51 protein-coding genes and 1 rRNA gene (1 of these 52 running past the window's edge) are annotated in these 57434 nt (G+C 73.2%); 14 read left to right on the top strand and 38 right to left on the bottom strand.

What is annotated here, in order from left to right; all coding sequences use genetic code 11:
* Both IE177_RS13435 and IE177_RS13430 read right to left on the bottom strand, forming a co-directional pair.
* Nucleotides 1-99 carry the 5' end (the start) of an esterase/lipase family protein gene (locus IE177_RS13435; protein ID WP_190015540.1) on the bottom strand. Its footprint begins 762 nt before the window's first position, so 99 of the gene's 861 nt are visible here — the first part of the coding sequence; the start codon lies at nucleotides 97-99; its stop codon lies beyond the left edge, outside the window.
* Nucleotides 100-269: 170 nt separating this feature from the next.
* Nucleotides 270-716 carry a MarR family winged helix-turn-helix transcriptional regulator gene (locus IE177_RS13430; RefSeq protein WP_190015539.1) on the bottom strand — a complete coding sequence of 149 codons (447 nt, stop codon included), beginning with the start codon at nucleotides 714-716 and terminating at the stop codon, nucleotides 270-272.
* Nucleotides 717-803: 87 nt separating this feature from the next.
* Between IE177_RS13430 and IE177_RS13425 the strand changes: the two genes are divergently transcribed.
* Nucleotides 804-1178: a cupin domain-containing protein gene (locus tag IE177_RS13425; protein WP_190015538.1), complete on the top strand. Its 375-nt coding sequence runs from the start codon at nucleotides 804-806 to the stop codon at nucleotides 1176-1178.
* Here IE177_RS13425 and IE177_RS13420 read toward each other — a convergent pair.
* The 4 genes from IE177_RS13420 to IE177_RS13405 form a co-directional block, all read right to left on the bottom strand.
* The gene (locus IE177_RS13420) at nucleotides 1156-2160 is read right to left on the bottom strand and encodes a DNA polymerase Y family protein (protein ID WP_190015537.1); all 1005 of its coding nucleotides are present in this window, start codon (nucleotides 2158-2160) and stop codon (nucleotides 1156-1158) included. The genes IE177_RS13425 and IE177_RS13420 overlap by 23 nt on opposite strands.
* Nucleotides 2157-5759, bottom strand: a complete 3603-nt coding sequence (locus IE177_RS13415) for a DNA polymerase III subunit alpha (protein ID WP_190015536.1) — start codon at nucleotides 5757-5759, stop codon at nucleotides 2157-2159. The genes IE177_RS13420 and IE177_RS13415 overlap by 4 nt, the downstream gene beginning before the upstream one ends.
* 232 nt (nucleotides 5760-5991) lie before the next feature.
* Nucleotides 5992-6894 carry a S1 family peptidase gene (locus tag IE177_RS13410; RefSeq protein ID WP_190015535.1) on the bottom strand — a complete coding sequence of 301 codons (903 nt, stop codon included), beginning with the start codon at nucleotides 6892-6894 and terminating at the stop codon, nucleotides 5992-5994.
* A 586-nt stretch (nucleotides 6895-7480) separates the two neighbouring features.
* Complete coding sequence (locus IE177_RS13405; protein WP_190015534.1) at nucleotides 7481-8761, bottom strand: DUF5685 family protein; 1281 nt, start codon at nucleotides 8759-8761, stop codon at nucleotides 7481-7483.
* 315 nt (nucleotides 8762-9076) lie between these two features.
* Here IE177_RS13405 and IE177_RS13400 point away from each other — a divergent pair, with 315 nt between their 5' ends.
* On the top strand, nucleotides 9077-9514 hold the full coding sequence (locus IE177_RS13400) for a cell division protein SepF (RefSeq protein WP_190015533.1): 438 nt from the start codon (nucleotides 9077-9079) through the stop codon (nucleotides 9512-9514).
* 35 nt (nucleotides 9515-9549) lie between these two features.
* Here the strand turns inward: IE177_RS13400 and IE177_RS13395 are convergent, their stop codons facing one another.
* Both IE177_RS13395 and IE177_RS13390 read right to left on the bottom strand, forming a co-directional pair.
* Complete coding sequence (locus tag IE177_RS13395) at nucleotides 9550-10740, bottom strand: acyl-CoA dehydrogenase family protein (protein ID WP_190015532.1); 1191 nt, start codon at nucleotides 10738-10740, stop codon at nucleotides 9550-9552.
* Nucleotides 10741-10832: 92 nt separating this feature from the next.
* Complete coding sequence (locus IE177_RS13390) at nucleotides 10833-12464, bottom strand: MFS transporter (protein ID WP_190015531.1); 1632 nt, start codon at nucleotides 12462-12464, stop codon at nucleotides 10833-10835.
* A gap of 260 nt (nucleotides 12465-12724) precedes the next feature.
* Between IE177_RS13390 and IE177_RS13385 the strand changes: the two genes are divergently transcribed.
* Nucleotides 12725-14083: a putative hexosyltransferase gene (locus IE177_RS13385; RefSeq protein ID WP_190015530.1), complete on the top strand. Its 1359-nt coding sequence runs from the start codon at nucleotides 12725-12727 to the stop codon at nucleotides 14081-14083.
* A gap of 237 nt (nucleotides 14084-14320) precedes the next feature.
* On the top strand, nucleotides 14321-15349 hold the full coding sequence (locus IE177_RS13380; protein ID WP_190015529.1) for a phosphatase PAP2 family protein: 1029 nt from the start codon (nucleotides 14321-14323) through the stop codon (nucleotides 15347-15349).
* Between the two features lie 122 nt (nucleotides 15350-15471).
* On the opposite strand, the gene IE177_RS13375 is transcribed toward IE177_RS13380, so the two are convergent.
* From IE177_RS13375 to IE177_RS13365, 3 genes are all read right to left on the bottom strand, one after another.
* Complete coding sequence (locus IE177_RS13375; RefSeq protein WP_190015528.1) at nucleotides 15472-15687, bottom strand: I78 family peptidase inhibitor; 216 nt, start codon at nucleotides 15685-15687, stop codon at nucleotides 15472-15474.
* 343 nt (nucleotides 15688-16030) lie between these two features.
* A complete protein-coding gene (locus tag IE177_RS13370) occupies nucleotides 16031-17008 on the bottom strand; it encodes a helix-turn-helix transcriptional regulator (protein ID WP_190015527.1) in 978 nt (325 codons plus the stop codon).
* 73 nt (nucleotides 17009-17081) lie between these two features.
* A complete protein-coding gene (locus tag IE177_RS13365) occupies nucleotides 17082-17732 on the bottom strand; it encodes a LysM peptidoglycan-binding domain-containing protein (protein ID WP_190015526.1) in 651 nt (216 codons plus the stop codon).
* Between the two features lie 537 nt (nucleotides 17733-18269).
* Between IE177_RS13365 and IE177_RS13360 the strand changes: the two genes are divergently transcribed.
* Both IE177_RS13360 and IE177_RS13355 read left to right on the top strand, forming a co-directional pair.
* The gene (locus IE177_RS13360; RefSeq protein WP_190015525.1) at nucleotides 18270-19061 is read left to right on the top strand and encodes a DUF8842 C-terminal domain-containing protein; all 792 of its coding nucleotides are present in this window, start codon (nucleotides 18270-18272) and stop codon (nucleotides 19059-19061) included.
* A gap of 89 nt (nucleotides 19062-19150) precedes the next feature.
* Nucleotides 19151-19570, top strand: a complete 420-nt coding sequence (locus IE177_RS13355) for a hypothetical protein (RefSeq protein ID WP_190015524.1) — start codon at nucleotides 19151-19153, stop codon at nucleotides 19568-19570.
* A gap of 73 nt (nucleotides 19571-19643) precedes the next feature.
* Here IE177_RS13355 and der read toward each other — a convergent pair whose 3' ends face one another.
* The 5 genes from der to aroH form a co-directional block, all read right to left on the bottom strand.
* Nucleotides 19644-21128: a ribosome biogenesis GTPase Der gene (der, locus tag IE177_RS13350; protein ID WP_190015523.1), complete on the bottom strand. Its 1485-nt coding sequence runs from the start codon at nucleotides 21126-21128 to the stop codon at nucleotides 19644-19646.
* A gap of 83 nt (nucleotides 21129-21211) precedes the next feature.
* Nucleotides 21212-21799, bottom strand: coding sequence for a lysophospholipid acyltransferase family protein (locus tag IE177_RS13345; protein WP_229816042.1), 588 nt, complete (start codon nucleotides 21797-21799; stop codon nucleotides 21212-21214).
* Between the two features lie 53 nt (nucleotides 21800-21852).
* Complete coding sequence (gene cmk, locus IE177_RS13340) at nucleotides 21853-22548, bottom strand: (d)CMP kinase (RefSeq protein ID WP_190015521.1); 696 nt, start codon at nucleotides 22546-22548, stop codon at nucleotides 21853-21855.
* Between the two features lie 99 nt (nucleotides 22549-22647).
* Nucleotides 22648-23733, bottom strand: a complete 1086-nt coding sequence (locus IE177_RS13335; protein WP_190015520.1) for a prephenate dehydrogenase — start codon at nucleotides 23731-23733, stop codon at nucleotides 22648-22650.
* Complete coding sequence (gene aroH / locus IE177_RS13330) at nucleotides 23730-24092, bottom strand: chorismate mutase (protein WP_190015519.1); 363 nt, start codon at nucleotides 24090-24092, stop codon at nucleotides 23730-23732. Before aroH ends, IE177_RS13335 begins: the two co-directional genes overlap by 4 nt.
* 202 nt (nucleotides 24093-24294) lie before the next feature.
* Here aroH and IE177_RS13325 point away from each other — a divergent pair, with 202 nt between their 5' ends.
* Nucleotides 24295-24687 carry a Rieske (2Fe-2S) protein gene (locus tag IE177_RS13325; protein WP_190015518.1) on the top strand — a complete coding sequence of 131 codons (393 nt, stop codon included), beginning with the start codon at nucleotides 24295-24297 and terminating at the stop codon, nucleotides 24685-24687.
* Between the two features lie 22 nt (nucleotides 24688-24709).
* Nucleotides 24710-25444 (top strand): nucleotidyltransferase domain-containing protein, encoded by a 735-nt coding sequence (locus IE177_RS13320; protein WP_190015517.1) that lies wholly within the window; start codon nucleotides 24710-24712, stop codon nucleotides 25442-25444.
* Nucleotides 25445-25459: 15 nt separating this feature from the next.
* On the opposite strand, the gene IE177_RS13315 is transcribed toward IE177_RS13320, so the two are convergent.
* The 10 genes from IE177_RS13315 to pyrG form a co-directional block, all read right to left on the bottom strand.
* The gene (locus tag IE177_RS13315; RefSeq protein WP_229816036.1) at nucleotides 25460-26473 is read right to left on the bottom strand and encodes an ADP-ribosylglycohydrolase family protein; all 1014 of its coding nucleotides are present in this window, start codon (nucleotides 26471-26473) and stop codon (nucleotides 25460-25462) included.
* 67 nt (nucleotides 26474-26540) lie between these two features.
* The gene (locus tag IE177_RS13310; RefSeq protein ID WP_190015515.1) at nucleotides 26541-27602 is read right to left on the bottom strand and encodes a pseudouridine synthase; all 1062 of its coding nucleotides are present in this window, start codon (nucleotides 27600-27602) and stop codon (nucleotides 26541-26543) included.
* Between the two features lie 13 nt (nucleotides 27603-27615).
* Nucleotides 27616-28263 carry an SMC-Scp complex subunit ScpB gene (scpB, locus tag IE177_RS13305; protein ID WP_190015514.1) on the bottom strand — a complete coding sequence of 216 codons (648 nt, stop codon included), beginning with the start codon at nucleotides 28261-28263 and terminating at the stop codon, nucleotides 27616-27618.
* Entirely contained in the window at nucleotides 28260-29465 is a 1206-nt protein-coding gene (locus IE177_RS13300) for a segregation and condensation protein A (protein ID WP_190015513.1), read from the bottom strand. Before IE177_RS13300 ends, scpB begins: the two co-directional genes overlap by 4 nt.
* A gap of 18 nt (nucleotides 29466-29483) precedes the next feature.
* Nucleotides 29484-30029 (bottom strand): hypothetical protein, encoded by a 546-nt coding sequence (locus IE177_RS13295; protein ID WP_190015512.1) that lies wholly within the window; start codon nucleotides 30027-30029, stop codon nucleotides 29484-29486.
* Entirely contained in the window at nucleotides 30014-31006 is a 993-nt protein-coding gene (locus IE177_RS13290) for a ParA family protein (protein ID WP_444545619.1), read from the bottom strand. The genes IE177_RS13295 and IE177_RS13290 overlap by 16 nt, the downstream gene beginning before the upstream one ends.
* 558 nt (nucleotides 31007-31564) lie before the next feature.
* Entirely contained in the window at nucleotides 31565-32689 is a 1125-nt protein-coding gene (gene ald, locus IE177_RS13285; RefSeq protein ID WP_190015510.1) for an alanine dehydrogenase, read from the bottom strand.
* Nucleotides 32690-32825: 136 nt separating this feature from the next.
* On the bottom strand, nucleotides 32826-34892 hold the full coding sequence (locus IE177_RS13280; protein ID WP_190015509.1) for a tetratricopeptide repeat protein: 2067 nt from the start codon (nucleotides 34890-34892) through the stop codon (nucleotides 32826-32828).
* Between the two features lie 186 nt (nucleotides 34893-35078).
* Nucleotides 35079-35705: an NUDIX domain-containing protein gene (locus tag IE177_RS13275; protein WP_190015508.1), complete on the bottom strand. Its 627-nt coding sequence runs from the start codon at nucleotides 35703-35705 to the stop codon at nucleotides 35079-35081.
* Nucleotides 35706-35806: 101 nt separating this feature from the next.
* Nucleotides 35807-37456: a CTP synthase gene (pyrG, locus tag IE177_RS13270; protein ID WP_190015507.1), complete on the bottom strand. Its 1650-nt coding sequence runs from the start codon at nucleotides 37454-37456 to the stop codon at nucleotides 35807-35809.
* A gap of 518 nt (nucleotides 37457-37974) precedes the next feature.
* Here pyrG and IE177_RS13265 point away from each other — a divergent pair.
* From IE177_RS13265 to IE177_RS13255, 3 genes are all read left to right on the top strand, one after another.
* Nucleotides 37975-39777, top strand: coding sequence for a glycoside hydrolase family 15 protein (locus tag IE177_RS13265; RefSeq protein ID WP_190015849.1), 1803 nt, complete (start codon nucleotides 37975-37977; stop codon nucleotides 39775-39777).
* Nucleotides 39778-40077: 300 nt separating this feature from the next.
* Nucleotides 40078-41460: an FAD-binding oxidoreductase gene (locus IE177_RS13260; protein ID WP_190015506.1), complete on the top strand. Its 1383-nt coding sequence runs from the start codon at nucleotides 40078-40080 to the stop codon at nucleotides 41458-41460.
* Nucleotides 41461-41510: 50 nt separating this feature from the next.
* Entirely contained in the window at nucleotides 41511-43157 is a 1647-nt protein-coding gene (locus tag IE177_RS13255; protein WP_190015505.1) for a PucR family transcriptional regulator, read from the top strand.
* A gap of 31 nt (nucleotides 43158-43188) precedes the next feature.
* Here the strand turns inward: IE177_RS13255 and IE177_RS13250 are convergent, their stop codons facing one another.
* The 6 genes from IE177_RS13250 to IE177_RS13225 form a co-directional block, all read right to left on the bottom strand.
* Nucleotides 43189-44337, bottom strand: a complete 1149-nt coding sequence (locus IE177_RS13250; RefSeq protein WP_190015504.1) for a glycosyltransferase family 4 protein — start codon at nucleotides 44335-44337, stop codon at nucleotides 43189-43191.
* Nucleotides 44338-44693: 356 nt separating this feature from the next.
* Nucleotides 44694-45380, bottom strand: a complete 687-nt coding sequence (locus IE177_RS13245) for a hypothetical protein (RefSeq protein ID WP_229816035.1) — start codon at nucleotides 45378-45380, stop codon at nucleotides 44694-44696.
* A 50-nt stretch (nucleotides 45381-45430) separates the two neighbouring features.
* The gene (gene recN, locus IE177_RS13240) at nucleotides 45431-47182 is read right to left on the bottom strand and encodes a DNA repair protein RecN (RefSeq protein WP_190015502.1); all 1752 of its coding nucleotides are present in this window, start codon (nucleotides 47180-47182) and stop codon (nucleotides 45431-45433) included.
* A gap of 76 nt (nucleotides 47183-47258) precedes the next feature.
* Complete coding sequence (locus tag IE177_RS13235; protein WP_190015501.1) at nucleotides 47259-48164, bottom strand: NAD kinase; 906 nt, start codon at nucleotides 48162-48164, stop codon at nucleotides 47259-47261.
* Nucleotides 48161-48976 carry a TlyA family RNA methyltransferase gene (locus IE177_RS13230; RefSeq protein WP_190015500.1) on the bottom strand — a complete coding sequence of 272 codons (816 nt, stop codon included), beginning with the start codon at nucleotides 48974-48976 and terminating at the stop codon, nucleotides 48161-48163. Before IE177_RS13230 ends, IE177_RS13235 begins: the two co-directional genes overlap by 4 nt.
* 7 nt (nucleotides 48977-48983) lie before the next feature.
* Nucleotides 48984-49274, bottom strand: coding sequence for a hypothetical protein (locus tag IE177_RS13225; RefSeq protein ID WP_190015499.1), 291 nt, complete (start codon nucleotides 49272-49274; stop codon nucleotides 48984-48986).
* Between the two features lie 42 nt (nucleotides 49275-49316).
* Between IE177_RS13225 and IE177_RS13220 the strand changes: the two genes are divergently transcribed.
* Complete coding sequence (locus tag IE177_RS13220) at nucleotides 49317-49664, top strand: sterol-binding protein (protein ID WP_190015498.1); 348 nt, start codon at nucleotides 49317-49319, stop codon at nucleotides 49662-49664.
* On the opposite strand, the gene IE177_RS13215 is transcribed toward IE177_RS13220, so the two are convergent.
* The 4 genes from IE177_RS13215 to IE177_RS13200 all read right to left on the bottom strand — a co-directional run bounded on the left by IE177_RS13215 (nucleotide 49648) and on the right by IE177_RS13200 (nucleotide 53689).
* Nucleotides 49648-50490, bottom strand: a complete 843-nt coding sequence (locus IE177_RS13215) for an ABC transporter ATP-binding protein (RefSeq protein ID WP_190015497.1) — start codon at nucleotides 50488-50490, stop codon at nucleotides 49648-49650. The two genes, IE177_RS13220 and IE177_RS13215, sit on opposite strands and share 17 nt — an antisense overlap.
* Nucleotides 50487-51533 carry a FecCD family ABC transporter permease gene (locus IE177_RS13210; RefSeq protein ID WP_190015496.1) on the bottom strand — a complete coding sequence of 349 codons (1047 nt, stop codon included), beginning with the start codon at nucleotides 51531-51533 and terminating at the stop codon, nucleotides 50487-50489. Before IE177_RS13210 ends, IE177_RS13215 begins: the two co-directional genes overlap by 4 nt.
* Nucleotides 51530-52573 (bottom strand): FecCD family ABC transporter permease, encoded by a 1044-nt coding sequence (locus tag IE177_RS13205; protein ID WP_190015495.1) that lies wholly within the window; start codon nucleotides 52571-52573, stop codon nucleotides 51530-51532. The genes IE177_RS13210 and IE177_RS13205 overlap by 4 nt, the downstream gene beginning before the upstream one ends.
* A gap of 87 nt (nucleotides 52574-52660) precedes the next feature.
* Nucleotides 52661-53689, bottom strand: a complete 1029-nt coding sequence (locus IE177_RS13200; protein ID WP_190015494.1) for an HAD hydrolase-like protein — start codon at nucleotides 53687-53689, stop codon at nucleotides 52661-52663.
* A gap of 74 nt (nucleotides 53690-53763) precedes the next feature.
* Between IE177_RS13200 and IE177_RS13195 the strand changes: the two genes are divergently transcribed.
* Nucleotides 53764-55047, top strand: a complete 1284-nt coding sequence (locus tag IE177_RS13195; RefSeq protein ID WP_190015493.1) for a DUF1015 domain-containing protein — start codon at nucleotides 53764-53766, stop codon at nucleotides 55045-55047.
* A 73-nt stretch (nucleotides 55048-55120) separates the two neighbouring features.
* Here IE177_RS13195 and IE177_RS34675 read toward each other — a convergent pair whose 3' ends face one another.
* Nucleotides 55121-55909, bottom strand: coding sequence for a tetratricopeptide repeat protein (locus IE177_RS34675; RefSeq protein ID WP_194552797.1), 789 nt, complete (start codon nucleotides 55907-55909; stop codon nucleotides 55121-55123).
* A 519-nt stretch (nucleotides 55910-56428) separates the two neighbouring features.
* Between IE177_RS34675 and IE177_RS34670 the strand changes: the two genes are divergently transcribed.
* Nucleotides 56429-57148 (top strand): hypothetical protein, encoded by a 720-nt coding sequence (locus tag IE177_RS34670; RefSeq protein ID WP_194552796.1) that lies wholly within the window; start codon nucleotides 56429-56431, stop codon nucleotides 57146-57148.
* A gap of 29 nt (nucleotides 57149-57177) precedes the next feature.
* On the opposite strand, the gene rrf is transcribed toward IE177_RS34670, so the two are convergent.
* Nucleotides 57178-57294 (bottom strand): 5S ribosomal RNA (gene rrf, locus IE177_RS13185).
* Nucleotides 57295-57434 lie beyond the last annotated feature (140 nt).

Genomic DNA, 57434 nt, shown 5'->3' with positions numbered 1-57434 from the left:
GGCGGTCCCGGCGTGGGCGGCGGCGGCCGGTACGACGGCGACGGCGGCGGTCAGGAGCAGTGCGGCGAGGGGTCTGAACACCCGCTTCCAGGGCAGCATCGTGTGATCTCCTTGCGGCTCAAGGGGAGGTGCGACGGCCTTACCCTGTGATCCGGATCACGAGGATGCTGTTCATTCGTCAAGTTACGGGCGGGTAGCGAAAGTGGGAAGTTACGCGCCAGTAAAAACTTTGAGTGGTAACGGGCGCCCATCGGCACCCTGACGGAACGTCACCAGGCGGGCCTGATCGGACCATAGGGGGCGATCCGGCCCAGAGACTCCCGCAGCGCGCGCACTTCACCCTCGCCCAGCAGTTCGGCCCATCGCCCGACCACCTCGGCCGCCGCCTCCTCCGCCGCCCGGGTGCACGCCCACCCGCGCCCGGTCAGCACGATCAGCCGGGCGCGCGCGTCCTCGGGGTGCGGGCGCCGCTCGGCGTACCCCTTGCGCACGATCTCGTCCACCAGCTGGCTCGCGGCCTGCTTGGTCACCCCGAGGTGCGCGGCGAGGTCGGTGGCGGTGGCTCCGTCCGGGGCGAGCCGCGCGAAGGCGAAGCCGTGGGCGGGCCTGATGTCGGTGAAGCCGCGGGCGACCACACCGTCGTTGATGCGGTGCGTGAGATCACCCGCCACCGCGAGCAGGGCGGCGGACAGGGCCATGGCTTCGGAGTTCTGCACACAGGCATTGAAACACCCTTGACGAACTAGTCAAGTAGCTTGACCATATAGTCAAGCTACTTGACCAGTTGAACGGAGATCACCGCCATGCCCGTCGTCCGCTCCTCGGAAGCAGTCACCCATGAGATCCACGGCGCCCGCTTCGTCTCGTACGCCACCCCGCTCACCGGCAGCAGGGAACTGTGCGCCTGGCGCGGCGAGATACCGCCCGGCACCAAGGCACCGGCCCACACCGTCAACCGGGAGGAGATCTTCCACCTGCTCGTCGGCGAGCTGCTGATGACGCTCGACGGTCACACCGAGCGGATCTCGGCGGGCGACACGGTGATCGTCAGCCCCGGCGCCACTCTGGCCGTCGAGAACCCCACCGCTCACACCGCGATCTCCTGGGTCACCACCTCCGTCGGCCTGGAGGCGCGGCTCGCCGACGGCACGCGGATCACGCCGCCGTGGGCCAACTGAGCCCGTCCGCCACCGCCAGCGCCCCCGGCATCACCGCCCTGGGCCCGAACTTCGCCCTCGCGCGGTCCGCGACCTCCTCGATGCGCCGTACCTTCTCGTCCGCGGGGTCGAAGGTGAGCTGGTGGGAGGCCTGGCCGGCGGGGGCCAGGCCCTCGGCGCGCAGGGCGAGCGCGCGGACCCGGGCCCGCTGCAGGCCGAGCGCCTCGTACATGCCGTAGGCCGTGCCGGTCAGGGCCGGCGAGTGCGCGGTGGGCTCCTTCAGGGTGCGGCTGCGGGCGGTCGAGGACCGGTCGGCGTAGCGCACGGTGAGGGTGAGGGTGCGGCAGACCTTCTCCACCGCGCGCAGCCGGGCGCCGATCTCCTCGGCGGCCGACAGCAGCGCGCCGCGGTGCCGGTCGGCGTTCAGCTCGTCGATGCCGAAGGGACGTTCGGCGACCAGGGAGCGCGAGACGGCGTTCGGCACGACCCGGCCCCGGTCCGTGCCGCCCGCCTTCTCGCGCAGTTCGCGGCCCGCCTTCGCGCCGATCAGCCGCTGGAGCGTGGACAGCGGTGCGGCGGCGACCAGGCCCAGCGTGTCCAGGCCGTACTCGCGCAGGGTGCGGGCGGTCGCCGCACCGATTCCGGGCAGTGCGGACACCGGCCGCCCGGCGAGGAACTTTGCGACCGCGTCCGGCTGTCCGGGCACCGCGCAGGTCACCCCGGGCCGGGCGTCGCGCAGCGCGACGCGGGCCAGCATCGGGCCCGGGCCGGCGCCGATCACGCAGTCGACACCGTACCGGGCGAGGGCCCGTACCCGGATCACCGAGGCCAGCTCCACGGCGCTGCGGCCGAAGTACCGTTCGGCGCCCCGGAGATCGGCCAGCGCCCCGTCGGGCGGCAGCGCCTCGACGACCGGCGTGAACTCCTCCAGCAGCCCGAGCAGTCCGGGCAGGGCCGCCTCGTACATCGGCGGCAGCTGGAAACGTACGCAGAGGATGGTCATCCCGCACTCCCCGGACTCCGGTGCCACAACTTCCGTCCCACCGCGGGCCCCTCGCCCGCGGGGCGCAGGTCCGCCCAGGGGTGCATCTCGTACCCCGTGGGCATGCGGATCGTCCGGCCCTCCATCGGGTCCTGGGCCGCCGAGCCGGCCGGCGGGGGCAGCCCGTCGGACCCGGCGAGCCGCGCCCTGGACGGCCCGCCGTCGCCCCGCACCGAGGACCCGTCTCCGGCCGATCCGTTCCCGGCCGATCCATTTCCGGCCGATCCGTCCCCGGCCGTGCCGGACGGTCCGGCCAGCCGGGCCGCCACCCCGTCGAGCCCCTCCGTGAGGCGCGCGTCCACCAGGTCGGCGAGGTCCCAGGCGGCGGAGCCGACCACGCTCAGGCTGCGCGGGCCGCGCCGCTGCACCACTCCGCGCACCAGCAGCAGCCAGGAGTGGAAGACGGTGTGCGCGCAGGCGTCGTGGGAGTCGTCGAAGAAGGCGAGGTCGACCAGGCCCGTGCCGTCGTCCAGCGTGGAGAAGATGACCCGCTTGCCGGAACGGATCGGCGGGGTCTGGGTGGCCGCCTTGGCGCCCGCGACCAGCACGGTCTCACCGTGCCGCGCCTCGCGCAGCCGGCGCGCCGTGACCACGCCCAGCTCGTCGAGGAAGTCCCGGTGGTCGTCCATCAGGTTGCGCGAGGCGTCCATGGACAGCACGCCCAGCTCGGCGCTGAGCCGTTCCGCCGGCGACAGGTCCGGCAGACCGGCCGGCGCGGTCCCGCGCCCGCCCGCCAGCGGGAGCTGGCCGCCGCCCGCTCCCCGGGCGCCCCGGTGCAGCTCCGTCAGGTGCAGCTGCAGGTCGCGCCGGTTGGCACCGAAGGCGTCCAGCGCGCCCACCTGGGCGAGCCGCCGGGCCAGCGGCCGGCTCGGCCGGGCCCGCTCCCAGAAGTCCAGCAGCGAGGAGTACGGCTGCCCGTCCTCGATCCGCCTCGCCTCGGCCTCGCTGATGTCGTGCACGTCGGAGAGGGCCAGCCGGAGCCCCCAGACCCCTGCTTCACGGCCCCCCGACTCCCGAGCCCCTGGCTCCCGGACCCCCGATTCAGACACCAGTTCGATCCTGTGTGCGACCCCCGAGGCGTTCACGTCCAGCGGCAGGATCGGCACCCCGCGCCGCCGCGCGTCCGCCAGCAGCAGCCGCTTCGGGTACATACCGGGGTCGTGCGTGAGCAGCCCGGCGTAGAAGGCGGCGGGATGGTGGGCCTTCAGCCACGCCGACTGGTACGTCGGCACCGCGAAGGCGACCGCGTGCGCCTTGCAGAAGCCGTACGAGCCGAAGGCCTCGACGATCCCCCAGGTCCGCCGGACCGTCTCCAGGTCGTACCCCCGGGCCGCCGCCCGCTGGGCGAACCACACCTTGATCCGCCCCTGCGACTCCGGATCGGACAGCCCGCGCCGGACCCGGTCGGCCTCGCCCCGGCCGCAGCCGGTCATGACGGCGACGATGTCGATGACCTGCTCGTGGAAGACGACGACCCCGTACGTCCCCTTCAGCGGCTCCTCCAGGTCCGGGTGCGGATAGCGCGCCGGTGCCCGCCCGTGCCGCGCCTCGATGAACGGCCGCACCATGTCGGCGGCGACCGGCCCGGGCCGGAAGAGCGAGATGTCGACCACCAGGTCGTGGAACGTGGCCGGCTGCAGCCGGCCCACCAGGTCCCGCTGGCCCGGCGACTCGATCTGGAAGCAGCCCAGGGTCTCGGCGGACCGGATGAGCCGGTACGTCGCCGGGTCGCCCGGCGCCACCGCGTCCAGGTCAACCCGCTCGCCCGTGGCCCGCCGCACCTCGGCGACCGCGTGCGCCATCGCCGACTGCATCCGCACCCCCAGCACGTCCAGCTTGAGCAGTCCGAGGTCCTCCACGTCCTCCTTGTCGAACTGCGCCATCGGCAGGCCCTCGCCGCTGGTCGGCACCACCGGTGTACGGGCGAGCAGGGAGGCGTCGGACAGGAGCACCCCGCACGGGTGCATGGCGATTCCGCGCGGGAGGGCGTCGAGGGCCTCGACCAGCTCCCAGAGCCTGCCGTACTTCTCCTTCTCCCCCGCCAGCCGCTTCAGCTCGGGCAGTTCCTCCAGCGCCGCGCGTGCGTCGCGGGCGCGGATGTGCGGGAAGGACTTCGCGATGCGGTCGATGTCGGCGGGGTCCATGGACAGAGCCGCGCCGACGTCGCGGATGGCGTGCCGGACGCGGTAGGTCTCCGGCATGGAGACGGTCGCGACCCGCTCGGTGCCGAACCGGCCGATGATCGCCCGGTAGACCTCCAGACGGCGCGCGGACTCCACGTCGATGTCGATGTCGGGCAGCACGACCCGCTCCTTGGACAGGAACCGTTCCATCAGCAGCCCGTGCTCGACCGGATCGGCGTGCGCGATACCGAGGAGGTGGTTGACGAGCGACCCGGCGCCGGAGCCGCGCGCGGCCACCCGGATCCCCATCTCCCGGACGTCGTCCACCACCTGGGCGACCGTGAGGAAGTAGGAGGCGAAACCGTGGTGGGCGATGATGTCCAGCTCGTGGTGCATCCGCTCCCAGTACGCGCGCCGGCCGCCGTAGCCCAGCCGCAGCATCCCCGCCGTCGCCCGCGAGGCGAGCGCCCGCTGGGCGGTGCGGCGGCCGGCGCCGACGAGGTGCGGCTCGGGGAAGTGGACGGTGCCGATGCCGAGGTCGCCCTCGGGGTCGACCCGGCACTCGGCGGCCGTGGCCCGGGTCTGCTCCAGCAGCCGGTGGGCGGTGTCGCGCCGGTAGCCCGCCGCCTCCACCACCTGCTCGGCGACCCGCAGCATGAGCGGCGCGTCCTTGAGCCAGGCCTCTCCGGAGTCCAGTTCCCCGCGCGGGTCGACCGGGACCAGGCGGCGCGCGGCGTCCAGCACGTCGGCGACCGCCCCCTGGCCGGGGTCGGCGTACCGGACGGCGTTGCTCAGCACGGGCCGCACCCCCTGTTCGGCGGCGAAGCCGACGGTACGGGCGGCGAGCCGCAGGGAGCCGGTTCCCGTACCGGTACGGCCGTGCCAGACGGCCTCCAGCCGCAGGGCGTCGCCGTAGACCTCGCGCCACGGGGCGAGCAGCGCCGCGGCCCGGTCGAGGCGCCCCGCGGCGAGCGCGCGGCCCACGTCGGAACCGGGTCCGAGCAGCACGGTCAGGCCGTCGCCGTGGTTGTCCGACCAGGGCAGCAGCGGTGTGCCCTCACCCGCGTGCGCCGCCGTGACGGTCCGGCACAGGTCGGCCCAGCCGCGTGCGCCGTCCCGGGCGAGAAAGGTCACCCGGGGGGCCGACTCGTCGACGAAGGCGCCACCCCGCACCGGGGTGCGGCGCCTGCCCCGCTCCCCGTCCCGCCGTCCGGTCCGCGCCGCCTCCACCGCCAGGTCCACTCCGAACAGCGGACGGACGCCCGCCTCGGCGCAGGCCTTGGCGAAGCGGACCGTGCCGGAGAGGGTGTCGCGGTCGGTGAGGGCGAGGGCGTCCATGCCCCGCTCCGCGGCGCGCCCGGCCAGCCGCTCCGGGTGGGAGGCCCCGTACCTCAGGGAGAACCCGGAGACGGTGTGCAGATGCGCGAAACCCGGCACACGCACCTCCCGCAGTCGTGAGCCCCGAACGACTCTCGAACATCAGTTCCCTACTTCCGCACCCCACCATACCCCCATTCCCGAACATGTGTACGACACCCGGTCGAGCGCCCCTCACCTGCGCAAACACCGGTCCGCACCCTCCGGGACAGACGCCTCGGCACCCGCTCGCCGAAGAGCCCCCGCACGCACCGTGGCGTACGGGGGCTCGGTGGAACCGGGCGGGGGTCCGTCAGTAGACGTGCACCCCGTAGGCGCTCAGCGCCTCGGTGACCGGCTGGAAGAACGTCGTACCGCCGGAGCTGCAGTCGCCGCTGCCGCCGGAGGTGAGGCCGTAGGCGGTGGTGCCGCCGTACAGGGGGCCGCCGGAGTCACCGGGCTCGGCGCAGACCGTGGTCTGGATCAGGCCGGAGACGATGTCACCGCCGCCGTAGTTCACCGTCGCGTTGAGCGCGGTGACGCGGCCGCTGTGCGTGCCGGTCGTCGAACCGCGGCGGTAGACGGTCGTGCCCACGGAGGGGGTGGCCGCACGGGTGATGTCCTGGCTGCCCACGGCGCCCGACTTGGTCACCGAGCTGTTGGTGTAGCGCACGATGCCGTAGTCGTTGCCGGGGAAGCTGGAGCCGGCCGTGCTGCCGAGCGTGGTCGAGTGCGAGGAGTTCGACCACCAGGTGCCCGCGCCGTCGGTGCAGTGACCGGCGGTCAGGAAGTAGTAGTTGCCGCTCGAGTCCTGGACGTTGAAGCCCAGGGAGCAGCGCCAGCTGCTCGCGTAGATGGCGTCGCCGCCGGAGATCAGCTTGTTGAACCGGCCCGGCGTGTGCTTGATGACGAGGGCGTCCGCGTTGCCGCCGGCCTGCTCCTTGATCTTGGCGATCTCGGCCTTGGACACCGTGGTGTCGACGGTGACGACGACGCGGTTGGTCTCGCTGTCCACTGCCCAGGCGGTACCGGGGATGTCGGCCTTGAGGACGGAGTCGCTCGCCCTGGTCAGCTGGGTGGCGCTGAACGTCTGGGGGTCGCTGGCGTTCGCGGTGGGGGCGGCGAACGCGGCCGCGGCCAGGAAACCGGCGGCCACGGCGATCAGCCGGGTCCGTCTGGCGGTGCCGGTGCGGGGAGTGGGGCGCTGGTTGCTCACCTTTGGTTCCCTCCAAGGGACGTCGGGGGCCCGCGTGGGGTCGGGGCCCGTGAGGTGCGGCCAGGGGAGTCCGCCCGGGTTCCGGTTTTCATGCCCCTGACAAGCGCTGAACGGGAGTATTCGGCCGAACGGCCGGTCGGCACAAGGTCTCCTTTCGGCCGTTGGATTTTGAACCACCTTTACGCGCTGTGGGTTGTGCGTACCCGGCCGGAGGCGCCGCCGCGGTGAGTGGCACGGTTGTGCACACCATCGGGTGCACGCAGCCGCCGTCTGCCCGTACGCCGCGCGCACCCCGCGCTCCCGCCACGGCCCCTGATGCCGGCTCAGCACGCGCTTCCGGCCGCCACCCGGGCCCCGGGAATGTCCGGAAGTCGCCCCTCCGGATAGCCCTTCACCCGGAATCGGGTGAAGGACCGCGCCCCACCGGGCAGGACACACCCCTCCCGGACCAACTGAGCCGCCTGAAGGTGCTTGTTGGCGCGGCGTGGTTGTGATGCCCGATCAGGAGAGGGGGCCAGGACCCGCCGGAGCTCCGCCGCGTGGGACGTGGCGGAGCTCCGGCGGGTCCGGCTCCGTTCGAGTCCCCTCAACACCCGTCGCAAGGACAGCAGCAGTCGCAGCCGCAGCAGCCGTCGCACCCGTCGCAGCCGCCGCAGCCCCCCGGGCAGGAACAGTCGCACGCCTGGCAGCAGCCGCTGCGCTTCTTCCGCGACCACGGTCCCTCGTACTCCTCGGCGCAGCACATCTTGCAGGTGCAGCACAGGGTCAGGAACACCCCGCACCCCGCCCAGAACCCGCGCCGCCCCTTCGGCGGCACCGGGGCGGGTCCGCTGCCGAAGCCGCCGTGCCCACCGAAGCCACCACCCCCGCCGGCGTACGCACCGCCCCCGCCGGCGTACGGATTGCCGCCGCCCGCGTACGCGTCGCCGGCGCCGTACTGCCCCTGCGGCAGCCCCGGCTGCGGCCCGTACGGTCCCGCACCCGGCCCCGGCTGGTGCGCCGAGCACGCCGGCGCCGTGCCGAACGCCCGGTCCACCGAGCGCCGCAGCTCGTGGACGAGGAGGAGGTGCACCAGCTTCCTGTCGGTGAACTCCGCCTCGCGCAGCGCCAGCCGGATCCCGTGCAGGGCGTCGTCGGCCAGGCGGCGGGCCTCGGCGAGGGGGGTGCCGGTGGCGGTGAGGGGGTTCCAGGCGCCCGACACGGCGTCGGCCCCGCGGTCCTCCACGGCGTCCAGCAGATGCGCGAGCCGGCCGAAGAGCCGCCCGGCCTCCGCCAGGGGCTGCGCGTTGCCCGGCCGTCCGGCCAGCACCGCGGTGTGCGCGAAGGCCGCGGCGGTCGCCGTCTCGGTCGGCTCGGTGACCGCCAGGATCGGGGTGCCGGGCCCGGCCAGGGCCTCGATGCCGAGCTGCCGGTCGACCGCCTCGACGAGGACGCCGGTGTCGAACCCGACCGCCGCGCCACTGTGCGCGCCGGCCCGGCCCCAGCCCGCCGCGACCCGGCGGGCGGCGGCCGCCACGGGCCGGCGGGCCAGGAGCCCGTCCTGGTCGGCGACGTGGTCGCGCACCTTCGCCGAGGCGAGCACCAGCGACACCGCGGCGGCGAGGCGCGCGCCCTCGCCCTGGGCGACGGACGCCGTGCGCATCCCGCGCAGCGCGCACGGGCCCGCGGTGCGCCGCGATCCGTCCACCACTCCTGCCTGAGCCTCCGTCAGGACGGATATGAGCAGGCCGTCATAGTTCGTCACGATGCGCGCGAACTGCCCGTGGTCCCGGCGCAGCGCGAGACACAGGCCGCACAGGTGCGCCATCCACTGGGTCTTGAGATTCTCCCCGAGCCGATGGGAGCAGGGCCTGACGATTCCGAACACAACGGTCCCCCGTGTCGTGATGCGACGTTGAGCTGCGGCATCGTATCTGCCGACAGTCGGCTCGTAGGAGGGATGCCGTTCACCCGTACGCACGGCGCATCACCCGTCTGCAGCTGACAATCATATTTCACTCTCAGTCAGCAGCCGTATGAGTCGCGAGCCTTGGGGCACAAGGACTCTCGACGGATCCGCTGTGCACCAGTACCGTCACAAACCCCCCGCGCGGCGTCTATCCACTTGGCGCGCTGTCCGCATCATGGATGACCATAGGGATGCGGAAAGAAGGAAGAAAGACCGCTGTGAGAGGAGGCGTCCATGGGATCGGTACGCAAGGCGAGTGCGTGGCTCGGCCTCGTCGACGACAACGATGACGAGCGCTACTACGACGACGACTACTCCGAGGGCCCCGAGTCCCAGGACGCCTGGGTCACCGACCCACGGGTGAAGGTGGCCACGGACACGGCCGAGGAGAAGGGCCGCCGGATCGGCACGGTCACCCCGGACAGCTTCCGGGACGCCCGCGCCATCGGCGAGCTGTTCCGGGACGGCGTCCCGGTCATCATGAACCTCACGGCCATGGAGCCCGCCGACGCCAAGCGCGTGGTGGACTTCGCGGCGGGGCTGACCTTCGGTCTGCGCGGCACGATCGAGCGGGTCGCGAACCGCGTCTTCCTGCTGACGCCCTCCAACACGGAGATCGTCAGCGGCGAGCCGGCGTCGCGCCGCGAGGACGGCTTCTTCAACCAGAGCTGAGGCAGGGCCGCTCACCCGGCCCTGCCCCTCGGTGCTCACCGGAAGGCGTCGAGCCCGGTGAGCGCCTTGCCCAGCACGAGCTGGTGCATCTCGACGGTGCCCTCGTAGGTGAGCACCGACTCCAGATTCGTCGCGTGCCGCATCACGGGGTATTCGAGGGAGATCCCGTTGGCACCGAGGATCGTCCGCGCCGTACGGCAGATCTCGATGGCCTCGCGGACGTTGTTGAGCTTGCCGAAGCTGACCTGCTCGGGACGCAGGCGGCCGGCGTCCATCCGCCGCCCGAGATGGTGGGCGAGCAGGATCCCCTTGTGCAGTTCGACCGCCATGTCGGCGAGCTTGGCCTGGGTGAGCTGGAAGCCGCCGATGGGCCGCCCGAACTGCTCCCGGGTCTTCGCGTACTCCACGGCCGTCTCGAAGCTGCTGCGCGCGGCGCCCATCGCGCCCCAGACGATGCCGTAGCGGGCGTGGGAGAGGCAGCTCAGCGGTCCGCGCAGGCCGGTGACCCCGGGGAGGACGGCGGTCGCGGGCAGCCGTACGTCGTCCATGACGAGTTCGCTGGTGACCGAGGCGCGCAGGGACCACTTGTGCCTGATCTCCGGCGCCGAGAAGCCCGCGCTGTCCGTGGGGACGACGAAGCCCCGGATGCCCTCCTCGGTCTGGGCCCAGACGACGGCCACCCCGGCGACCGACCCGTTGGTGATCCACATCTTGCGGCCGTTCAGCACCCAGTCGTCGCCGTCGCGCTTGGCGTGGGTGCGCATGGCGGCGGGGTCGGAGCCGTGGTCGGGCTCGGTCAGGCCGAAGCAGCCGATCACCTCGCCGGCGGCCATCCGCGGCAGCCACTGCAGCTTCTGCTCCTCGCTGCCGAACCGATGGATCGCGTACATGGCGAGGGAGCCCTGCACGGAGACCAGCGACCGGATGCCCGAGTCGGCCGCCTCCAGCTCCAGGCAGGCGAGGCCGTACTGGACGGCCGTCGCGCCCGCGCAGCCGTAACCGGTGAGGGACATGCCGAGCGCGCCGATGCCGCCCAGCTCCCGCGCGAGTTCCCGGATCTGCGGCAGCTCGCCCTTCTCGTACCAGTCGGCGACGTGCGGCAGCACGCGGTCGGCGGCCCAGCCGCGGACGGTGTCCCGGATCGCCAGGTCCTCGGGACCGAGCAGATCGTCGATCCCGAGCGGATCGGCGGCATCGAACGGGGGCAGCTTCGCGGACGCGGACATGGGACACCCTCCGGCACACTGGAAAACTAGCAGCGCTAGTCACGGTTCTCCGGCCGACGTTACGGTGCAGTGTCGCGCACGTCCAGAGCGGATCAGGCGGAGACCCGCGGCTCGGACCGGGCCGCCCGCGCCTCCCGCGGCGCCGGCACGCCCGCTCCGGTCCCGGTCGCGTCCTGCTCCTCACCGCACTGCATGGTCCGCGGCAGCCGCAGTGCCATCGCCGCGCCCAGCAGCAACAGGCCCGCGCTCACCAGCAGCGTCACGTGCAGCCCGTGCACGAAGGAGTCCCGCGCGGCCCGGCGCAGCGCGGTTCCGGCGGTTCCCCCGAGCCGGCCGGCGATCTCGTAGGCCTCGCCCAGCGAGTGGCCCGCCGCTCCCGACGCCCGCGCCGGCACGCCCGGAACCGAGCGGAGCCCGGGGGTGTACGCCGCGTTCATCACGCTGCCGAGCAGCGCGATGCCGATGCCGGCCCCGAGCTGGTACGACGTCTCGCCGATCGCCGCCGCGCCGCCGGCCTGGTCGGCCGGGGCCTCGCTGAGCATGGACTCGTAGGCGCCGAAGAGGGTGGTCTCCAGGCCGAAGCCCAGCAGCACGAAGCCGGCCAGCAGCAGCGTGGGATTGTCGGCGCCGCCCATCGCCGTCAGGGTCAGCACCGCGGCCGCGGTCAGGCAGAAGCCGCAGCCGACCATGCGGCGCGGCCCGAAGCGGCGCAGCATGCGCGCGCCCGCCAGGCCCGCGGCCATCGCCGCGACCGTCAGGGGCAGCAGCCTGAGGCCCGTCTCCAGCGGCGACAGGCCGAGCACCAGCTGCAGGTACTGGGCGGCGATCAGCTCGAGGCCGACCAGCGCCAGCATCGCCAGCACGATGCAGCCCACGGAGGTGCTGAACGCGGGCCGCCGGAACATCCGCAGGTCCACCAGCGGGTACGGCAGCCGGCGCTGGCGCCGCACGAAGAGCAGGAGCAGGACCGCACCGGTCAGCAGCGGCAGCACGGTGAAGGGGCTGGCGACCGCCTCGCCGCCGCCCAGCCGCTTCACGCCGAGGACCGTTGCGAAGAGCCCGGCGGCCGCCATCAGCGCGCCGGTCACGTCCCAGGGGCCCTCGCGGTCGCCCCGGGACTCGGGCAGCAGGATCCGGCCCACCGGCAGGCTGACCAGCATCAGCGGAATGTTCACCAGGAAGACCGAGCCCCACCAGAAGTGCTCCAGCAGGAATCCGCCGAGCAGCGGTCCGACCGCCGCGCCGACGGCGGCGACCGCACTCCAGATGCCGATGGCGAGCGCGCGTTCGCGCCGGTCGGGGAAGACCTGGCGGAGGATGGACAGGGTCGCGGGCATGATCATGGCGCCGCCGACGCCGAGCAGCGCGCGGGCGAGGATCAGCGTCAGGGCACTGGGCGCGAAGGCGGCCACGGCCGAGGCGACGCCGAACAGGGCGTACCCGAGCAGCAGGACGCGTCTGCGGCCGACGCGGTCGCCCAGGGTGCCGAAGAGGATCAGCAGCGAGGCGCAGACCAGGGGGTATACGTCGACGATCCAGAGCAGTTCTATGGCACCGGGCCTGAGGTCCTCGGTGACGGCGGGGACCGCCACGTGCAGCACGGTCGCGTCGAGGGCGACGAGCAGCAGACTCACGCAGAGGACGACGAGGACGACCCAGCGGTTGGCACCGGCCCCGGCCGCCCGACGGCGCGGCCGTGCGGCAGCCGCGGTCGTCCCGGACATGTACGTACCTCCCAGATGATCCCTCGCATGGGGCGGAGCGACGGGGTGGGGACTCCCTGTCGTACGGCCGGGAAGGAGCGGTTTCCCCGGCCCGCGCGAACCCACACGGGTGGCTCGCCAGCGTACGCGAGTTCACCGCGTGTACACGTGGCGGACCTCTCACACGCGTGCGGGAACCCGTGTGGCGTACGCCACCCCGCCTGCTCTTGACCACGACCCGGCGGCCCGTCCGGTTCCCGGGCCGGTCGATAATCGAGCCCGTGACCGATCTCCAGACGCGTGTGACCCCGCTCCGCGCCCCCCTTCCGCACCGGGCCGCGCGTGCCCTCGTGGCTTATGCGGCGGTCCGCGCCCTGGGACTGCTCGTCCTGACGGTGTGGAGCGCCGCGCGCGGCAAGAGCGCCTACACCCTGCTGACAGCGCGGTGGGACTCGCTCTGGTACACCCGGGTCGCCGAGCTGGGGTACGGCTACGAGGTGCGGCTGCCGAACGGGGACGTCCACTCCAATCTGGCGTTCTTCCCGCTGCTGCCGTGGCTGGAGCGACTGCTGCACGCGGTCGCTCCGCTGTCGTACGCGGACGCCGGTTTCGTGGTCGCCCTGTCGGCCTCGCTCGCCGCGGCGGTGGGGATCTACGCGGTCGCCGACCACGTCCACGGCGACCGGGTGGGCGTGTGCGCCGTGCTGGTGTGGGCGGTGCTGCCCGTCGGGATCGTGCAGTCGATGGCGTACAGCGAGTCGTTGTTCACGGCGCTCGCGGCCTGGTCGCTGTACGCCGTGCTGACCGGGCGGTGGGTGGCCGCGGGTCTGCTGGCGGCGCTGGCGGGGCTGACCCGGCCGGTGGGCGCGGCGGTGGTCGCCGCGGTGTGGGTCGCGGCCGTGATCTCGTTCGTGCGGGAGCGAAGCACACGGGACGCCGACGGCGCACGGTTCGGCGAACACGCCCCGGCGCGGGAGAAGAGTGCGCGCGCGGGGCGCGAGCTGACACCCTCCGGCGCCCCGAATGCGGCGCGAGCCCCCCGCGCGACGGAGGTCCCGACACCCGCGGCGGGCGCGGACACCTCCCGTGCCCCAGGCGCGCTTTCCTCCACTCCCGGCGCACACGTCACCCCGCACGCCCCGGCCTGGCGGCGCGCGCTGGGCATGGCGCTCGCTCCGCTGGGGGCCGCCGGCTATGTCCTGTGGGTCGGCCACCGCACCGGTGAGGGACCTCTCGGCTACCTCGACGTTCAGGCCGGCTGGCGCAACGGGTTCGACGGCGGGTACGCGTTCGCCCGGTTCGTGGCCGACAAGTTCACGTCATTCCCGTCCGCTCTCGCGGGCACCGGTCTGATCGTCGGGGTCGCGCTGCTGATCTGGCTGTACATCACCGGGATCCGCGAGCGTCAGCCCGTCGAACTGCTGGTGTACACGGGTGTGGTGCTCGCGCTCGCCCTGTGCGCGTCGAGCTACTTCGGCTCCAAGCCCCGGTTGCTGATGCCCGCCTTCCCTGTGCTGCTGCCGCTCGCCCGCGCCCTCGCCCGGCCGCGCACGTCCCGATCCGTGCTGGTCGCAGTGGGGTTGGCGGTCGCCGCGGCGGTCTACGGGGCCTTCTGGCTGAACGGCTCCGGTCCACCATGATCGACTTTTGCGGCCGGCGACGCCCCGGAGAATTCGGCGCGGGGTCCGGGTTAACGCATTCATAAGCGCCGTATAAACAACACCCGGCATGATCAAAGGAATTGAAGAGAGGGTCCTCACGGGATTGCGGAATCCCGGTAATTCGGACGGCCCTTGAGACGTTTCCCACATCACATCGTCATCACAAAGCCGCTGTTTCGACCGGGCAGACCGCTCACTCGCTGTAACGTCGATTGGGTGCGTACCGAACGAAACCTCACCCGGAGACTGGACCGGGTGTTCGCCAGGCTGGACCGTGAGCCGGAACGGCCGGCCCACATCGATGTGCCGAGGATGAGCCGGCACCGGGTCGTGCTGTTCTCGGCGACCCTGGCCTTCTACCTGGCGATCGTGTGGGCCGTGGTGACCACCTCCTGGCTGGTCCGGCTGGACTGGCAGGTCATGTTCTTCCGGCCCTACCAGCAGTGGCCGGAGATCCACGCCTTCCTCGACTACTACGTGGTGCTCGGCCAGCGCGGCCCCACCGCGGTGATGGTCGCGTCCTGGCTCGGCTGGCGCTCCTGGCGGCAGCACACCCTCCGCCCGCTGCTGACCCTGGCCGCCTCGCTGCTGCTGCTGAACATCACGGTCGGCGCCGCCAAGATCGGCATGGGGCGGCTCGGTCCGCACTACGCGACCATGATCGGGTCGAACGAAATGGGCCTGGGCGGCGATATATTCCCCAGCGGCCACACCGCCAACGCGGTTGTGACCTGGGGAATCCTGGCGTATCTGGCCTCCACGCCCCGAGCCCGCCGCTGGCTGTCGGCGCTGTCCGCGGTCACCTCGCTCGGCGTCGGCCTCACCACCGTCTACCTCGGTACGCACTGGCTGAGCGACGTGTTGCTGGGCTGGGCCGCCGGCCTGCTGATCCTGCTGGCCCTGCCGTGGTGCGAGCCGCTGATCGCCCGGGCGGAGCGCCGCCTCCTCGACCTGCGCGACCGCTGGCGCGCCCGCCGCCGCCGGCCGGTCGCCGAACCGGCCGTCCCGGTCACACCGGTGGTGCTCAGGCCCCGCGGCGTGCCCGCCGAGCCCGCACCGGTGCGCGAGCCGGTCTCCTCCACCCGCGCCTCCCGCGGACCGGTGCACCTGGCCCCCGGTCCGCACACGGCCCGCTCGGAGCGCACCCCGGTCACCCCGGTGGGCAGCCGCCGCCCGCCGCACGCCGACCGGGTCCCGCACGCCGACCGGCTCCCGCGCGGCGCGTCCCAGCCGGCCCGCCCCTGACGGGCGGCCGACGGCCGGGAGGCGGCGGGGTTCCGGTACGCACGACCACCCCGCACGCGGCGAAGGCCCCGTCTCCCTGCCGGGAGCGGGGCCTTCGGCGTACCCGCGCGGGAAGCGGGCGGTCAGCCCTTCCAGGCGCGGGCCACCCGGCCGTCGCGCACCTCGAAGTTCAGCCGCCCGACCCGGTACTCCATGGTGATGATCGCGCCCGGCGGCAGCGACCGCACCGCCGGCCACCCCCGCTGCCGGGCGAGCCGCTCGGCGTGCTCGGCGTCGAGGCCGACATACCCGTCCGGACTGTCCTGGGGCTCCGTCTGCGGAGTGGGAATCGGTGCCATGCCGCCACGCTAGCCGGGCATGGCCGGGTAAGAGAAGCATCCGCTTCCGGTCACGCTTTCGTCACAGCTTCCGGGTCCGCGTTTCCCTCGAACTCCGTCACACGTTCGGGGGTTTCCGTTCCGTGTGCCGGGGTAATCGAACAGAATTCTCGCGCGTCGGGGCAGCGCGCCGGAATATCCGGCGGAAAGCGTCGCCGCGGGTCCGGGCGCGGTCCCGGGGCGCGATTTCCCGGAGCAATCCGGCGCGCTCCCGGCACGGCTGACGCCGCATAGGAATTTCACGTCTCCGGCACATGTCCGCCGCACGCGCCGGCCGCGGGCGGCGCGGCCCGGCGCCCCTCGGTCATCCTGCCGCGCTCCGGGCCAGAGCCGCGTCGAGCCGGTCCCGGACCCGCCTGACGGCCTCGGTCAGCCCGGCGGGCTCCAGCACCTCGAACGGCAGGCCCAGCATCATGATGTGCACGACCATCACGTCCAGGTTCGCGGCCCCGGACCGCATGATGCACGCGTCCTCCCCGTCGGCCTCCAGCGTCCCGGCCGACGGCGAGACCCGCTCGGCGGCCTCGCGCAGGGGGACGAGGAGACGTACGGCGGAGTGCGTGGCGTAGGCGTGCGTGGAGACGCCCCGGGCGACGTAGGCGGCGAGGTCCTCGGCGGGCGGGCGGCGCGGGGTGAAGCGGGGGCCGTGCGGCGGCCTGGGGGTGATGCGGTCGACGCGGAAGGTCCGCCAGTCCGCCCGGTCGAGGTCCCAGGCGACCAGGTACCAGCGCCGCTCGGTGCACACCAGCCGGTGCGGTTCGACGGTGCGCCGGCTCTCGGTGCCGTCGTGGCCCCGGTACGCGAAGCGCAGCCGCTCGGTGTCCCGGCACAGGTGGGCGAGTTCGGTCAGCAGCGCCGGGTCGACGGGGGCGGCCGGCGGGCCGCCGCGCAGCATGGGCACGGTGAAGGCGTTGAGGGCGCCCACCCGGCGGCGCAGCCGGTCCGGCAGCACCTGTTCGAGCTTGGCCAGGGCACGTACGGAGGTCTCGCCGATGCCCTCGATGCCCTGCCCCGCGGCGGTGCGCAGGCCGACGGCGACGGCGACGGCCTCGTCGTCGTCCAGCAGCAGCGGCGGGAGCTCGGCGCCCGCGCCCAGCTGGTAGCCGCCGCCGGTGCCGGGGCTGGCGTTGACGGGGTAGCCCAGCTCGCGCAGCCGGTCCACGTCCCGGCGCACGGTGCGAGGGGTGACGCCGAGCCGCTCCGCGAGGTCGGCGCCGGACCACTCGCGGTGGGCCTGGAGCAGCGAGAGCAGGCGCAGCAGTCGTGCCGAGGTCTCCAACATGGGGCCGAGTCTGCCAGCCGATGCGGACAGCCGCTGTCCGCGTCGCGGACAGCGGCTGCCGGGCCCGGGCCGCTCAGAGTGCCAGCCGCTGTCCGGGCACGATCAGGTCGGGGTCGTCGCCGATGACGGTCCTGTTGGCGGCGTGGATCCGCTGCCAGGTGGTGCCGTGCCGGGCCGCGATGATGCTCAGCGTGTCGCCCTCGCGGACGATGTAGTCACCGCGGGAGGCGCCGCGGCCCGTGTGCCGCGCGGGGCGCTCCGGGGCCCCCACGGGCGCGGACTTCGGCGTCGCGCGGCTCGGTGCCGGCGCGTCGGAGGCCGCCGCGGGAGCGGCACCGGTGGCTCCCGCGCGGGCGGAGCAGACCGGCCAGGCGCCCCAGCCCTGGGCGTGCTGGACCTTGGCGGCGACGGTGATCTGCGCGCTCCGGGAGGCCTGGTCGGCCGTCGGGGCGTAGGCGGTGCCGCCGTACGCGCGCCAGGTGCCGGCGGAGAACTGGAGCCCGCCGTAGTAGCCGTTGCCGGTGTTGATGTGCCAGTTGCCGCCGCTCTCGCACTGGGCGATGCGGTCCCACACTCCGTTGTCCGCCGCCGCGGCGTTTCCGGTGGCGGCCAGCAGTCCCAGCGGGGCCAGCAGGGCGGCTCCGGCGATGGCGGCCGTCGTACGGCCCTTGCGGGCGCTGTCGGCACGGGCGGCGGTACGGGTGGTATCGGCACACTCGGACATGTGATTCCCTCTCCACGAACCCGGGCTCCCCCAGGCGGACGCGCCCCACCGCGGACGACCACGGTTCCTCGCGCCCGCCCCGTCCGCCGCGGCCGGTGGTGGCGATGACGCTGCCTGTGCCGGCCGGCGGACGTACCCGAGCGGTGCTCGCTGCACACGGCGGAGGAATGTAGGGAGGGCGGGCGGCCGGAATCAACCAACCGTCCGTCCACCCAGGCCAGTTGACGGTTACCGCAGGTATCGACGATTTTCGGCCACCCAGTTCATCCACTGATTTCACGATTTGTCGACCGGCGACCCGGACTCCCTGTGACCCACCTCACCTGTCCAAGTTCCTTGACCATACGAGCAGTTGACGCTGAGTGCCCAGTTCCGCACCGAAGGTGACGCTCTGCGGCGGATGGTTCGAACCGGTTCTCCTTCGGGCGTGACCCCCACCACAGGACGTCCGTTGTCTTCTTCATGAGCCCGCAACCCCCGGGGCTCATCGGCCGGGAGCCACCCTGCCGACCCAGCACCGCATCCCAGGGAGCCACCGTGCCGCGCATGCTCGACGTGAGTGACGCCGTACGCGCCGAGATCGGCGACGAAGAAGCCGACCGGCTGCTCGCCGGAGACAACGCCCCGGGCAGTTACGACTGCACGTCCTGCCGCACCCCGGGCGACTCCGAGCAGGAGCGCACCAGCACCGTTCTGTTCGTCGGCGACGAGACCGCCGTCCTCGCCTTCGCCCACGCCGGCTGCCTGCCCTCGCAGGTCGTCCAGGTCACCGAGGAGCAGCTGCAGGGCGCCGTCCGCTCCATCGGCGGTACGGGCGGCGACCTCGCCGGCACCGCACCGCACAGGGCCGTGGCCGAGCAGGCGGTGCTCGGCGTGACGAGCGGACTGGTCCTCATCGAGGGCGAGCTGCACCCGGCGCTCGTCGTGGAGCCGACCTCTCCGATCGTCCGCCCGGGCACCGCCGGGCCCGGCGACGACTTCCTTCCGCTCCTCGTCGAGCAGGGCTTCCTGCCGGTGAGCCGGCTGGTCTCCGTACCGCCGGTGCTGCACGGCTGGTCGGTCCTGCTCGCCGTGGGCCAGCTGCACGCGGTGCTCCAGCCCGGCCCGGGCGGGGGGCAGCCGGTCGCCTGGTGGCAGGCGCACCAGCCGCTGCAGGTGACGGACGGCTGGCGGGCCGCGGCCAACAAGCACCAGCAGGTGCTCCTGTTCGCGGCGCCCGTGGGATCGATCGGGCGGCAGCCGCGCGAGGACCTGCTGCGGGACGCGCTCGACAAGGCCGCCGCGAACGGCTTGCTGGTCGCCGCGGCCCTTCCTCTCGCCGGTACGTGACCTTCGCGGCGCCGGCCGCGGACGGGGCACGGACACGTGCCCCGTCCCGCTGACCGCATCCCTTTGGAGCCCCGGTCGTTTGGACATACGTGCACGCATACGACACCCCCCCTCCCCGCCGGTCCTCCTACGCCTCCGTTCCGTCCGCCCGGACGGCGCAGGAGAGTGCCGGGGTGCCCTCGGCCACGCCGATCTACGACGCGCTCTACTCGGAGTGGGTCAAGGCCTTCCGCACGCTGCCGGGCGACCGCAGCGGGGAGGAGGATCTGGGGTTCAGCCCCTTCGGGGACCTCGCGGTGACCACCGGGTCGTACGGGGGGCACCGGGCGGGGTCGTTCAGCAGCACGTACAGCGCCTACAGCGCCGGGGCGTACAGCGCTCGGCAGCAACAGCAGCAGTCGCAGTGGCAGCGGGTCGGCACGCTGGGGCGCCCGCAGGAGACCGGGATGCAGCGGGTCCCGGCGGCTCTGCCGCTGCCGCTGCCGCCGGGACCGCGCCGCGGCGCGTGAGACGCGGACGGTGAAGGGCGGCCCCCGGTGAACCGGGGGCCGCCCTTCATGTCGTACGGCGCCTGCGCCCGCTCTACTTCTTCTTCGCGCCGCGCTTCTCGCGCACTCGCACCGAGATGTGGATCGGGGTGCCCTCGAAGCCGAACTCCTCGCGCAGACGGCGCTCGATGAAGCGCCGGTAGCCCGCCTCGATGAAGCCGGAGGCGAAGAGGACGAACCGCGGCGGCTTGGTGCCGGCCTGGGTGCCGAAGAGGATGCGCGGCTGCTTGCCGCCCCGCACCGGATGCGGGTGCGCGGAGACCAGTTCGCCGAGGAAGGCGTTGAGGCGGCCGGTGGGCACGCGGGTCTCCCAGCCGGCGAGGGCGGTCTCGATCGCCGGGACCAGCTTCTCCATGTGCCGGCCCGTGTACGCCGAGACGTTCACGCGCGGGGCCCACGCCACCTGGCCCAGCTCGGTCTCGATCTCCCGCTCCAGGTAGTAGCGGCGCTCCTCGTCGAGGGTGTCCCACTTGTTGTAGGCGATGACCATCGCGCGGCCCGCGTCGACGGCCATGGTGATGATCCGCTGGTCCTGCACGGAGATGTTCTCGGAGGCGTCGATCAGGACGACCGCGACCTCGGCCTTCTCCACGGCGGCGGCCGTGCGCAGGGAGGCGTAGTAGTCGGCGCCCTGCTGCAGGTGGACCCGCTTGCGGATACCGGCCGTGTCCACGAACTTCCAGGTCACCCCGCCCAGTTCGATCAGCTCGTCGACCGGGTCGCGGGTGGTGCCCGCCAGCTCGTTGACGACGACGCGCTCCTCGCCCGCCACCTTGTTCAGCAGCGAGGACTTGCCGACGTTCGGGCGGCCGATCAGCGCGATGCGGCGGGGGCCGCCGATCCCGGCGCCGCCGAAGGTCTGCTCCGGGGCGTTCGGCAGCACCTCCAGGACGGCGTCCAGCATGTCACCGGTGCCGCGGCCGTGCAGCGCGGAGACGGGGTGGGGCTCGCCGAGGCCGAGGCTCCACAGGTAGGCCGCGTCGGCCTCGCCGCTCGGGCCGTCGACCTTGTTGGCGGCCAGCACGACGGGCTTGCCGGCCTTGCGCAGCAGCCGCACGACCGCCTCGTCGGTGTCGGTCGCGCCGACCTTGGCGTCGACCACGAAGACGACCGCGTCGGCCGCCTCGATCGCGTACTCGGCCTGGGCCGCCACGGAGGCGTCGATGCCGAGGACGTCCTGCTCCCAGCCGCCGGTGTCGACGACCTTGAAGCGGCGGCCCGCCCACTCGGCCTCGTAGGTGACGCGGTCGCGGGTGACGCCGGGCTTGTCCTCCACCACGGCTTCCCGGCGGCCGATGATCCGGTTCACCAGGGTCGACTTGCCGACATTGGGACGGCCGACGACGGCGAGCACGGGCAGCGGACCGTGGCCCGCCGCCTCGATGGCGCCCTCGACGTCCTCGATGTCGAAGCCCTCTTCCGCGGCGAGCTCCATGAACTCCGCGTACTCGGCGTCGCCGAGCGCCCCGTGGTCGTACTCGTGCTCAGCCGAGTCGCCGGGCTGGTTCTGGTCGTTCATGAAGTCCGTACCTCGTCGTTCCTTCGTGGTGGTCGGTGGACCGGCCCCGTTCTCCGCGGGGTGATCCACTACTCAAGTGTCGCCTAGCGCCCGGTCAGGCGCCTGGCGGTTTCCAGATGGCCGGTGAGCTGCTTCTGGATGCGCTCGGTCGCCTCGTCCAGCGCCTTGCGCGTGCGCCGCCCGCTGCCGTCACCGGCGTCGAACGGGTCGCCGAAGACGACGTCGACGCGGGTGCGCAGCGGGGGCAGCGCCTTGGTCAACCGGCTGGGCCGCCCGGAACTTCCCAGGACGGCCACGGGCACGATCGGCGCCCCGCTGCGGACCGCGAAGTAGGAGAGCCCGGCGCGCAGGGAGGCGAAGTCGCCCTCGCCCCGGGTGCCCTCGGGGAAGATGCCCAGCACTCCCCCGGCCTCCAGCACGCCGAGTGCCCGGGTGATGGCGGTGCGGTCGGCGGAGGCCCGGTCCACCTTCAGCTGGCCGATGCCGGTCAGGAAGGGGTCCAGCGGGCCGACGAACGCCTCCTTCTTGATCAGGAAGTGCGTCGGCCGGGGCGCCACGCCCATCACCATCGGGCCGTCGATGTTGTGGGAGTGGTTGACCGCGAAGATCACCGGGCCGGTCGCCGGCACCTTCCAGGCGCCGAGCACGCGCGGCCTCCACAGCCCGTACATCAGGCCGACGCCGATGCGCCGCCCGACCTCGGCGCCCCGCTGAGACGGAAGGCTCACTTCCCGGCCCGCTTCTCCTCGACCAGGGTGACGACGCACTCGATGACCTGGGCGAGGGTGAGCTCGGTGGTGTCCACCTCGACCGCGTCGCCGGCCTTGGCGAGCGGCGAGGTCTTGCGGCTGGAGTCGGCGGCGTCCCGCTTGATCAGGGCCTCGCGGGTGGCGTGGACGTCAGCGCCCTTCAGCTCGCCGCTGCGGCGGGCCGCCCGGGCCTCCGGCGAGGCGGTGAGGAAGATCTTCAGGTCGGCGTCCGGCAGGACCGTCGTGCCGATGTCCCGGCCCTCGACCACCATGCCCCGCTCCGCGCCGGCGGCCAGCGAGCGCTGCAGCTCGGTGATCCGGGTACGCACCTCGGGCACCGCGCTGACCGCGCTGACCTTGGAGGTGACCTCCTGGGTGCGGATGGGGCCGGCGACGTCGACGCCGTCGACCGTGATCGTCGGGTCGGCCGGGTCCGTGCCGGAGACGATCTCCGGCTTGCCCGCCACGGCGGCGATGGCGGTCGGGTCCTCGAGGTCGATGCCGTTGCTCACCATCCACCAGGTGATCGCCCGGTACTGGGCGCCGGTGTCCAGGTAGCTCAGGCCGAGCTTCGCGGCCACGGCCTTGGACGTGCTCGACTTGCCCGTGCCGGAGGGACCGTCGATCGCGACGATCACGGGCTTGGCGGTCGGGGCGGCGCCGTTTTCCACGGGAGGGCACCTTCCTGGTGAAGGGTGGTGGGCGGGGTGGGGGACGCGAGGGCGCCCCGCACAAGGTTACTGGCTCGCGGGAGGCGCCCTCACCGGGCTTTACTGCCGCAGCGCCCAGCCCCGGTCGCGCAGCGCCTCCGTCAGCACCGCCGCGGCCTTCGGTTCGACCATGAGCTGGACCAGACCGGCCTGCTGTCCCGTCGCGTGCTCGATGCGTACGTCCTCGATGTTGACGCCGGCCCGTCCCGCGTCCGCGAAGATGCGGGCCAGCTGTCCGGGCTGGTCGTCGATGAGCACGACGACGGTCTCGTACGCGCGGGGCGCGCTGCCGTGCTTGCCGGGTACCCGCACCTGGCCGGCGTTCCCGCGGCGCAGCACGTCCTCGATGCCCGTGCCGCCCTTGCGCCGCTCGGCGTCGTCGGAGGACTGCAGGGCGCGCAGGGCCCGCACGGTCTCGTCCAGGTCGGCGGCGACGTCGGAGAGCAGGTCGGCGACCGGGCCGGGGTTGGCGGACAGGATGTCGATCCACATGCGCGGGTCGGAGGCGGCGATCCGGGTCACGTCCCGGATGCCCTGACCGCACAGCCGTACGGCCGCCTCCTCGGCGTGCTCCAGGCGCGCGGCGACCATGCTCGATACCAGGTGGGGCATGTGGGAGACGAGGGCGACGGCGCGGTCGTGGGCGTCGGCGTCCATGACGACCGGCACGGCCCGGCAGTGCGAGACCAGTTCCAGGGCGAGGTTCAGCACCTCGGTGTCGGTGTCCCGGGTCGGGGTGAGCACCCACGGGCGGCCCTCGAAGAGGTCCGCGGTCGCGGCCAGCGGGCCGGACTTCTCCCGGCCGGACATGGGATGGGTGCCGATGTACCCGCCGAGGTCCAGGCCCAGCGCCTCCAGCTCCCGGCGCGGGCCGCCCTTCACGCTCGCGACGTCGAGGTAGCCGCGGGCCGCGCCCCGGCGCATGGCGTCGGCGAGCACCCCGGCCACGTGCGCGGGCGGGGCGGCCACGATCGCCACGTCGACCGGGCCCTCGGGGGCCGCGTCGGTGCCGGCGCCCAGCGCGGCGGCCGTGCGGGCCTGCTGCGGGTCGTGGTCGGCGAGGTGGACGGTGACGCCCCGCTGGACGAGGGCCAGGGCCGCGGATGTGCCGATGAGGCCGGTTCCGATGACGAGTGCGGTTCTCACTGGGCGATGTCCTTGCGCAGGGCGGCCGCGGCGCCGAGGTAGACGTGGGCGACGGCGGAGCGGGGCCGGTCCGACTCGATGTGGGCGAGGACCCGCACGACCCGGGGCATGGCGCCCTCGACGTCCAGTTCCTGGGCGCAGATCAGCGGGACGTCGACGATGCCGAGCTTGCGGGCCGCGGCGGCCGGGAAGTCGCTGTGCAGGTCGGGGGTGGCCGTGAACCAGATGCTGATCAGGTCGTCGGCGGTCAGCGCGTTGCGTTCCAGGATGGCGGTGAGCAGCGCCCCGACCTGCTCGTCCATGTGTCCGGGCTCGTCCCGCTCCAGTTGGACGGCCCCCCGGACCGCTCGTACCGCCACGGTGCTGCTCCTCGCTGACGTGCGTGTCTGTTCTTGGCCCGTCCAGCCTAGTCAGCCCGCGCGGACGGGGCGCGTGACGCCCGATCACTGAGACGATGCGCGTGGTCCGGTATCCACCGGTTCACACCCTTCGGTTCCCCATGCGGTGCGGCGCGCTCCGATGCGCCCCATCGTTCCTCGACGCCTTCACGGGAGTGGTGACATGACCCAGCCTGCGACGCGACGCACGGTTCTGGCGACGGGCGCGGCTGCGCTCGCCGCGGGTTGCGTGGGATGCGGCGGTGACAACGGTTCCGGCTCCTCGGGCGGGACGAAGCTGACCGCGGTCAGCGACATCCCGGAGGGCGGCGGGAAGGTCTTCAGGGACCAGAAGGTCGTGGTCACCCAGCCGGCGAAGGGTGAGTTCAGGGCGTTCTCGGCGATCTGCACCCACGAGGGCTGCACGGTGGACCAGGTGGCGGACGGCACCATCGACTGCCCGTGCCACGGCAGCCGGTTCCACATCGCCGACGGCTCGGTGGCCCACGGACCCGCGACCAGGCCGCTGCCCAAGAAGTCGATCAAGGTGGAGGGAAATTCGATCCTCCTGACGTGAGGGCCCCGCGTACGCTCCGGGCATGCAGCCCGAGGACCTGGTACGCGACCACACGATCTACGCCTGTGTCATGGGTTCGCGGGCCTTCGGCCTGGCGACGGACACGAGCGACACCGACCGGCGGGGGGTGTTCCTCGCCCCCACCGCCCTGTTCTGGCGCTTCGACAAGCCGCCGACGCATGTGGAGGGGCCGGGCGAGGAACGGTTCTCCTGGGAGCTGGAGCGGTTCTGCCTGCTGGCGCTGCGCGGCAACCCGAACATCCTGGAGTGCCTGCACTCCCCGCTGGTGGAGCAGCTCGACGACACCGGCCGGGAACTGCTGTCCCTGCGCGGCGCCTTCCTCTCCCGCCAGGTCCACGACACCTTCGGCGGCTATGCCCTCGGCCAGCGCAGGAAGCTCGAGGCCGACGTCCGCACGACCGGCGCCCCGCGCTGGAAGCACGCCATGCACCTGCTGCGGCTGCTCATGAGCTCCCGGGACCTGCTGCGCACCGGAGAGCTGCGGATCGACGTCGGCGACCGGCGCGAGTTCCTGCTGGAGGTCAAGCGCGGCGAGGTGCCGTGGGCGGAGGTCGAGGCGTGCATGGCCCGGCTGGCGGCCGAGGCCGAGGAGGCGCTGCGGAGCACCCCGCTGCCGCCGGAACCGGACCACGCGCGCGTGGCCGGCTTCCTCCACCGGGTGCGCCGGGCCTCGGCCCTGCGCACGGCCGCGACGGAGGGGTTCCAGGACCCGGTTCCGCTCCCTGAGCCGGCATGATGCGGACGAAAGGCCCTAGTTCGAGGTGTCCCACAGCGCGCCCAGGGCCAGCAGGTCGTCCCGGTACTCGATCCGGCCGGTCCAGTCGGCCGGCCAGGCGTCGGCGCCGAGCCAGGCGCCCGCGAAGGCGCCGGTGAGGCAGGCGATGGAGTCGGAGTCGCCGGCGGAGCAGGCGGCCCGGCGCAGGGCGGTGACGGGTTCGTCCGGGAAGAGCAGGAAGCACAGCAGCCCGCCGGCGAAGGCCTCCTCGGCGATCCAGCCCTCGCCGGTGGCCAGGCAGGGGTCGGTCTCCGGGGAGGCGGTCCGCACCGCGCGCTGGAGGCGGTCGAGGATCCCAAGGCACTCGTCCCAGCCGCGCGTGATGAAGTGCTCGGGGCCGGGGTCCTGGGATCGGGTCCACAGGTCGCCGAGCCAGGTGTGGTCGTAACGGGTGCGGTTGTCCAGGGCGTAGGAGCGCAGCCGGCCGACCAGACCGGTCGGATCGACGCCCTGGGCGAGCAGGTGGACGGCGTGGGCGGTGAGGTCGGAGGCGGCCAGCGCGGTCGGGTGGCCGTGGGTGAGCGCGGACTGCAACTGGGCGGCGCCCGCGCGCTGTTCACCGCTCAGGCCCGGGACGAGACCGATGGGGGCCACCCGCATGTTGGCACCGCAGCCCTTGGAGCCGAGCTGGCTGGCCTCCTGCCAGGGCCTCCCCCGCTCCTCCAGCAGGCCGCAGGCGGTCAGGCAGGTGTTGCCCGGGGCCCGGTTGTTCTCCGGTGACCGGTACCAGTCCACGAACTCCTCGCGCAGCGGCCCCTCCAGCCGCCCCGGCGCGAGGGACCCGTGCTCCCCGGCCGTGCGCAGCGCGCGCCCGACGGCGAGGGCCATCTGCGTGTCGTCGGAGACCTGCGCGCGCCGCGCCAGCTCCATCTGCCGCCAGGGCCCGAACATCGACAGGATCAACGGCACGCTCTTGAACTCGGTCGGGTAGCCGAGGGCGTCCCCGAGGGCGAGGCCGAGCAGCGCTCCGGTTGCGGCACGTTTGGACACGTGATTCACCATCCCCTTTATCGTCACACTGACCATAAAGGGGATGGGTGATCGCGGCAAGGCGTTTTTAGAGGTCGACTTCCTTCATCAGCATGCCGACCTCGGTGTTCGACAGGCGCCGCAGCCAGCCGGACTTCTGGTCGCCCAGGGTGATGGGGCCGAAGGAGGTGCGCACCAGCTTCTCGACCGGGAAGCCCGCCTCGGCGAGCATCCGGCGCACGATGTGCTTGCGGCCCTCGTGCAGGGTCACCTCGACCAGGTAGTTCTTGCCGGTCTGCTCGACCACCCGGAAGTGGTCGGCGCGCGCGTAGCCGTCCTCCAGCTGGATGCCGTCCTTCAGGCGCTTGCCCAGGTCGCGCGGGATCGGGCCCACGATGGCGGCGAGATAGGTCTTCTTCACGCCGTACTTGGGGTGCGTCAGCCGGTGGGCCAGCTCGCCGTGGTTGGTGAGCAGGATGACGCCCTCGGTCTCGGTGTCGAGCCGTCCGACGTGGAAGAGCCGGGTCTCGCGGTTGGTGACGTAGTCACCGAGGCACTGGCGGCCCTCCGGGTCCTCCATGGTGGAGACGACACCGGCGGGCTTGTTGAGCGAGAAGAACTGGTACGACTGCGTCGCGACCGTCAGGCCGTCGACCTTGACCTCGTCCTTCTCCGGGTCCACCCGGCGGCCCTGCTCCAGGACGATCTCGCCGTTGATCTCGACCCGGGCCTGCTCGATCAGCTCCTCGCAGGCGCGCCGGGAGCCGTATCCCGCGCGCGCGAGCACCTTCTGCAGCCGCTCGCCCTCCTGCTCGGCGCCCGGGAAGGTCTTGGGCAGCTTGATGTCCTTCTTGCCCGCGTACCGCTCCCGGTTGCGCTCCTCGACCCGCGTCTCGTACTCCCGCGAGCGCGCCGGGGCCGTGCGTCCCCGCTGTTGGGACTGCTTCGGGCCGCCCTTGGCGCCGCCGCGGGCCGCGCCGCCGCGCCCGGACTTGGGGCCGTCCTGGGTGGCGCCGGGGCCCACGTCGTAGCGGCGCTCCTCGGGGCGGGGCTTGCGGGGACGGCCCTGCCCCTGCTTCTGGTCCCTGTCGTTGCCGGCACCGCGGTAGTTACCGCGCCCGCCGCTCTTGCCGCTGCCGCTGCTTCGCATCAAGGTTTCCGTCTTAGTCGTCTGCGTCCTGACCACCGGGCACGTCGGGCGCGTCCGGGTCGAACGACGGGACTCCCTCCTGGGTCTCGGCCTCGATCGCCTCCGCCTCCGGGAGGAAGGGCGCGAGCTCCGGAAGCTCGTCCAGGCCGCGCAGGCCCATCCGCTCCAGGAAGTAGTTCGTCGTCCTGTACAGGATCGCACCTGTTTCGGGTTCCGCGCCCGCCTCCTCGACCAGACCGCGCTGCAGGAGTGTGCGCATGACGCCGTCGCAGTTGACTCCGCGTACGGCGGAGACGCGGCTGCGGCTGACCGGCTGGCGGTAGGCGACGACCGCGAGGGTCTCCAGCGCGGCCTGGGTGAGCCGGGCGGTCTGGCCCTCCAGCACCAGCCGCTCGACGGCGGGCGCGTACGCGGCTCGGGTGTAGAAACGCCAGCCGCCCGCGACGAAGCGCAGTTCGAAGCCGCGGCCCTGCGCGGTGTACTCGTCGGCCAGCTCGCGCAGCGCGTCCGCGATCAGCCGCCTGGGCCGCTCCAGGATCTTCGCCAGGTGCTCCTCGGTCGCGGGCTCGTCGACGACCATGAGCATCGCCTCCAGGGCGGGCTTGAGGTCGAGTCCGGCCGCGGAACGCGGGTCCGCGGGGACCTCGGTGGTCTCGCTCATGCCTTCTTCTCCTCCTTGGACTCCTCGGGCGGCCGGTCGAACTCGTCGGTGACCCTCGGCGCCGCGTCCCCGTCCCCGCCCGTCCAGCGCACGGTCAGCTCCCCGAGTGCGGCCTCCTGGTCCAGCGCGACGGCCTTCTCGCGGTACAGCTCCAGCAGGGCGAGGAACCGGGCCACGACGGTGAGGGTGTCGTCGGTGTCGTCGACGAGCACCCGGAAGCTGGCCTCGCCCAGCTCCCGCAGGCGGGCGACCACGATCCCGGCCTGCTCCTGGACGCTGACCAGCGGGGCGTGGATGTGGTCGACGTAGACCTGCGGCCTGGGTCTGGGCTGCATCGCCTTGACCGCGAGCCTGGCGAAGCCCTCGGGGCCGATGCTGATGACGACCTCGGGCAGCAGTTCGGCGTGCTCGGGCTCCAGCCCGACGGTACGGGGGTGACGGCGGGCCTCGTCCCCCAGGCGCTCGTTGAAGATGTCGGCGATCCGCTTGTAGGCGCGGTACTGCAGCAGCCGCGCGAACAGCAGGTCCCGCGCCTCCAGCAGCGCCAGGTCGGCCTCGTCCTCGACCTCGGCGGCGGGCAGCAGCCGGGCCGCCTTCAGGTCGAGCAGGGTGGCGGCGACGACGAGGAACTCGGTCGTCTGGTCCAGGTCCCAGTCGGGTCCCATGGCGCGGATGTGCGCCATGAACTCGTCGGTGACCTTGGACAGGGCGACCTCGGTGACGTCCAGCTTGTGCTTGGAGATGAGCTGCAGGAGGAGGTCGAAGGGTCCTTCGAAGTTGGCGAGCCGGACCTTGAACACGCCGTCGGACGGCTCCTGCGCACCGGACCGGCCGGCACCGGGCACGACGGCCCCGGGTTCCGCGGCCGGAGACGCCTCGACAACCTCGGAGACGGCCTCCGGCTCGACGGCCTCGGAGCGCACGGCCTCCGGCTCGACGGCCTCGGAGCGCACATTCCCCGGTTCGACGGCCTGCGGCTCGGAAAGCGCCGCCTCGGCGGCCTCCGGCTCCCCGGCCCCGCACTCCACGGCCTCCGGCTCCACGGTCACCGGCGTCCCAGCCACCGGCCCGGCGGCTCCGGGCCGCACCGCGTCCGCCCGCACGGTCGCCGGCGCCGCGGCCGGCGGTCCGGCGCCCGGTCCGCGGCCCAGCGTGCGTCGGCGGCCGGCGCCCGCGCCGGGGGGAACGTCGTTCGAGGTCATGGCCCCCGCAGGCTACCGCTACCGCCCGCGCAGCCGCCGTACGAGGATGCTCGCGTCCCCGCGGGCCTCCAGGTCGGCCAGGACGACTGCCACCGCCTCGCGCACGATGCGGCCCCGGTCGACGGCGAGCCCGTGCTCGCCCCTCAGGACCAGCCGCGCGTGCTCGAGGTCCATCAGTTCCTCGGCGGACACGTACACCGTGATCTTCTCGTCGTGCCGCTCGCGCCCGCTGGGCCGCCTGGCCGCCGCCCGCCCGCGCTTGCGCGGCTGCGCGTCGGCAGAACCTTCCTGCGCCGCCTGCCGCCGTGCCGGGCGGGTGCGGGACTCGCCGGCCTCCGCCTGCCCGGCCTCCGCCGCGACGTGCTCCGCGCCCTCTCCGTCGCCGTCCTGGACCGGCACCGACTGCGGTGCGTCCTCGGCGGCCGCCTCGTCGCTCTCCCCCGCGGGAGCCGGCACCCGGGCCTCACCGTTGGTCCCGCGCCGGGGCGTCGACGGCTGGAGCGCCGTCCCCCCTGTCGTACGGAACAGTTCGTCGGCCCCGGGCAGACTCACTCGGCGTGACACCGGGCGAGCACCTCCCTGGCGAGCTGGCGATAGGCGGCGGCGCCGACGGAGTTGGAGGCGTACGTGGTGATCGGCTCACCGGCGACCGTGGTCTCCGGGAAGCGGACCGTGCGCCCGATGACCGTGTGGTACACGTGGTCGTCGAACGCCTCGACGACACGCGCGAGCACCTCACGGCTGTGCACGGTGCGCGAGTCGTACATCGTGGCGAGGATGCCGTCCAGTTCCAGCTCGGGGTTGAGCCGCTCCTGGACCTTCTCGATGGTCTCGGTCAGCAGGGCCACACCGCGCAGGGCGAAGAACTCGCACTCGAGCGGCACGATCACCTTGTGCGCGGCCGTCAGCGCGTTCACCGTGAGCAGGCCGAGCGAGGGCTGGCAGTCGATCACGATGTAGTCGTAGTCGTCCAGCAGCGGCTTCAGCGCCCGCTGGAGGGTCGACTCGCGCGCGACCTCGGAGACCAGCTGGACCTCGGCGGCCGACAGGTCGATGTTGCTGGGCAGCAGGTCCATGTTGGGGACCGCGGTCTTGAGCAGGACCTCGTCCGCGGACATGCCCCGCTCCATGAGCAGGTTGTAGACGGTGAGGTCGAGCTCCATCGGGTTGACGCCGAGACCCACCGACAGCGCGCCCTGCGGGTCGAAGTCCACGAGCAGCACGCGCCGGCCGTACTCCGCGAGCGCGGCACCCAGGTTGATGGTCGACGTGGTCTTGCCGACGCCGCCCTTCTGGTTGCACATCGCGATGATCTTCGCGGGGCCGTGGTCGGTCAGCGGGCCCGGGATGGGGAAGTACGGCAGCGGCCGTCCGGTCGGGCCGACGCGCTCGCGGCGCTGACGGGCAGCGTCGGGCGCGAGCGTGGCCGCGTACTCCGGGTCGGGCTCGTATTCGGCGTCGGGGTCGTAGAAGTGCCCCTCGGGCAGTTCGTCGTAGTCGGCGAAGTGGTTGTGGGGCGCGCCACTTCCGTCGCCGGCCATGGCGTTCACGTGATGGCCATCCATGCTCTGGTGTGCTGCCCGGGCCGCCTGCGGACCGGGAGTCTGGTGGGCTGCGAAGGTGCGCACAGCTACGGAGCCGACAGCCTCGGATCCCGTGGGGCCGCCCTGGCCCCGTGCCGGCGTTCCTGGTTGACCACCCCCGGGAGAAAATGTCGACTCATTCACAAGTCGTCTTACCTCCTTGGTGACCAGGAAACTTCTAGACAAGGTCAGCGTGGCACCATGCCGACGGTTGGCGACTCTATGGCGTGTCGGCGGTCCGCAGCAACACAATCCGCCGGACCCGGCAGGATGTGTCGGCAATGGAACATCCCGCTGTCAAGGGCGTACGGCCGTCGCACGGCAGGTTTCACCGGTGTGCGAATCGGTCGAAGGGTTACGTTCGAGGCGAGTTGACCTCACGTCGCAAAGTGACCATACACACACCCGGCCGGACCTTGTCGGGCAAGGTCCGGCCGGGCGAGCTGTGTTGACGAGCCGTGTTGACGAATCGACCTTCGTCTGCTGGCGACTTAACGACTCACCAGGTCACGGAGGTCAGCCGAGCAGCGAGTCCAGCTCGACGTGCTCCAGGCCGTGGGCCTCGGCGACCTCCTTGTAAACGACCTTGCCGTCATGGGTGTTGAGCCCCTTGGCGAGCGCGGCGTCACGGCGCAGCGCCTCCACCCAGCCGTTGTTGGCCAGCGAGACGATGTACGGCAGCGTCGCGTTGGTGAGGGCGTTGGTGGAGGTGTTCGGCACCGCGCCCGGCATGTTGGCCACGCAGTAGAAGACCGAGTTGTGGACGCGGAAGGTCGGCTCGGCGTGCGTGGTGGGGTGGGAGTCCTCGAAGCAGCCGCCCTGGTCGATCGCGATGTCGACAAGGACACTTCCGGGCTTCATGCGCGCCACCAGCTCGTTGGTGACCAGCTTCGGTGCCTTGGCGCCCGGGATGAGGACCGCGCCGATGACGAGGTCGGCGTCCAGGACGGCCTTCTCCAGCTCGAAGGTGTTGGACATGATGGCCTTGACCTTGGTGCCGAAGACCTTGTCCGCCTCGCGCAGCTTGTTGATGTCGCGGTCCAGCAGGGTCACGTCGAAGCCCATGCCGACGGCGACCTGGGTGGCGTTCCAGCCGGAGACGCCGCCGCCGATGACCACGGCCTTGGCCGGGGTCACGCCCGGCACACCGCCCGGCAGCACACCGCGGCCGCCGGCCGGGCGCATCAGGTGGTAGGCGCCGACCTGCGGGGCGAGCCGGCCCGCGACCTCGGACATCGGGGCGAGCAGCGGCAGGGCGCGGTTCGGCAGCTCGACGGTCTCGTAGGCGATCGCCGTGGTGCCGGACTCCAGGAGGGCGTCCGTGCACTCCTTGGAGGCGGCCAGGTGCAGGTAGGTGAAGAGGATCTGGTCCTTGCGGAGGCGGTGGTACTCCTCCGCGATGGGCTCCTTGACCTTCAGCAGCAGGTCGGCGGCGGCCCACACCTCGTCGGCGGTGTCCAGGAGACCGGCACCGGCGGCGACGTACTCCTCGTCCGGGATCGAGGAGCCGAGCCCGGCGCCCCGCTCGACGACGACCTGGTGGCCGTTGCGCACCAGCTCGTGCACACCGGCGGGGGTGATGGCCACCCGGAACTCGTTGTTCTTGACCTCGCGGGGGATGCCGACCTTCACGTCGATCACGGTCCTTGGCTCAGGGGGTATGGGGGGATTGCATGACATACCCAGGCATGCGGGGGCACACCGGGAGACACCGCAGGAGAACGTGCGGCAGAGCCAGTTTAATGAAGGTGTTCTACCTGTCTAGCCTTTCATTGCATCAATCTTCTCTGGATGCACTGCGGATTTCGCAGGCGCTAACGTCTTCTTCCGCTCTTTCGTCGGTCTCCTGGGGCCTCTCGTCCAGCATGCGCTCGGCCGCCGCGCGGTGCAGGCGGGCCGACGCGGGGTCACCGAGGCGCTCCAGGGTGTCGGCCAGCCGCAGCTGCAGCGCGGCCTGCAGTCGGGCGTCCTCCGCGCGCCGCGCCCACTCCACCGCCTCGTGGCAGGTGCGCAGCGACTCCTCGGGCCGCCCGGCGTACTCCTGCACCCGGGCCAGCTCGCTCAACGCCCGCGCCTGGGCGGCGACATCGCCGCTCCTGCGGTAGCCGGCGACGGCGGCCCGCCAGTTCTTGAGCGCCTCGCCGTAGCGGCCGGCGTAGGTGTGGCTGGAGGCGATCCGGCCGTACAGCCGGGCGGCGTGCTCGCGCTCGCCCCGGGCCAGCCGGTCGGCCAGCGCCCGGCCGAACCAGTCGGCCGCCCGGTCGTGGTCGCCCAGCTCCTGGTGGGCGCCGCCTACGGATTCCATCGCGCGGCCCGTCGCGTACGGGTCGTGCGCCGCGCGTGCGGCGTCCAGCGCCGACCGGTAGCGGGCCAGCGCGTCCCGGGTGCGGCCGGTCCGGGCGTCCAGATCGCCCAGATTCAGCAGCGCCGCGGCCTTCTCCCGGTGCTGTCCGCGCCGCTCGGCGATGTCGAGGACGAGGCCGTGCACGCCGTACAGGTCGGCAGCGGCGGCCTGCGTGCCGACGTGCGCGACGATGGCCCTGACCAGCTGGGACAGCAGCCGCCTGGCCAGGGTGTCCAGCTCCCCGTCGGCCACCGCGAGACGCGCGCAGGCCAGCAGCGCGGGCCGCCGGACGCGCAGCCAGTCGGCGGCGGCCCGGGGGGTGGGGAAGCGCACCTCGCGGGGCATCGCGCTCAGCTTCTCCCGGGCCTGCGCGCTGTCCGTCTCGGTGATCGCCCGGCAGGACTGCAGCAGCCGCACCGTCCGCTCCAGCATCCGGGCCCGGGCCAGCTGCAGCTCCGCGGGCCGCTCCTGGCTCTCGGCCAGCGCGCGCAGCAGGGGCTGCAGGCAGCCGGGGACCTCGTACTGGGGCAGCGGGGAGTCCACCGCGCGCAGCAGACCGAAGGCGGCGAAGTCGTCCAGGGCCGCGCGGGCGGCGTCGACCGAGCAGCCGGCCAGGCCGGAGGCGGTGTGCGGATCCACCAGGCCGGCCGGGGCGAGGGCCAGCAGCCGCAGGGTCCGGGCGGCCTGCCCCGGCAGCTGGGCGTGCACGAGCCGCAGGACGCGGGCCAGGGGACTGCCGTCGGATCCGTCGTCGGTGGCGGCGTGCAGCCGCTTGGCCAGGTCGGACACGGCGGCCTGGGGGCGGGCGGCGAGCCAGCCGCCGGCCAGGACCAGGGCGGCCGGATGGCCCTGGCAGGCCTCGACCAGGCTCTCGGCGGAGCGCGGGTCGACGGTGATGCGCACCGAGCCGGTGAAGCGGGCGAGCAGCTCCACGGCGGACTTGGTGTCGAGGCCGCCCAGGGTGCAGGGGCGGACGTCCGCGATGCCGGTGAGCGGGCCGCCGGAGACGGCCACCGCCAGGCAGTCCGGGGCGTCCGGGAGCAACGCGTCGACCTGGTCGGCGCCGACCGCGTCGTCCAGCAGCAGCAGCGCCCGCCGGCCGGCCAGCGCGGCCCGCAGCGCCTCGGTGAGGACGTCCTCGGGGGCTCCGGCGGGGGCGGTCAGATCCAGCGCGGCGAGCAGCTCGCGGGCGGTGCGCTCGACCGGGACGGGGGTGCCGTCGGGTTCGCTCAGTCGGGCGCGCAGCACACCGTCGGGGTAACGCTCGGCGACCTGCCGGACGAGTTCCTCGGCGAGGGCGGTCCGGCCGGAGCCGGGGCGGCCCGCGATCAGCAGCACGCGCGCCCGGGGCGCCTTGCGTCCGGAGAGGGTGTCCAGCCCGGCGCGCTCGATGTCGGCGCGCAGCTCCTTCAACTCCCGTGTGCGGCCCAGGAAATGGCCCTCCGCGGCCGGGCGCGCGGACAACCGCACCTCGTCTGTGTCCACCGCCTGGTCCGTCACGGGCCACACTCCCGTCCCACCGCGCGCACCGGCCCGCCGGGTCTTTCCGGTACGGGCGTGCGCCTGTTCACTGGCTCGCTCACGACGAGCCTAGTTCACGCTCTGCGACGTTCCGTGAGGAGCGCGGCGGACGCATCGCCCGATCGGATCAGGCGATGGTCACATCACTGCGCCGTACGGGTGTGGTCAGGACGCGAAGGGGCGGGCCGGCCAGGGCGCGTCGGCCGGGCGCAGGGCGTCCAGCCCGTCCCCGGCGCGGGCGGCGACCAGCGAGAGCACGCCCACCACCAGGCAGTTGTTGTGCAGGTCGCCGGCCAGCACCCGGCGCACCAGCTCGTCGACCGGCACGCGCGCGTGCTCCATGTCGATCTCCTCGTGCTCCGCCTCGAACCGGGCTCCCTCGGCCTCGGACAGGTCACGGGCCAGGAAGACCCGTACGGCCTCGTCGCAGCCGCCGGGAGTGGTGTACACGTCGGTCAGCACCCGCCAGTCCTCGGCCTTGACGTGCGCCTCCTCGTACAGCTCGCGCTGGGCCGCGTGCAGCGGGTTCTCGCCGGGCACGTCGAGCAGGCCGGCCGGGATCTCCCACAGCTTGTGCCGCACGGGGTGCCGGTACTGGTTGATCAGCAGGACCCGGTCCTGCGCGTCCAGGGCGAGGACGGCGACCGAACCGGGGTGGACCTGGTAGTCGCGGCGGACCACCGAGCCGTCGGGCATGACCACGTCGTCCGTGCGGACGGAGGTCTTGTTGCCCGTGAAGGGGGTGTCCGTCGCCCGGATCTCCCACTCCTCGGAGGTGTCCTTGATCGTCATGCCCTGTCCTTCCACACACGCAGGTGAAAACCGGCCACTCACGGAAGCCGGGGTGCCCACCTTTGAGAGGAGTGCACCCCGGCCACCGTACAACCGGTGTGTCAGACGGAGTTCTGCCGCTCGACGGCGGCCTTCACGAGACCGGCGAACAGCGGGTGCGGACGCGTCGGCCGCGAGCGCAGCTCGGGGTGCGCCTGCGTGGCGACCAGGTAGGGGTGGACGTCGCGCGGGTACTCCACGTACTCCACGAGCTTGCCGTCCGGCGAGGTGCCCGAGAAGACGATGCCGGCCTTCTTCTCCAGTTCCGCGCGGTAGGCGTTGTTCACCTCGTAGCGGTGGCGGTGCCGCTCCTCGACGTACTCCTTGCCGTCGTACACCTCGCGGACGATGGAGCCCTCGGCCAGCTTGGCCGGGTACATGCCGAGCCGCATGGTGCCGCCCATGTCGCCCTCGCCGGCGACGATGTCCAGCTGCTCGGCCATGGTGGAGATGACCGGGTGGGCGGTGGCCGGGTCGAACTCGGTGGAGTTGGCGTCGGAGACGTCGGCCAGGTTGCGCGCGGCCTCGATCACGATGCACTGCAGGCCGAGGCAGAGGCCGAGCAGCGGGATCTTGTTCTCGCGGGCGTAGCGGATGGCGCCGACCTTGCCGAGCACGCCGCGGTCGCCGAAGCCGCCCGGGATGCAGATGCCGTCGACGTCGCCCAGCTGGGCCTTGGCGCCGGCCGGGGTCTTGCAGTCGTCCGAGGTGACCCACTTGATCTTGACGCGGGCCTTGTTGGCGAAGCCGCCGGCGCGCAGCGCCTCGGTCACCGACAGGTAGGCGTCGGGCAGGTCGATGTACTTGCCGACCAGGGCGAGGGTGATCTCGTGGTCGGGGTTGTGGACGCGGTCGAGCAGGTCGTCCCAGGTCGTCCAGTCGACGTCCCGGAAGGGCAGGTCCAGCTTGCGCACCACGTAGGCGTCCAGGCCCTCGGAGTGCACGACCTTCGGGATGTCGTAGATCGAGCGGGCGTCCGGGCAGGCGACGACGGCGGCCTCGTCCACGTCGCACATCAGCGAGATCTTGCGCTTGATGGCGGTGGGGACCTCGCGGTCGCAGCGCAGCACGATGGCGTCCGGCTGGATACCGATGTTGCGCAGCGCGGCGACGGAGTGCTGGGTCGGCTTGGTCTTCAGCTCGCCGGAGGGGCCGATGTACGGCAGCAGCGAGATGTGCACCACGAAGACGTTGTCCCGGCCGACCTCGTGGCGGACCTGGCGGACGGTCTCCAGGAACGGCAGCGACTCGATGTCGCCGACGGTGCCGCCGACCTCGGTGATGACGACGTCGACCTCGTCGGTGGCCATACGGCGGATGCGGTGCTTGATCTCGTTGGTGATGTGCGGGATGACCTGCACCGTGTCGCCGAGGTACTCGCCGCGCCGCTCCTTGGCGATCACCGTGGAGTACACCTGGCCGGTGGTGACGTTGGCGGTGCCGTCCAGGTCGCGGTCGAGGAAGCGCTCGTAGTGGCCGATGTCCAGGTCGGTCTCGGCGCCGTCGTTGGTGACGAACACCTCACCGTGCTGGAAGGGGTTCATCGTGCCCGGGTCGACGTTCAGGTAGGGGTCGAGCTTCTGCATCACGACACGCAGGCCGCGGGCCTTGAGCAGCATGCCCAGACTGGAGGCGGTGAGGCCCTTGCCGAGCGAGGAGGCGACACCCCCGGTGACGAAGATGTGCTTGGTCGTCGTGGATTTCGAGGGCATGGCCAAGAGGGGGCTCCCGTGGTCGCTGGCTGTCGTGCGGTACGGCGTCCGGCCCGAATGCTCCTGGGCTTTCGGCGGAGGCGCCGTCGCTGCGGTTCGGGGGTTTCGGGCCCACCGGTCCACGGGCTACCAGGGTATCAGCGCCTGGAGGCGATGGCTTCCGGCCACGCTCCGCACACGCCCCGGCACGGCGGAGCACGACTCGCGCGCCCGCCACCCGCCGCTCACTCGTTCGGCCGACACCGGTTGTCCCGAGCGGCACGCGGATCATGCACGTGCGTCGTATCCTGCTCGGACACTCGCTGCCGAGCCCGGCCGGAACGACGGCACACCCCCGCCACCATCACCCGGAACAACGAGAGCGCGGCAGTTCGTTGAGCAAAGACTGTCGTTTTGCCCCAGGGCTCGGCGGGCTGCTTTGCTTCACCGCTCAACGACGCACAACAACGACCCCCTTGACCGCACTAGCGACAGCCCCCCTGCGCGGGGGTGACGTGGCCGTTCGACTGGAGTTGCACGTGGCCGGGCGCATCGAAGACTACGCACTCATCGGAGACATGCAGACCGCCGCACTGGTCTGCCGGGACGGCACGGTGGACTGGCTGTGCCTGCCCCGCTTCGACTCGCATGCCATCTTCGCCGGCCTGCTGGGCACCGAGGAGCACGGCTTCTGGCGGCTCGGCCCGGCGCACGCCGCGGACGTCCAGCCGCCCACGGCCGCCCGGCGCAGCTACCGCGGCGACTCGCTGATCCTGGAGTCGGAGTGGGACACCCCGCGCGGCACGGTCCGCGTGACCGATTTCATGCCCCCGCGTGACGGCGCCCCGCAGCTGATCCGGATCGTGGAGGGCGTCACCGGCCGGGTGCCGATGCGCTCGGCCCTGCGGATGCGGTTCTCCTACGGCCGGGTCGTGCCGTGGGTGCACAAGCACGAGGGCCGCACGGTGGCCGTCGCGGGCCCCGACTCGGTGTGGTTCGACACGGAGGCCGAGACCTTCGGCAAGGCGCTGACGACGTACGCCGACTTCACGGTGGCCCCGGGCGAGCGGATCACCTTCACCGTCTCGTGGCAGCCGTCGCACAAGGAGCCGCCGCCCCTGCCGGAGCCGGAGGCCTCGCTGGTGGCGACGGAGGACTTCTGGCGCGAGTGGGTCGAGCACTGCACCTACCACGGGCCGTACCGCGAGGCGGTGGTCCGCTCGCTGATCACCCTCAAGGCGCTGACGTACGCCCCCACCGGCGGCATCGTCGCGGCCCCCACCACCTCGCTGCCCGAGGACATCGGCGGCGTCCGCAACTGGGACTACCGCTACACCTGGCTGCGGGACGCGGCGATCACCCTGTCCTCGCTGCTGCGCACCGGCTACCGCGAGGAGGCCCGCGCCTGGCGCGAGTGGCTGCTGCGCGCGGTCGCCGGTGACCCGGAGAACCTGCAGATCATGTACGGCATCGCGGGCGAGCGTGAGCTGGGCGAGGCCGAGCTGGACTGGCTGCCGGGCTACGAGAACTCCGCCCCGGTCCGGGTCGGCAACGGCGCGGCCCACCAGCTCCAGCTGGACGTGTACGGCGAGGTCACCGAGGCGCTGCACCTGGCCCACATGACCGGTCTGGCCCGCAGCGACTACGCCTCGCTGCTCCAGCTCAAGCTGATCCGGTACCTGGAGGACCACTGGCAGGAGCCGGACGAGGGCATCTGGGAGGTGCGCGGCCCGCGCCGGCAGTTCGTGCACTCCAAGGTGATGGCGTGGGTGGCCGTGGACCGCACGATCAAGCTGATCGAGTCCGGCGACGTGGACGGCCCGCTGGAGCGCTGGAAGGAACTGCGCGACGACATCCACCGCGAGGTGTGCGACAAGGGCTACGACAAGGAGCGCAACACCTTCACCCAGTACTACGGCTCCCAGGAGCTGGACGCCTCTCTGCTGCTCATCCCGCAGATGGGCTTCCTGCCGCCGGACGACAAGCGGGTGATCGGCACCATCGAGGCGATCCAGCGCGAGCTGTCCACCTCGGACGGGTTCATCCTGCGCTACCCGACCGAGGGCGACCACGCCGGCGTCGACGGCCTGCCCGGCGACGAGGGCGCCTTCCTCGCCTGCTCGTTCTGGATGGCGGACGACCTGGCGATGATCGGCCGGGTGGACGAGGCCCGCAAGCTGTTCGAGAAGCTCCTCGCGCTGCGCAACGACCTCGGTCTGCTCGCCGAGGAGTGGGACCCGCGCCTGCAGCGGCAGGTCGGCAACTTCCCGCAGGCCTTCAGCCACGTCCCGCTGATCGACACCGCACTGCGACTGACGGCCTCGGGGGCGTACGGCGGCTAGGCCCTGCCGCCCTCCCGGCGTCCGCCCGGAGGGCGGGCCTCGCGGCGTCAGGTGCGTGCTCCAGGCGTGCCGGGTCCTGGCCCTCGTACGGGATGTACTCGCACCTGGGCCCGGTACGGCGAGAGTGCGTGCATGGCGTCGCGGGGCATGCGGGAGTTCGACGACAGGGCCTCGGGGCCCCGGCCGGCCGGTGACTCGCCCGCCCGCGGCGAAGGGGGCACCGGCGCAGCCCGCGCCCCCTGGGGTGCGCCTGCCTAGGCTGGAACCGAACGGAGTCCCCTTCCCGGAAAGGGGGCGGCGATGGCCTCCCCTTCGAAGGCGGGCGCGGCCCTGGCCGCGCTGCGCGAGGATCTGGTCGGCGACGTGTTCGCCCCCGGCGACCCGGGCTACGACAAGGCCCGGGCCGTCTTCAACGCGATGATCGACCGGCGCCCGGCGGTGATAGCCCAGTGCGCGGACGCGGCCGACGTGGTTCGGGCGGTGCGCTTCGGCAGGGACCTCGACCTGCGCATCGCGGTGCGCGGCGGCGGCCACAGCGTGGCCGGGACGGCGCTGGGCGACGGCGCGCTCGTCGTGGACCTGCGCCGTATGCACCGGGTGACCGTCGACCCGGCGGCCGAGGCGGTGCGGGTCGAGGGCGGCGCCACGATGAGCCATCTGGACCGGGCCACCCAGCCCCACGGCCTCGCCACCACCGGGGGGCGGGCCTCCACCACCGGTGTCGGCGGTTTCGTCCTGGGGGGCGGCACCGGCTGGCTGGACCGGTCCTTCGGCCTCGCCGTCGACAACCTCCTCGGCGTGGAACTGGTGACCGCCGACGCCGAACGGGTGCACGCGAACGCCGACGAGAACCCGGAGCTGTTCTGGGCTCTGCACGGCGGCGGCGGCAACTTCGGGGTGGCCACCGCGCTGACCCTGCGGCTGCACGAGCTGCCGGAGTTCTCCATCGTCCTGCTGATGTTCCTGCCGCCGCTCGGACCGGACGTGGTCCGCGCCTTCCGCGAGATCATCCGGAGCGGCCCGGACGAGGTGAGCGGCGCGGTGCTCTACGTGACCGGTCCGCCCGAGGAGTTCACGCCGCCGGAGCTGGTGGGCAAGCTGGTGTGCGCCGTCCTGCTGACCTACGCGGGCGGCGAGGACGGCCTGCGCGAGCTCGCCGGACCGCTGCTCGCGCTGCCGCACGAGGCGGAGCTGGCCGGTGACATGCCGTACGCCGACGTGCAGTGCATGCTCGACGATCCGCCCGGGCAGCGGAACTACTGGTCGGCGGAGTACCTGACCGGGCTGCCGGACGACCTGGTGGACGTCTTCTGCGCCCGTGCGGACAGCATGCCGGTGCCGACCAGCACGCAGCACATCCTCTTCCCGCAGGGCGGGGCCATCGCCGCCGGTCCGCACGAGTACCCGGTGCCGTACCGGGACGCGCCCTGGGCGGCTCACCCGTTCGCGATCTGGACGGACCCGGCCGACGACGAACGGGCCGTCTCCTGGGTGCGGGACGTGCGCGCGGGCGTGCGGCCGTGGAGCACGGGCGCCGTCTACCTCAACTTCATCGGCGACGAGGGCCCCGAGCGGGTCAGGGCGGGCCTGGGCGCCGGGAACGCCCTGCGCCTGCAGAAGGTGAAGCGGCGCTACGACCCGGACAACGTGTTCCGGTTCAACCACAACATCCGGCCGGTGTAGCCGGCGACCGAAGCTGTCCTCGGGGCGTTTGCGCAGGTAGCGTCCGCTGCATGGACAGCCGTACGGACAACCGATTCGACACCCAGGGCGCCGGGATCACGGTGCAGCGGGCGCTGGAGCTGCCGGGGCTGCGCAGTGGGCTGCCGGAGATCGTCGCGGGCGCCGACCGGCTGGGGCGGACCGTGCGCTGGGTGCACGCGGGCGAGGTGCCGAACATCGCCTCGCTGCTCAAGGGCGGCGAGCTGCTGCTGACCACGGGCTACGGTCTGGGCACCCGTCCGGCCGATCAGCGGGCGTTCGTACGGACCCTCGCCGAGCGCGGTATCGCCGCGCTGGTGGTGGAGCTGGGCCCGCGCTTCGCCCGGCTGCCCGCCGCGCTGGTGGACACCGCCCGGGCGGCGGGCCTGCCCCTGGTCCAGCTGCACCGCGAGGTGCCGTTCGTGACGGTGACCGAGGAGATCCACACCGAGATCGTCAACGGCCACTACGCGCTGCTGCAGCGGGCGGAGGAGGTGCACCGGCGGTGCACCGAGGCCCTGCTGGGCGGCGGCGGAGTACCGCAGGTGCTCGACATCCTGGCCGGCTTCAGCGGCAACCCGGTGTTCCTGGAGACCGCCGGCGGCCGCCTGCTGTACGCCGCCGGGTCCGGGCCCGAGGGGGCGGACCCCCTTCAGGTGTGGGAGGGGCTGCGCGGCCCGCACAAGGACGCCCCGCCGCCCGCCGGTTCGGTCCTCGTCGACGTGCCCGGCGGCGGCCCCGGTACGGCGGGCTCGGTCCGTGCCCGGCTCGTGCTGCTGCCGGTCCGGTCGCCGCTGGCCCCGGTGCACCGGATCGCCGCCGAGCGGGCCGCGGGCATCCTGGCCGTGGTGCTGATGCAGGCTCGGCAGGAGGAGGAGCTGGCGGCACGCGGGCGCGGTGACTTCCTGACCGATCTCGCCGAGGGCCGGATCGCGGCGGAGGACGCCCCCGCGCAGGCCCGGGTGCTCGGCTTCAAGCCGGGCGAGAGCCCGTTGCTGCCGGTGGTCATGCGAGTCGGGGAGACCCTGTCCCCCGGCGGGGGCTGGGCGATGCTGGCCAGGGCCGTCTCCGAGGAACTGGCCGCTGTCGGGGTGCCGGTGCTGCTGGGCGTGCGGCCCGTGGAGGGCCGGGTCCTGGTGCTGCTGGGGCTGCGCTCGGAACCGGAGCGGCAGGCGGTCGCGGACCGGGTGGCGGCGGCACTGCGCGCCGGGGTGGAGCGCGCCGGGATGCGGCGGCCGGGTTCCCCGCCCCCGGTGGTGGTCGTCGGGGTGGCGGGCGGCTGGGCGGCCGCCTCGGCCGGGCTGCGGCACGCGGCGGAGACGGCGACGGCGGCCCAGGGGCTCACCGACCGGCCCTGGTACGACGCCCGCCGCCTCGACATCGACCTGCTGCTGTGGCGGCTGCGGGACCACCCGGATCTCGCGGCCTTCGTGGACCGCGCGATCGGCCCGCTGCGCGACCACGACCACCGCTCCAAGCCGCCGCTGCTGCCGACCCTGGAGACGTACCTGGCGCACGCCGGCCGCAAGGCGGAGACGGCCCGCGAGCTGCACCTCAACCGCCAGACGCTCTACAACCGGCTCGCCCGCATCGGCGAGTTGCTCGGCACCGACCTCGACGACCCCCAGACGGTCCTGGCCCTGAGCCTGGCCCTCCGCGCCCGCCGCCACGTGCCCTAGGCGTATTGCCCTGTGAGGTTGGGGACGCGGCCTAGGTGAGCGGCCGGGGCTGGGTCAACTCGTCGTAGACGCTGAGCACCTGGGCGACCGTCTCGTCCTCCGTCGGCCAGGTGGCGGCCTGCCGTACGCCCCGCTCGCGCAGCTGTTCCCGGCGCTCATGGTCGGTGAGCAGCGTGACGACGGTGGCCGCGAGTGCCTGCGCGTCGCCGTAGGGGACGAGTTCCGCCGCGTCGCCCACGAGGTCGGGGACGCCGCCGACACGGGTCGCGACGAGCGGCACACGCGCGTACAGCGCCTCCTGGGCGAGGACGGGGCGTGACTCCCAACTGCTGGTCAGCAGCGCCAGATCGGCGGCGGCGAGCAGTCCGGGCACATCGTCCCGGTGCCCGATGAGCCGCACCGGCAGGTCCTCGTCCTCGATCCGCCGCTGCAGCACCGGCCGCAACGGGCCCTCCCCCGCCACGGCGACCAGCGGCTGGGGGTCGAGGCCGCGCCAGGCACGGGCCGCGTCCAGCAGGACGTCATGGCCGCGGTGCCGGTCGAGGGAGCCGACCGCGACGAGCAACGGGCGGCCCGTGGTGCCGAGTTCGGCCCGTACCTTGGCCCTCGGCCGGTCGGGGTCGGCGGTGGGGCCGCAAGCGGGCGGCGTCCGGCGCCGGCCCGGCAGGCCGACGGCCGCGAGCCGGGCGTCGCGCGCACCGCGGCGCCGGGCCCGGTCGACCAGGTCGGAGCTGGTGCCGAGGACCACGGCCGCCGTCCGCACCACCCGCCGCTCCAACAGCCGCAGCAGATGCGCCCGCGCGCCCTCGGCCCGCGCGCGGCCGTGCCAGGTGACCACCAGCGGGGTGGCGCGCCCGCCGAGCGCGAGCACGGCGCGGAAGGAGGCGTGCAGGCCGTGCGCGTGCACCAGGTCGGCGTCGGCGCAGGCCGCCCGCAGCGCGGCCACCGATGCGGGGTCGCTGCTGCGCGGCACCGGTACGTGCTCGGCACCCACGCCGGTGAAGTCATGGGCGCGGTCGGCCTCCTCGGGGGCGCACACCGTGACCCGCACGCCCCGCGCCACGAGCCCCTCGGCGAGGGAACGCACGTGCGCGCTGCTTCCGGCGTTGCCTCCGCCCAGCACCTGCACGGTGCGCAGCGGCGACTGGCCGTGCGGCGCGTTGCTGCTCAGGGGGCTCACGGGGCCGGGGCTCCTGGTTCGGCGTGCGGTGGTCACGTGGAAACGTACCGAAGGTAGCGGGCCCGAGGGGGCGGAAGGATGTACCCCACGCGCCCCCGGCGTGGGCCGTTCCGGCCCGCCGCCCGCCCCTCTCCACCTGCCAAGCATGCCAGGGGGAAGGGTCGTTCCGGGACCGCCGGGAGGGCGCACCCCGCGGCATGCCGGGGCAATACGCCGGAGCACGTCACCCACACGGGTGAAAGAAACCCTGCGCCGACCGAACGCTGTACGAACGGATCCGTACGCTCAGCCGCGGACGGCGCCCGGCCACGGCCGGCCGGGGCACGCACGGCGACCGCGCACGGCCCGCTCGGACCTCACAGCGAGCGTGCCCACGCTGTCACCCGGTCCCCGCACGCGGCGGCGGCCACGACGGCGACGGCGTGCGCGAGGAGACCGGCGCCCCGGTTGCGGGCGACCACGGCGGTGCCGAGCGCCGCTCCGAGCGCGTGCGCCCCGGCGTCCCCGAGCATCACCCGCTCGCGGAGGTCGTCGGGCAGCACGGCCGCGGCACACCCCAGGGCCACCGCGGCCAGCTCGCCGCCGGGCCCCTCGCGCAGCAGTCCCGGCACCCCGAGCGCGAGCACCGCGCCCGCGGCCCGCGCCGGGCGTACGTCGACGAGATTGGCGCAGTGGGCGGCCCCGGCGATCACCACACCGGCCAGCACCTTGTCGGCCGCCCGCTCCTTCATCAGGGCCCCCGCCACCAGGGCCGCGGCCGACACCCCGAAGAGTTTCACGGCGCCGCTGGTCACCTCGCCGTCCCGCAGCGCGCGCAGGTGCGCCCGGAAACCGCGCCGATGGTCCCCTGCAACGTCGTCGTACGCCCCGCAGACCCCGGCCGCCAGCACCGCGAGCCCCGCACCGGGGTGGACGGCCGCGGCGCCCGCCGCGGCGCCCACGGCCGACGCCGGACCGGCGTACAGCCCGACGGCCCGCCCGGCGTGGTTCGTCCGCCCCCAGCGCGCCCGCCCGCCGGGGGCGGTGGCGCGCAGTGCCGACATGCCCGCGCGGGTGACGGCGGCGGCGCACGCGAAGGAGGCGCTCCGGCCCCTCACCCGTCCGCCCGGGCCGCCGCCAGCAGCTCCTCCGCGTGGGCACGGGCCGTCTCGGAGTCCTCCTGGCCGGCCAGCATGCGGGACAGCTCGCGGACGCGCTCCTCGCCCTCCAGCACCTTCACACCGGAGCGGGTGACCGATCCGTCGTTGGTCTTCTCGACCAGCAGCTGCCGGTCGGCGAAGGCGGCGACCTGGGGCAGGTGGGTGACCACGACGACCTGGGCGGTCCTGGCGAGCTTGGCCAGGCGCCGCCCGATCTCGACCGCGGCCTTGCCGCCGACACCGGCGTCGACCTCGTCGAAGAGGTACGTCGGCACCGGGTCGGTACCCGCGAACACGACCTCCACGGCTAGCATGACCCGGGACAGTTCGCCGCCGGAAGCGCCCTTGGCGATGGGCCGCGGCGGGGCGCCCGGGTGCGGGGCGAGCAGCAGCTCGACCTCGTCCACACCGGCGGGCCCGTAGGCGACGGCGCGCCCGCCGACCTCGACGCCCTCGGGGTCCTCGGTCTGCCGGATGTCGAAGGACACGCGCGCGTGGGGCATCGCCAGCGAGGCCAGCTCGGCGGTGACCGCGGCGGCGAACCGCTCGGCGGCCTCCGTCCGCGCGTCGGTCAGCGCCTGCGCCAGCCCGCCCAGTTCGGTGCGCAGCGCGTCCCGTTCGGCGGTCAGCTCCTCGATCCGCTCGTCGTCGCCGTCCAGTTCGGTCAGGCGCGCGGCGCCCCGCTCCGCCCAGGCGAGTACGGCGGCGACGCCCTTGTCGTGCTCGCCGTACTTGCGGGTGAGCGCGGTGAGCGCGGCCCGCCGCTCCTCCACGGCGGCCAGCCGCAGCGGATCGGCGTCGAGGTCGTCGGCGTACCCGGCCAGCTCGCCGGCCACGTCGCCCAGCAGGATCCCGATCTCCCCGATCCGGTCGGCGAGGGCGGCCAGCGCCGGGTCGTGCGACCGGACGGCCTCCAGGGCCCGGTGCGCGCCCGCGACGAGGGTCGAGGCGTCGATTCCCTCGGGGTCCTCGGGGTTGCCCGCGAGAGCGGCGTGCGCGGCCGTCGCGGCGGACGACAGGGCCTCGGCGTGCCCGAGCCGCTCCGCCTCCTCGGCCAGCTCCGTGTCCTCCCCGGCCCGCGGCTCGACGGCGGCGATCTCGTCCAGCCCGAACCGCAGCATGTCGGCTTCCTGCGCCCGCTCGCGGGCGCGTGTGGTGATCTCCTCCAGCTCGGCGGAGACGGCCCGCAGCCGCCGGTAGGCCCCGGTGTACCGGGCGAGCGGCGCGGCGACCGCGTCCCCGGCGTACCGGTCGAGGGCCTGCCGCTGCCGGGACAGCTTGAGCAGTCCCTGCTGGTCGGTCTGCCCGTGCACGGCCACCAGGTCGTCGGCCAGCTCGGCGAGCAGCCCCACGGGCACGCTGCGTCCGCCCAGGTGCGCCCGGGAGCGGCCCTCGGCGGAGACGGTGCGGCTGATCAGCAGAGCCCCGTCGTCCAGCTCGGCCCCGGCCTCCTCCGCACGTGCCACGGCGGCGGCGTCCGCGGGCACGGCGATCCGCCCCTCCACCACCGCCTTCCCGGCGCCGATCCGCACGAGCGCCGGGTCCGCCCGCCCACCGAGCAGCAGCCCCAGGCTGGTGACCACCATGGTCTTGCCCGCACCCGTCTCACCGGTGACGGCGGTGAACCCGGGTGACAGCTCGACGACGGCATCGTCGATGACCCCGAGCGACCGTATCCGCATCTCCTCCAACACGGAACAGACCATACGAGGTCCGGGGCGCGGAGTGCACACAGGCCGTCCGTGTCACCCCGGCGCGCCGGGAGCCGGAGCCGGGCACGGCCTAGTGCGGCGCCCCCCGCCAGCCCGTGGTCGGCAGCGCGAACTTCGCCACCAGGCGGTCCGTGAACGACGAGTGGTGCAGCCGGGCCAGCCGTACCGGCACCGCCCCGCGGCGGACCTCCACCCTCGCTCCCGGCGGCAGCTCGACGGTCCGCCGGCCGTCGCACCACAGGACACCGGGCGGGATGTGGGGCAGGACCTCCACGGCGAGCACCGAGTCCGGCGACGTCACCAGCGGCTTCGCGAACAGCGCGTGCGCGCTGATCGGCACCATCAGCAGCGCCTCCACCTCGGGCCACACCACGGGCCCGCCGGCGGAGAACGCGTACGCCGTGGACCCGGTCGGCGTGGACAGCACCACGCCGTCGCACCCGAAGCCCGTCACCGGCCGCCCGTCGATCTCCAGCACGACTTCCAGCAGCTTCTCGGCGCCGGCCTTCTGCACGGCCGCCTCGTTCAGCGCCCAGTCGGTGTGCACGATGTCCCCGTTGCGGTGCACGACGACGTCGACGGTCATCCGCTCCTCGACCTCGTACGACCGTGCCACCACCCGGTCGACCACGCGGTCGAGGTCGTCGCGCTCCGCCTCGGCGAGGAATCCGACGCGCCCCAGGTTGACGCCGAGCATGGGCACCCCGGAGGCCCGGGCGAATTCCGCGCCGCGCAGCAGCGTGCCGTCGCCGCCCAGGACGATCAGCAGTTCGCAGCCGTCGAGGCACTGCGGGGTCGCCTCCTTGACCAGCCGCACCTCGTCCGGCAGCGGCAGGTCGCGCGCCTCCTCCTCCAGCACCCGCACCCCGATGCCGTGCCGCAGCAGGCCCTTGACGACGAGTTCCGCACTGCGGATCGCCGCGGGCCGCCCGGTGTGGGCCAGCAGGAAAACCGTACGCGCCAGGTTCTGTGTCAACGCGGTCCCTCCGCCACTGCTCGGTCGACGTCGGCCGGGTCCAGGGCGGGCGCCCCGGACCGCAGCCACAGGAAGTACTCGACGTTCCCGGACGGCCCGGGCAGCGGACTGGCGGTGACGCCCCGCACCCCGAGCCCCAGCTCCCAGGCCTTCTCGGCCACTCCCCGCACGGCCTCCGCCCGCAGTTGCGGATTCCGTACGACACCTCCGCTGCCGAGCCGTTCCTTGCCCACCTCGAACTGCGGCTTGACCATCATCACCAGGTCGGCGTCCGGCTTCACGCACCGCTTCAGGGCGGGCAGCACCAGCCCGAGCGGGATGAAGGACAGATCGCCCACGACAAGATCCACAGGTTCCCCATCGATCGCCTCAAGCGTCAACTCGCGTACGTTCGTACGGTCCTTGACGGTGACGCGTTCATCGCTCTGCAGAGACCAGGCGAGCTGTCCGTATCCGACGTCCACGGCGACGACGTGCGCTGCGCCCGCGCGCAGCAGGACGTCGGTGAAGCCACCGGTGGACGCGCCGGCGTCCAGCGCCCGGCGGCCCTCGACGACGAGCCCCCGGGGCACGAAGGCCCCGAGCGCGCCGGCGAGCTTGTGGCCGCCGCGGGAGACGTACTCGGGGTCGCTGTCGTCGGCGGCGACCACGATGGCGGCGGCGGCCTCCACCTGGGTGGCGGGCTTGGTCGCGACGGTCCTGCCGACGGAGACCCGCCCGGCGGCGATCAGCTGGCTGGCGTGCTCGCGCGAGCGCGCGAGCTTGCGGCGGACCAGCTCCGCGTCGAGACGGCGGCGTGCGACTCCTGCCACGTTCGGTTCAGCTCCTGTGTTGGTACGACGGTGGGGGGACCGGAGGTCCGGGGCGGGCGTCGAGCGCGGTGAGCGCGTCGCGCAGTGCCCGGTGTACATCCTCGTACACCTCGATGTGGCCGTCGGTGGCGAGGTGGTCGGCGTCGGCCAGCCGCGCCAGCTGGGCGTCCACCTCTGCGTCGCCGGTGGGAGTGCGCGGGACGTCCAGGGGGGCCGGGGCGGCGGGGTCGTACTCGGGCTCCGGCTCCGGCCCGGGGTCTGTGGCGCCGGGGACGGTCTCGGACACGGACTCGCTCATGCCCAGACGCTACCGCGAACCGCTGGGGTACCGTCGGTGGCGATGGCCACGATCGAGGAGTGCCGCGCCGCACTGGGGAAGCTTTCGGACAACATGCGGATGGCCGAGGGTGACGTCCGCGCGGCCGCCGCCCTGGACCGCTCGGTGAGCTGCCACATCACCGACCTGGACGTGACCTTCGCGGGCCGGATGACCGGCGGCCGGGTGGAGGTCGACGCCACCCATCCCGGGCCGCCGCGCGAACGGGCGCAGATCAGGCTGGTGATGGCCGGGGACGACCTGGTGGACCTGGTGGAGGGTCAGCTGAACTTCGCGACGGCGTGGGGCCGGGGCCGGGTGCGGCTGGAGGCCGGTCTGCTGGACCTGTTCCGGCTCAGGAGGCTGCTGTGACCCGCGCCCTGCGAGCGGCCGGCACCACCAGCGGGGTCCCGGTCTCGGGGTCGGCGATGACCTGGCAGCGCAGCCCGAACACCGCTTCGACCAGCTCGGCCGTCACGATGTCGTTCGGCGCGCCCTCGGCGATCACCTCGCCGCCGCGCAGGGCGATGAGGTGCGTCGCGTAGCGCGCCGCGTGGTTCAGGTCGTGCAGGACGGCGACCAGGGTGCGGCCCTGGGTCTCGTGCAGCTCGGCGCACAGGTCGAGGACGTCGATCTGGTGCTGGATGTCCAGGTAGGTGGTCGGTTCGTCCAGGAGCAGCAGCGGGGTCTGCTGGGCCAGCGCCATGGCGATCCACACGCGCTGGCGCTGGCCGCCGGACAGCTCGTCGACGTACCTGTCGGCCAGCTCGGCGACCCCGGTCTGCCGCATGGACTCCCGCACGACCCGCTCGTCCTGCGCGGACCACTGGCGCAGCAGGCCCTGGTGCGGGTAGCGGCCCCGGCCCACGAGGTCGGCGACCGTGATGCCGTCGGGTGCGACGGACGACTGCGGGAGCAGGCCCAGGGTGCGCGCGACCTTCTTCGCGGGCATCGACCCGATGGCCTGCCCGTCCAGGAGCACCCGGCCCTCACTGGGCCTGAGCATCCGCGAAAGAGCCCGCAGCAGCGTGGACTTGCCGCAGGCGTTGGGCCCGACGATCACCGTGAAGGAGTTGTCGGGGATCTCCACCGACAGCTGCTCGGCGATCACACGCCGGTCGTAGGCGAGGGTGACGTTCTCGGCGGACAGGCGGTTCACGGTGCTCCTCTTGCTGTCGGACTCGGGGACGGCGCTCATATCCGGCCCGCTCTGCGCTCGGTGACCAGCAGCCACAGCAGATAGCCGCCGCCGAGGACGCCGGTGACCACGCCGACGGGCAGCTGGTCGGCACCGAAGGCCCGCTGCGACGCCCAGTCGGCCGTGACCAGCAGGGCGGCGCCCATGCACAGCGAGGGCACGAGGTTGGGGCCCGGCGAGCGGGTCAGCCGGCGGGCGAGCTGGGGGGCGGTGAGCGCGACGAAGCTGACGGGTCCGGCGGCGGCGGTGGCGGCCGCGGTGAGCAGCACGGCGCAGACCATCAGCACGAGCCGGACGCGCTGGACGCGCACGCCGAGGGCGGCGGCGGTGTCGTCGCCCATCTCCATCATCCGCAGGCCGCGCGCGTGGGCGAGGACCAGCGGGACGAGGACCGCGCACAGGGTGAGCAGCGGCCACACCTGGTCCCAGTCGCGGCCGCCCAGCGAGCCGGTCATCCACACGACCGCGCGGGCCGCGTCGACCAGGTCGGCCTTGGTGAGCAGATAGCCGTTGACCGCCGTGACGATCGCGGAGACGCCGATGCCGACCAGGACCATCCGGTACCCGTGCACGCCCTGCTTCCAGGCGAGCAGGTAGATGGCGAGACCGGTCACCAGTCCGCCGATCAGCGCGCCGGCGGTGACCTGGGTGGCGCTGCCGGACATCAGCACGATGACGACCAGCGCTCCGGCCGTCGAGCCCTGCGACAGGCCGAGAACGTCCGGGCTGCCCAGCGGATTGCGGGAGACGGCCTGGAACAGCGCGCCGCCGAGGCCGAGCGAGGCGCCGACCAGCAGGCCGACGAGGACGCGCGGCAGCCGCAGTTCGTTGACGATGAAGTCCTGGTACGCGGTGCCGTTTCCGGCGAGCGTCCGGAGCACGTCGGCCGCGGGGATATGCGCGTCGCCGGTGCCGATCAGCGCCACGCCGGCGGCGAGCGCCGTGGCCAGGAACAGCCCGACGACGACCACGGCGCGCAGGTCCAGGCGCAGGGAGAGCCCGCCGGGGGTGCGCAGGGCACGGCTTCGGGAGCGCGTCTTCACAGCTGGGCCGTCCTCCGGCGTCGTACGAGCAGGATGAAGACCGGGCCGCCGAGGATCGCGGTGACGATGCCGACCTGCAGCTCCGCGGGTCGCGCCACGATCCGGCCGACGACGTCGGCGCCGAGCAGCAGCACGGGTGACAGGACCGCGGCGTAGGGCAGGATCCAGCGCAGATCGGGGCCGGTGAGGGAGCGCACGGCGTGCGGGACCATCAGGCCGACGAACATGATCGGGCCGCAGGCGGCGGTCGCGGCACCGCACAGCACCGTGGCGGCCAGCATGGCGAGGGCGCGGGTGCGGTCGAGGTTCGCGCCGAGGGCGCGGGCGGTGTCGTCGCCCATCTCCACGGCGTTCAGCGGACGGGCCAGCGCCAGCGCGAGGAGAGTTCCGGCCGCGAGGAACGGGAGCACCTGCGTGACGGTCGAGTGCGTGGCCGACGCCAGCGAACCCACCGTCCAGAAGCGCATCCTGCCCAGCGCCGAGTCGTCGATGATCATCACGGCCTGGAGGTAGCCGTAGAGGGCGGCGCTGATCGCCGTACCGGCGAGCGCGAGGCGGACCGGGGTGGCGCCCCGGCTGCCACCGAGGAACCACACCAGCGCGCCGACCGCCGCGGCGCCGAGGAAGGCGAACCACACATAGCCGGTGAGGCTGGTGACGCCGAAGTAGGTGATGGCCGTGACGACGGCCGCGGAGGCGCCTGCGTTGATGCCGAGCAGTCCGGGGTCGGCCAGCGGATTGCGGGTGAGCGCCTGCAGGACCGAACCGGCGAGGCCGAGCGCGGCACCGGCCAGCAGACCGAGGACCGTGCGCCAGAGCCGCTCGTCCACGACGACGTCGCCGTACGTCCCCGTGTCGTGGAAGAGGCCGTGCCAGACCTGGTCCGGTGACAGCGCCTTCGCCCCGACGGCGATGCTCGCCAGGGCGGCGAGCACCAGCATCACGACGGAGAGCAGGAGCCCGAGGGCCCGCGCCGCCCTGCGGGTCGGGGGCGCGGGGGCGGCCTCCGCGCGCGGAACCGGAGAACTGTCGACCAACACGAGGTTAGGTTAGCCTACCCTGCACGTGCTGCGGGCCTCCGGGTTGACGGCTCTTCGGCTCGCCACTTCGGATGACGGCCCCTCAGTTCACAGGCCCAGCCGGGCCAGCGCCTTGCCTCCGTCCAGCTCGCAGGAGCCCTCACCGGCCGCCGTCCATGCCGCCGCGCACAGCGCCCGCAGGCCGTCCGGCGCCTCGCCGTCGCCCTCCAGTTCCAGCCGGTCCGCCTCCGCCGTCGCCGTCCAGCCACCGCAACGGAAGCTCTTCCCGTCCTCGGTGACCTCCGGCTGCCCGGTGAGCAGCCCGCGCAGATCGGCGTCCACGTACGTCGGCCGGTGCCGGGGCGGCGCGGCGAGCAGCAGGGCGCCGTCGGTGACACCGGTCAGCACCAGCAGCGAGTCCACCTCGCCGTTGAACGCGCCCTCGATGTCCGTGTCCAGCCGGTCCCCCACCACCAGCGGCCGCTTCGCGCCGGTCCGGATGATCGTCTCCCTGTGCATCGGCGGCAGCGGCTTGCCCGCGACCTGCGGTTCGGCGCCGGTCGCGATCCGTACGACCTCCACGGCCGCCCCGTTGCCCGGCGCGATACCCCGTCCGCTCGGGATCGTCAGGTCGGTGTTGGAGGCGAACCACGGCACCCCGCGCGCCACCGCGTACGACGCCTCGGCGAACCGCGCCCACGGAAGGTCGGGCCCGCCGTACCCCTGCACGACGGCCGCCGGGTCGTCGTCCGCCGACTCCACCGGGGTCAGGCCGCGCTCGCGCAGCGCGACCCGCAGCCCGTCACCGCCGATCACCAGCACCCGCGCCCCGGCCGGCACCTGCTCGCTGATCAGCCGCGCGACGGCCTGTGCGGAGGTGATGACGTCCTCGGCCCCGGTCGGTATGCCCAGCTCCGAAAGATGCGCGGCCACCGTGTCCGGCGTCCGCAGCGCGTTGTTCGTGACGTACGCCAGGTGCATCCCGCCCGCGCGCGCCACCGCCAGCGAGTCCACCGCGTGCGCGATCGCGTTCCCGCCGGCGTACACCACCCCGTCCAGATCGAGCAGCGCCGTGTCGTACGCCTCGCTCAGGGGCTGTCCACTGCCCTCGGGCCTCGTCCTGACGCCCTGGCTCATGTCCACATCGCTCCTCGTCAACTCGCCTTTCCCCCGATCATCCCCCAACCCGCCCGCGCACGTACGATGCCGGGATGAACACTGCAGGTCACTCGGAAGCAACGGCGCGCCGAGGCCTGGAACTCAACCCGTTCCGAGGCCTCCGTTACGACCCCGACCGGGTCGGCAGCCTGGCCTCCGTCACCTCACCCCCGTACGACGTCGTCGTACGCCCCGACGGGGTGCACCACCTCCAGTCGGCGGATCCGCACAACATCGTCCGGCTGATCCTGCCCGAGGCGGGTACCCCGAGCGCGCGCACCGAACAGGCGGCCGACACCCTGCGCCGCTGGCTGGACGAGGGCATCCTCACCGCGGACCCCGATCCCGGCCTGTACATGTACGAGCAGTGCGACGGCGACGGCATGCTGCAGCGGGGCCTCATCGGCGCACTGCGGGTGTCGGAGCCCACGGAGGGCGTGGTGCTGCCGCACGAGGACGTCATGCCGCCCGTGGTCGCGGACCGCGCGGCCCTGATGCGGGCGACTCGCGCCAACCTGGAACCGCTGCTGCTGACGTACCGGGGCGACGGGGCGGCCGCCGAGATCGTCGAGCGCACGGCGGACCGCCCTCCGCTGCTGGCCACGACCACCGAGGACGGCTACCGGCACCGTCTGTGGTCGATCACCGATCCGGCGGAGCTGTCCCTCATCCAGTCGGACCTGGCCCACCGGCAGGCCCTGATCGCCGACGGCCACCACCGCTGGGCCACCTACCGCCGGCTGCGCGCGGAGCACCCCTCGCCCAGTCCCTGGGACCACGGCCTGGTGCTCCTGGTCGACACCGCCCGCTACCCGCTGCGGGTCCGCGCCATCCACCGGCTGCTGCACCGGCTGCCCGTCGCCGACGCGCTGGCCGCCGTGGACGGCCTGTTCCGGGTACGGCGCCTCGACGTGACCCTGGCCGAGGCGCAGGAGGCGCTGGCGGACGCGTCCTGTGCGGGCAACGCGTTCCTGCTCGCCGGCGACGGCGTCTTCCACCTCCTCGACCGGCCCGACCCGGACCTGCTCGCCCGGACGATACCGGCGGACCGCCCGGCCGCCTGGCGTTCCCTGGACGCCACGGTCCTGCACGCCGCGCTCCTCGACCACGTCTGGCACATCCCCGAGGACTCGCCGGCGCACATCGCCTACATCCACGACTCGGCGGCGACGGTGGAGAAGGCCGAGCGTGACGGCGGAACGGCCGTGCTGCTGCACCCGGTCCGCGAGGAGGTCGTCCGCGATCTGGCCCGCCAGGGCGTGACGATGCCGCGCAAGTCGACGTCGTTCGGCCCGAAGCCGGCGTCGGGGCTGGTGCTGCGGGCGCTGGAGCTCTGACGCACCGGGAACATGGAGAAGGGGCGGGCTCCCGGGAGCCCGCCCCTTCTCCTGTTCGACCGGACGACCGGTGTCAGTCCTTGTCGCCGTCTTCCTCGGCGGAGGGCCGCACGGACTCGTCCGCACCCTCGGTCCCGGACTGGGCCTCCGCCTGCGTCTCGTCGGCGGTCTCGTCCCCCGTCTCGTCGAGGGCGTCGACGAACTCCACGCCGTCCAGCTCGGCGAGCCGGTCGGAGGCGTCCGTGCTGCCGTCCCGGTCGGCCTCGACGGCCTTGGCGAACCACTCCCGCGCCTCGCCCTCGCGACCGGCGGCCAGCAGGGCGTCGGCGTAGGCGTACCGCAGCCGCGCGGTCCACGGCTGCACGGCGTTGGAGGCCAGCTCGGGGCTCTGCAGGGTGACGATGGCCGCGTCCAGCTGGCCCATGTCACGCCGGGCGCCGGCCGCGACCAGCCGCATCTCGACCTGCCCGGCCTTGTCCAGCTTGTGCACCTCCGGGGCGCCGGCCATGTCCAGCGCCTTCTCCGGCCGTCCGAGCCCGCGCTCGCAGTCGGCCATGACCGGCCACAGTTCCACGGTGCCGGTCATGCGCCGGGCGGCCCGGAACTCGGCGAGGGCCTCGCTGTACTTCTGGTTGGCGTACGCGGCGAAGCCGGCGGCCTCGCGTACGGCGGCGACGCGGGACGCCAGACGCAGGGCCACCCTGGAGTAGCCGTACGCGCCCTCGGGATCCTCGTCGATGAGCCGGGCGACCATCACCAGGTTCTTGGCGACGTCCTCCGCGAGCGTCTTGGGGAGGCTCTGCAGCTCCTGCCGTACGTCCCCGTCGATCTCCTCGCCGGTGACGTCCTCCGGGATCGGCAGCCGCTTGATCGGCTCACGGTCCCGGTCGCGCTCGTCACGGAAGCGGCTGCCACCGGCACGGCGGTCGTCGCGCCCGTCGCGGCTCCGGAAGCCACCAGGCCGGCCGCCCCGGTCGTCCCGGCGGGGCCCACGGCCACCTCGGTCGTCCCGGCCCCGGAAGCCGCCACGGTCGTCACGGCGGTCGTCGCGGCGGAAGCCGCCACGGTCGTCGCCCCGGCGGTCATCACGCCGGTCATCACGCCGGTCATCGCGGCGGTCGTCACGGCGGAAGTCGCTGCGGTTGTCGTCACGCCGGCCGTAGCCGCCACGATCGTCACGGCGGAAGCCGCCACGGTCGTCGCCCCGGCGGTCATCACGCCGGTCATCGCGGCGGTCGTCACGGCGGAAGTCGCTGCGGTTGTCGTCACGCCGGCCGTAGCCGCCACGGTCGTCACGGCGGAAGCCGCCACGGTCACCGCGCTCGCCGCGGTCGTCACGACGCGGCCCTCGGTCACGGTCGTCACGCTGGAACCCGGGGCGGTGACCCCGATCGCCCTCACGACGATCATCCCGGCGACCGTAACCCACACGGTCGCCATAACCGCCACCACGACGGTCGTCACGGCGGTCGTCGTCACGGCGGTCGTCGCGGCGGAAGCCGCCACGGTCGTCGCCCCGGCGGTCGTCGCGCCGGTCATCGCGGCGGAAGTCGCTGCGGTTGTCGTCGCGCCGGCCGTAGCCGCCACGATCGTCACGGCGGTCGTCACGGCGGAAGCCGCCACGGTCGCCGCGCTCGCCGCGGTCGTCACGACGGGGCCCTCGGTCACGGTCGTCACGCTGGAACCCGGGACGGTGACCCCGATCGCCCTCACGACGATCATCCCGGCGACCGTAACCCACACGGTCGCCATAACCGCCACCACGACGGTCGTCACGACGGTCGTCGCCCCGGCGGTCGTCGCGGCGGTCGTCGCGGCGGAAGCCGCCACGGTCGTCGCCCCGGCGGTCATCACGCCGGTCGTCACGGCGGAAACCGCCACGATCACCGCGGTCACCGTAGCCGCCTCCGCGGCTGTCATCGCGCCGGCCGTAGCCGCCACGGTCGTCACGACGGAAGCCACCACGATCACCGCGGTCACCACTGTCCCGTCGCCGCTGGTCGCGCTCCGGTCGGTCGTCGGGAGAGTTGGTGGACATGGTGACTCCTGTCTTCGGTACCGCAAGCATTGTAAAAACAAAAGGACCCCTGGTCCCAGCTGAACGCTGGGACCAGGGGTCCTCCAAAGATTGTTCGGCGGCGTCCTACTCTCCCACAGGGTCCCCCCTGCAGTACCATCGGCGCTGTGAGGCTTAGCTTCCGGGTTCGGAATGTAACCGGGCGTTTCCCTCACGCTATGACCACCGAAACCCTAATGGTTTCGAGCGAACAAGCACACTCTTCAATTGTGCGTTCTACTCAAAGCCGGCAACGGTCGTTGCCTCAGAACTAACACAGTGGACGCGAGCAACTGAGGACAAGCCCTCGGCCTATTAGTACCGGTCACCT

Origin of the sequence: Streptomyces lucensis JCM 4490, assembly GCF_014650035.1 — a bacterium.
Taxonomy (GTDB): Bacteria; Actinomycetota; Actinomycetes; order Streptomycetales; family Streptomycetaceae; genus Streptomyces; species Streptomyces lucensis.
The sequence above is the reverse complement of the archived record's forward strand: the minus strand, read 5'-3'. Positions and strand labels throughout refer to the sequence as shown.

Bases quoted from the DNA above. Each gene is read 5' to 3' on its own strand.
- IE177_RS13255 (WP_190015505.1), top strand. From the start codon at position 41,511: ATGGACAGCCGTACGGACAACCGATTCGACACCCAGGGCGCCGGGATC.
- IE177_RS13195 (WP_190015493.1), top strand. From the start codon at position 53,764: ATGAACACTGCAGGTCACTCGGAAGCAACGGCGCGCCGAGGCCTGGAA.
- IE177_RS13325 (WP_190015518.1), top strand. From the start codon at position 24,295: ATGACCCAGCCTGCGACGCGACGCACGGTTCTGGCGACGGGCGCGGCT.
- IE177_RS13400 (WP_190015533.1), top strand. From the start codon at position 9,077: ATGGGATCGGTACGCAAGGCGAGTGCGTGGCTCGGCCTCGTCGACGAC.
- IE177_RS13220 (WP_190015498.1), top strand. From the start codon at position 49,317: ATGGCCACGATCGAGGAGTGCCGCGCCGCACTGGGGAAGCTTTCGGAC.
- IE177_RS13200 (WP_190015494.1), bottom strand. From the start codon at position 53,689: ATGAGCCAGGGCGTCAGGACGAGGCCCGAGGGCAGTGGACAGCCCCTG.
- IE177_RS13420 (WP_190015537.1), bottom strand. From the start codon at position 2,160: ATGACCATCCTCTGCGTACGTTTCCAGCTGCCGCCGATGTACGAGGCG.
- IE177_RS13260 (WP_190015506.1), top strand. From the start codon at position 40,078: ATGGCCTCCCCTTCGAAGGCGGGCGCGGCCCTGGCCGCGCTGCGCGAG.
- IE177_RS13300 (WP_190015513.1), bottom strand. From the start codon at position 29,465: ATGACCTCGAACGACGTTCCCCCCGGCGCGGGCGCCGGCCGCCGACGC.
- pyrG (WP_190015507.1), bottom strand. From the start codon at position 37,456: ATGCCCTCGAAATCCACGACGACCAAGCACATCTTCGTCACCGGGGGT.
- IE177_RS13390 (WP_190015531.1), bottom strand. From the start codon at position 12,464: ATGTCCGGGACGACCGCGGCTGCCGCACGGCCGCGCCGTCGGGCGGCC.
- IE177_RS13245 (WP_229816035.1), bottom strand. From the start codon at position 45,380: ATGTCGGCACTGCGCGCCACCGCCCCCGGCGGGCGGGCGCGCTGGGGG.
- IE177_RS13320 (WP_190015517.1), top strand. From the start codon at position 24,710: ATGCAGCCCGAGGACCTGGTACGCGACCACACGATCTACGCCTGTGTC.
- IE177_RS13310 (WP_190015515.1), bottom strand. From the start codon at position 27,602: ATGCGAAGCAGCGGCAGCGGCAAGAGCGGCGGGCGCGGTAACTACCGC.
- IE177_RS13395 (WP_190015532.1), bottom strand. From the start codon at position 10,740: ATGTCCGCGTCCGCGAAGCTGCCCCCGTTCGATGCCGCCGATCCGCTC.
- recN (WP_190015502.1), bottom strand. From the start codon at position 47,182: ATGGTCTGTTCCGTGTTGGAGGAGATGCGGATACGGTCGCTCGGGGTC.
- IE177_RS13425 (WP_190015538.1), top strand. From the start codon at position 804: ATGCCCGTCGTCCGCTCCTCGGAAGCAGTCACCCATGAGATCCACGGC.
- IE177_RS13275 (WP_190015508.1), bottom strand. From the start codon at position 35,705: ATGACGATCAAGGACACCTCCGAGGAGTGGGAGATCCGGGCGACGGAC.
- IE177_RS13365 (WP_190015526.1), bottom strand. From the start codon at position 17,732: ATGTCCGAGTGTGCCGATACCACCCGTACCGCCGCCCGTGCCGACAGC.
- scpB (WP_190015514.1), bottom strand. From the start codon at position 28,263: ATGAGCGAGACCACCGAGGTCCCCGCGGACCCGCGTTCCGCGGCCGGA.
- IE177_RS13290 (WP_444545619.1), bottom strand. From the start codon at position 31,006: ATGGCCGGCGACGGAAGTGGCGCGCCCCACAACCACTTCGCCGACTAC.
- der (WP_190015523.1), bottom strand. From the start codon at position 21,128: ATGAACGACCAGAACCAGCCCGGCGACTCGGCTGAGCACGAGTACGAC.
- IE177_RS13225 (WP_190015499.1), bottom strand. From the start codon at position 49,274: ATGAGCGAGTCCGTGTCCGAGACCGTCCCCGGCGCCACAGACCCCGGG.
- IE177_RS13370 (WP_190015527.1), bottom strand. From the start codon at position 17,008: ATGTTGGAGACCTCGGCACGACTGCTGCGCCTGCTCTCGCTGCTCCAG.
- IE177_RS13215 (WP_190015497.1), bottom strand. From the start codon at position 50,490: ATGAGCGCCGTCCCCGAGTCCGACAGCAAGAGGAGCACCGTGAACCGC.
- IE177_RS13375 (WP_190015528.1), bottom strand. From the start codon at position 15,687: ATGGCACCGATTCCCACTCCGCAGACGGAGCCCCAGGACAGTCCGGAC.
- IE177_RS13345 (WP_229816042.1), bottom strand. From the start codon at position 21,799: ATGTACGGGCTGTGGAGGCCGCGCGTGCTCGGCGCCTGGAAGGTGCCG.